At 42.9% G+C, this 57,671-nt stretch carries 51 protein-coding genes and 4 pseudogenes (1 of these 55 running past the window's edge); 26 read left to right on the top strand and 29 right to left on the bottom strand.

Annotated elements, in window-relative coordinates:
• The 3 genes and pseudogenes from uxuA to C6H66_RS18675 all read right to left on the bottom strand — a co-directional run.
• Window positions 1-526 (bottom strand): annotated as a pseudogene (uxuA, locus tag C6H66_RS18685) (mannonate dehydratase); it reaches 663 nt to the left of the window's first position.
• Between the two features lie 36 nt (window positions 527-562).
• On the bottom strand, window positions 563-1,306 hold the full coding sequence (locus C6H66_RS18680; protein ID WP_105396372.1) for an FCD domain-containing protein: 744 nt from the start codon (window positions 1,304-1,306) through the stop codon (window positions 563-565).
• A gap of 117 nt (window positions 1,307-1,423) precedes the next feature.
• Complete coding sequence (locus C6H66_RS18675; RefSeq protein WP_105396371.1) at window positions 1,424-2,404, bottom strand: TRAP transporter substrate-binding protein; 981 nt, start codon at window positions 2,402-2,404, stop codon at window positions 1,424-1,426.
• A 296-nt stretch (window positions 2,405-2,700) separates the two neighbouring features.
• On the opposite strand from C6H66_RS18675, the gene C6H66_RS18670 reads away from it, so the two are divergent.
• The 7 genes and pseudogenes from C6H66_RS18670 to C6H66_RS27715 form a co-directional block, all read left to right on the top strand.
• Window positions 2,701-3,207: a TRAP transporter small permease gene (locus tag C6H66_RS18670; RefSeq protein ID WP_105396370.1), complete on the top strand. Its 507-nt coding sequence runs from the start codon at window positions 2,701-2,703 to the stop codon at window positions 3,205-3,207.
• Between the two features lie 27 nt (window positions 3,208-3,234).
• The gene (locus C6H66_RS18665; protein WP_105396369.1) at window positions 3,235-4,536 is read left to right on the top strand and encodes a TRAP transporter large permease; all 1,302 of its coding nucleotides are present in this window, start codon (window positions 3,235-3,237) and stop codon (window positions 4,534-4,536) included.
• A 39-nt stretch (window positions 4,537-4,575) separates the two neighbouring features.
• Window positions 4,576-6,033, top strand: coding sequence for a fructuronate reductase (locus tag C6H66_RS18660; RefSeq protein WP_105396368.1), 1,458 nt, complete (start codon window positions 4,576-4,578; stop codon window positions 6,031-6,033).
• Window positions 6,034-6,055: 22 nt separating this feature from the next.
• Entirely contained in the window at window positions 6,056-7,480 is a 1,425-nt protein-coding gene (gene uxaC / locus C6H66_RS18655; RefSeq protein ID WP_105396367.1) for a glucuronate isomerase, read from the top strand.
• On the top strand, window positions 7,477-8,421 hold the full coding sequence (locus C6H66_RS18650) for a sugar kinase (protein WP_105396366.1): 945 nt from the start codon (window positions 7,477-7,479) through the stop codon (window positions 8,419-8,421). The genes uxaC and C6H66_RS18650 overlap by 4 nt, the downstream gene beginning before the upstream one ends.
• Window positions 8,422-8,438: 17 nt before the next feature.
• Complete coding sequence (locus tag C6H66_RS18645) at window positions 8,439-9,068, top strand: bifunctional 4-hydroxy-2-oxoglutarate aldolase/2-dehydro-3-deoxy-phosphogluconate aldolase (RefSeq protein ID WP_036812710.1); 630 nt, start codon at window positions 8,439-8,441, stop codon at window positions 9,066-9,068.
• 21 nt (window positions 9,069-9,089) lie between these two features.
• Window positions 9,090-9,206: pseudogene (locus C6H66_RS27715) on the top strand (RNA-guided endonuclease InsQ/TnpB family protein); the annotation flags it as partial.
• Between the two features lie 39 nt (window positions 9,207-9,245).
• Here the strand turns inward: C6H66_RS27715 and C6H66_RS18635 are convergent.
• The 3 genes from C6H66_RS18635 to C6H66_RS18625 all read right to left on the bottom strand — a co-directional run bounded on the left by C6H66_RS18635 (window position 9,246) and on the right by C6H66_RS18625 (window position 11,309).
• Entirely contained in the window at window positions 9,246-9,734 is a 489-nt protein-coding gene (locus tag C6H66_RS18635) for a GNAT family N-acetyltransferase (RefSeq protein WP_040154170.1), read from the bottom strand.
• Entirely contained in the window at window positions 9,725-9,997 is a 273-nt protein-coding gene (locus tag C6H66_RS18630) for a type II toxin-antitoxin system TacA family antitoxin (protein WP_046396352.1), read from the bottom strand. Before C6H66_RS18630 ends, C6H66_RS18635 begins: the two co-directional genes overlap by 10 nt.
• 424 nt (window positions 9,998-10,421) lie before the next feature.
• A complete protein-coding gene (locus C6H66_RS18625; RefSeq protein WP_105396365.1) occupies window positions 10,422-11,309 on the bottom strand; it encodes a hypothetical protein in 888 nt (295 codons plus the stop codon).
• A gap of 352 nt (window positions 11,310-11,661) precedes the next feature.
• Between C6H66_RS18625 and C6H66_RS18620 the strand changes: the two genes are divergently transcribed.
• The gene (locus tag C6H66_RS18620; RefSeq protein ID WP_229000188.1) at window positions 11,662-11,895 is read left to right on the top strand and encodes a ribbon-helix-helix protein, CopG family; all 234 of its coding nucleotides are present in this window, start codon (window positions 11,662-11,664) and stop codon (window positions 11,893-11,895) included.
• Window positions 11,896-12,464: 569 nt separating this feature from the next.
• On the opposite strand, the gene glpD is transcribed toward C6H66_RS18620, so the two are convergent.
• The 6 genes from glpD to gntX all read right to left on the bottom strand — a co-directional run bounded on the left by glpD (window position 12,465) and on the right by gntX (window position 17,591).
• Entirely contained in the window at window positions 12,465-13,958 is a 1,494-nt protein-coding gene (glpD, locus tag C6H66_RS18615; protein ID WP_046396411.1) for a glycerol-3-phosphate dehydrogenase, read from the bottom strand.
• A gap of 232 nt (window positions 13,959-14,190) precedes the next feature.
• Window positions 14,191-14,949 (bottom strand): DeoR/GlpR family transcriptional regulator, encoded by a 759-nt coding sequence (locus C6H66_RS18610; protein ID WP_036815103.1) that lies wholly within the window; start codon window positions 14,947-14,949, stop codon window positions 14,191-14,193.
• Window positions 14,950-14,966: 17 nt separating this feature from the next.
• Window positions 14,967-15,815 carry a rhomboid family intramembrane serine protease GlpG gene (gene glpG, locus C6H66_RS18605; RefSeq protein ID WP_046396410.1) on the bottom strand — a complete coding sequence of 283 codons (849 nt, stop codon included), beginning with the start codon at window positions 15,813-15,815 and terminating at the stop codon, window positions 14,967-14,969.
• An 8-nt stretch (window positions 15,816-15,823) separates the two neighbouring features.
• On the bottom strand, window positions 15,824-16,159 hold the full coding sequence (glpE, locus tag C6H66_RS18600) for a thiosulfate sulfurtransferase GlpE (RefSeq protein ID WP_105396364.1): 336 nt from the start codon (window positions 16,157-16,159) through the stop codon (window positions 15,824-15,826).
• A gap of 113 nt (window positions 16,160-16,272) precedes the next feature.
• Complete coding sequence (gene nfuA / locus C6H66_RS18595; protein ID WP_036815096.1) at window positions 16,273-16,848, bottom strand: Fe-S biogenesis protein NfuA; 576 nt, start codon at window positions 16,846-16,848, stop codon at window positions 16,273-16,275.
• 59 nt (window positions 16,849-16,907) lie between these two features.
• Window positions 16,908-17,591, bottom strand: a complete 684-nt coding sequence (gene gntX, locus C6H66_RS18590; protein ID WP_105396363.1) for a DNA utilization protein GntX — start codon at window positions 17,589-17,591, stop codon at window positions 16,908-16,910.
• 39 nt (window positions 17,592-17,630) lie between these two features.
• Between gntX and bioH the strand changes: the two genes are divergently transcribed.
• Window positions 17,631-18,407 carry a pimeloyl-ACP methyl ester esterase BioH gene (gene bioH / locus C6H66_RS18585; protein ID WP_036815092.1) on the top strand — a complete coding sequence of 259 codons (777 nt, stop codon included), beginning with the start codon at window positions 17,631-17,633 and terminating at the stop codon, window positions 18,405-18,407.
• A 147-nt stretch (window positions 18,408-18,554) separates the two neighbouring features.
• On the opposite strand, the gene C6H66_RS18580 is transcribed toward bioH, so the two are convergent.
• From C6H66_RS18580 to greB, 8 genes and pseudogenes are all read right to left on the bottom strand, one after another.
• Window positions 18,555-19,517: an Abi family protein gene (locus C6H66_RS18580; RefSeq protein WP_105396362.1), complete on the bottom strand. Its 963-nt coding sequence runs from the start codon at window positions 19,515-19,517 to the stop codon at window positions 18,555-18,557.
• A 96-nt stretch (window positions 19,518-19,613) separates the two neighbouring features.
• Window positions 19,614-20,783, bottom strand: a complete 1,170-nt coding sequence (locus tag C6H66_RS18575; RefSeq protein ID WP_105396361.1) for an RNA-guided endonuclease InsQ/TnpB family protein — start codon at window positions 20,781-20,783, stop codon at window positions 19,614-19,616.
• 312 nt (window positions 20,784-21,095) lie between these two features.
• Window positions 21,096-21,335, bottom strand: coding sequence for a FeoC-like transcriptional regulator (locus C6H66_RS18570; RefSeq protein WP_105396360.1), 240 nt, complete (start codon window positions 21,333-21,335; stop codon window positions 21,096-21,098).
• A 9-nt stretch (window positions 21,336-21,344) separates the two neighbouring features.
• The gene (gene feoB / locus C6H66_RS18565; RefSeq protein WP_105396359.1) at window positions 21,345-23,657 is read right to left on the bottom strand and encodes a Fe(2+) transporter permease subunit FeoB; all 2,313 of its coding nucleotides are present in this window, start codon (window positions 23,655-23,657) and stop codon (window positions 21,345-21,347) included.
• A 52-nt stretch (window positions 23,658-23,709) separates the two neighbouring features.
• A pseudogene (feoA, locus tag C6H66_RS18560) lies at window positions 23,710-23,944 on the bottom strand (ferrous iron transporter A).
• A gap of 276 nt (window positions 23,945-24,220) precedes the next feature.
• Window positions 24,221-26,545, bottom strand: coding sequence for a Tex family protein (locus C6H66_RS18555; protein ID WP_105396358.1), 2,325 nt, complete (start codon window positions 26,543-26,545; stop codon window positions 24,221-24,223).
• 610 nt (window positions 26,546-27,155) lie between these two features.
• Window positions 27,156-28,205, bottom strand: a complete 1,050-nt coding sequence (locus C6H66_RS18550) for a 3-oxoacyl-[acyl-carrier-protein] synthase III C-terminal domain-containing protein (protein ID WP_105396357.1) — start codon at window positions 28,203-28,205, stop codon at window positions 27,156-27,158.
• A 1,010-nt stretch (window positions 28,206-29,215) separates the two neighbouring features.
• Window positions 29,216-29,689 (bottom strand): transcription elongation factor GreB, encoded by a 474-nt coding sequence (gene greB, locus C6H66_RS18545; RefSeq protein ID WP_105396356.1) that lies wholly within the window; start codon window positions 29,687-29,689, stop codon window positions 29,216-29,218.
• Between the two features lie 921 nt (window positions 29,690-30,610).
• Here greB and ompR point away from each other — a divergent pair.
• From ompR to C6H66_RS18495, 10 genes are all read left to right on the top strand, one after another.
• A complete protein-coding gene (ompR, locus tag C6H66_RS18540; protein WP_046396395.1) occupies window positions 30,611-31,330 on the top strand; it encodes an osmolarity response regulator transcription factor OmpR in 720 nt (239 codons plus the stop codon).
• A complete protein-coding gene (gene envZ / locus C6H66_RS18535; RefSeq protein WP_036813679.1) occupies window positions 31,327-32,658 on the top strand; it encodes a two-component system sensor histidine kinase EnvZ in 1,332 nt (443 codons plus the stop codon). Before ompR ends, envZ begins: the two co-directional genes overlap by 4 nt.
• A gap of 215 nt (window positions 32,659-32,873) precedes the next feature.
• On the top strand, window positions 32,874-33,914 hold the full coding sequence (pstS, locus tag C6H66_RS18530; RefSeq protein WP_105396355.1) for a phosphate ABC transporter substrate-binding protein PstS: 1,041 nt from the start codon (window positions 32,874-32,876) through the stop codon (window positions 33,912-33,914).
• 132 nt (window positions 33,915-34,046) lie between these two features.
• Window positions 34,047-35,003: a phosphate ABC transporter permease PstC gene (pstC, locus tag C6H66_RS18525; RefSeq protein WP_036813685.1), complete on the top strand. Its 957-nt coding sequence runs from the start codon at window positions 34,047-34,049 to the stop codon at window positions 35,001-35,003.
• Window position 35,004: 1 nt separating this feature from the next.
• Complete coding sequence (gene pstA / locus C6H66_RS18520; RefSeq protein WP_105396354.1) at window positions 35,005-35,889, top strand: phosphate ABC transporter permease PstA; 885 nt, start codon at window positions 35,005-35,007, stop codon at window positions 35,887-35,889.
• 26 nt (window positions 35,890-35,915) lie between these two features.
• Window positions 35,916-36,692: a phosphate ABC transporter ATP-binding protein PstB gene (gene pstB / locus C6H66_RS18515; protein WP_105396353.1), complete on the top strand. Its 777-nt coding sequence runs from the start codon at window positions 35,916-35,918 to the stop codon at window positions 36,690-36,692.
• Between the two features lie 14 nt (window positions 36,693-36,706).
• Entirely contained in the window at window positions 36,707-37,426 is a 720-nt protein-coding gene (gene phoU / locus C6H66_RS18510; protein ID WP_036813694.1) for a phosphate signaling complex protein PhoU, read from the top strand.
• Between the two features lie 152 nt (window positions 37,427-37,578).
• Window positions 37,579-38,415 (top strand): ABC transporter substrate-binding protein, encoded by an 837-nt coding sequence (locus tag C6H66_RS18505; RefSeq protein WP_105396352.1) that lies wholly within the window; start codon window positions 37,579-37,581, stop codon window positions 38,413-38,415.
• Window positions 38,416-38,494: 79 nt separating this feature from the next.
• Window positions 38,495-39,232, top strand: coding sequence for an amino acid ABC transporter permease (locus C6H66_RS18500; RefSeq protein ID WP_105396351.1), 738 nt, complete (start codon window positions 38,495-38,497; stop codon window positions 39,230-39,232).
• 1 nt (window position 39,233) lies between these two features.
• Complete coding sequence (locus tag C6H66_RS18495) at window positions 39,234-39,977, top strand: amino acid ABC transporter permease (RefSeq protein ID WP_046396390.1); 744 nt, start codon at window positions 39,234-39,236, stop codon at window positions 39,975-39,977.
• A 1,130-nt stretch (window positions 39,978-41,107) separates the two neighbouring features.
• On the opposite strand, the gene C6H66_RS18490 is transcribed toward C6H66_RS18495, so the two are convergent.
• Window positions 41,108-41,377, bottom strand: a complete 270-nt coding sequence (locus C6H66_RS18490) for a hypothetical protein (RefSeq protein WP_036813717.1) — start codon at window positions 41,375-41,377, stop codon at window positions 41,108-41,110.
• Window positions 41,364-43,187, bottom strand: a complete 1,824-nt coding sequence (locus C6H66_RS18485; protein ID WP_339417590.1) for a DUF637 domain-containing protein — start codon at window positions 43,185-43,187, stop codon at window positions 41,364-41,366. The genes C6H66_RS18490 and C6H66_RS18485 overlap by 14 nt, the downstream gene beginning before the upstream one ends.
• A gap of 32 nt (window positions 43,188-43,219) precedes the next feature.
• Here C6H66_RS18485 and C6H66_RS18480 point away from each other — a divergent pair.
• Together C6H66_RS18480 and mdtD are read left to right on the top strand one after the other, a co-directional pair.
• Window positions 43,220-43,840: pseudogene (locus C6H66_RS18480) on the top strand (FadR/GntR family transcriptional regulator); the annotation flags it as partial.
• Window positions 43,841-43,909: 69 nt separating this feature from the next.
• The gene (gene mdtD / locus C6H66_RS18475; RefSeq protein WP_105396349.1) at window positions 43,910-45,301 is read left to right on the top strand and encodes a multidrug transporter subunit MdtD; all 1,392 of its coding nucleotides are present in this window, start codon (window positions 43,910-43,912) and stop codon (window positions 45,299-45,301) included.
• Here mdtD and rbsR read toward each other — a convergent pair.
• The 6 genes from rbsR to rbsD form a co-directional block, all read right to left on the bottom strand.
• Complete coding sequence (rbsR, locus tag C6H66_RS18470; RefSeq protein ID WP_036814841.1) at window positions 45,298-46,299, bottom strand: ribose operon transcriptional repressor RbsR; 1,002 nt, start codon at window positions 46,297-46,299, stop codon at window positions 45,298-45,300. The two genes, mdtD and rbsR, sit on opposite strands and share 4 nt — an antisense overlap.
• Window positions 46,300-46,301: 2 nt before the next feature.
• Window positions 46,302-47,231, bottom strand: a complete 930-nt coding sequence (rbsK, locus tag C6H66_RS18465; RefSeq protein WP_046396713.1) for a ribokinase — start codon at window positions 47,229-47,231, stop codon at window positions 46,302-46,304.
• Window positions 47,232-47,294: 63 nt separating this feature from the next.
• Window positions 47,295-48,185 (bottom strand): ribose ABC transporter substrate-binding protein RbsB, encoded by an 891-nt coding sequence (gene rbsB / locus C6H66_RS18460; protein ID WP_105396348.1) that lies wholly within the window; start codon window positions 48,183-48,185, stop codon window positions 47,295-47,297.
• 24 nt (window positions 48,186-48,209) lie between these two features.
• Entirely contained in the window at window positions 48,210-49,181 is a 972-nt protein-coding gene (gene rbsC, locus C6H66_RS18455; protein ID WP_036814838.1) for a ribose ABC transporter permease, read from the bottom strand.
• A 6-nt stretch (window positions 49,182-49,187) separates the two neighbouring features.
• Window positions 49,188-50,693, bottom strand: coding sequence for a ribose ABC transporter ATP-binding protein RbsA (rbsA, locus tag C6H66_RS18450; RefSeq protein WP_046396711.1), 1,506 nt, complete (start codon window positions 50,691-50,693; stop codon window positions 49,188-49,190).
• A 7-nt stretch (window positions 50,694-50,700) separates the two neighbouring features.
• Complete coding sequence (rbsD, locus tag C6H66_RS18445) at window positions 50,701-51,120, bottom strand: D-ribose pyranase (protein ID WP_105396347.1); 420 nt, start codon at window positions 51,118-51,120, stop codon at window positions 50,701-50,703.
• Between the two features lie 252 nt (window positions 51,121-51,372).
• On the opposite strand from rbsD, the gene ravA reads away from it, so the two are divergent.
• Both ravA and viaA read left to right on the top strand, forming a co-directional pair.
• Window positions 51,373-52,884, top strand: a complete 1,512-nt coding sequence (gene ravA, locus C6H66_RS18440) for an ATPase RavA (RefSeq protein ID WP_105396346.1) — start codon at window positions 51,373-51,375, stop codon at window positions 52,882-52,884.
• A gap of 4 nt (window positions 52,885-52,888) precedes the next feature.
• Window positions 52,889-54,346: an ATPase RavA stimulator ViaA gene (gene viaA, locus C6H66_RS18435; protein ID WP_105396345.1), complete on the top strand. Its 1,458-nt coding sequence runs from the start codon at window positions 52,889-52,891 to the stop codon at window positions 54,344-54,346.
• Between the two features lie 5 nt (window positions 54,347-54,351).
• Here viaA and asnA read toward each other — a convergent pair whose 3' ends face one another.
• Window positions 54,352-55,344 (bottom strand): aspartate--ammonia ligase, encoded by a 993-nt coding sequence (asnA, locus tag C6H66_RS18430; protein WP_105396344.1) that lies wholly within the window; start codon window positions 55,342-55,344, stop codon window positions 54,352-54,354.
• A gap of 166 nt (window positions 55,345-55,510) precedes the next feature.
• On the opposite strand from asnA, the gene asnC reads away from it, so the two are divergent.
• The 3 genes from asnC to C6H66_RS18415 all read left to right on the top strand — a co-directional run.
• On the top strand, window positions 55,511-55,972 hold the full coding sequence (gene asnC, locus C6H66_RS18425; RefSeq protein WP_105396343.1) for a transcriptional regulator AsnC: 462 nt from the start codon (window positions 55,511-55,513) through the stop codon (window positions 55,970-55,972).
• Window positions 55,973-56,063: 91 nt separating this feature from the next.
• The gene (gene mioC, locus C6H66_RS18420; protein WP_105396342.1) at window positions 56,064-56,504 is read left to right on the top strand and encodes an FMN-binding protein MioC; all 441 of its coding nucleotides are present in this window, start codon (window positions 56,064-56,066) and stop codon (window positions 56,502-56,504) included.
• A 379-nt stretch (window positions 56,505-56,883) separates the two neighbouring features.
• Window positions 56,884-57,671: FAD-dependent oxidoreductase (locus C6H66_RS18415; RefSeq protein WP_105396341.1), on the top strand; the 788-nt coding region annotated here is incomplete at its 3' end.

Here is a 57,671-nt window from a genome sequence, read left to right as displayed (position 1 = left end):
TAGTGGTGAGTTTCCTAATATCAGCAGCAGACATATTGTCGTAATAGATTTTTGCCTGAGCTTGTTCTTCGACGGTGTAATCAGCTTCTGCATTTGGACGTTTGAGAATATAGATTTCAAATGCGGCAAAGGAAATTTGATCAAAACGTAAGGCTTTGGAACCATCAGGGAGTGAGTATTCCAGATCGGTGCGTGTCCAATCCAATACAGGCATAAAGTTATAGCAAACGGTATCGATGCCACATTCTGCTAAATTTTTCAGTGAAGTTTTGTAGTTATTAATCCATTGTTGATAGTGACCGGTCTGAGTTTTAATCTCTTCATGGACAGGCACGCTTTCAACAACTGACCAGATAAGCCCCTTATTTTCGATAAGGGCTTTACGGGCCAAGATTTCGTCTTTGTTCCAAACGTATCCGTTAGGCATATGGTGTAATGCGGTAACGATGCCGGTTGCACCAGCCTGACGGATATCATCTAAAGAAACAGGATCATTTGGGCCGAACCAACGCCAGGTTTGTTCCATTGTTATCTACCTTTATACAAACGCTAGAATAAAAACTTATTTACAGGGATATGAATTAAAGAGATAACCGTCGAAATAGGGATCGTCAACATCAGACAATTCCAGTAAACGTAATTTCACATTCTCTAAATGTTGCCACATTGCTTGTTTGGCTGCCGCCGGATCTTTCTTGATCATGGCGGATAAAATGATCTGATGGTCGTGCAGCCACTCTTTACGATAATCTTTATCGGTAATTCGCGTGTGCAGTTTCTGCCACATAGGATTATTTTCCCGCCATGCCCAAGATTGTTTAAGCAGTTCAACTAACATACTGTTATGGGTGGCTTCCGCAATCGCCAGATGGAACTCTCTGTCACCGGATTCATCTTCACCGGAGGCCAAATCTTCGGATTCTTTTTGCAATGCTCGACGCATATTAGCAATGTTATTTGGTGTCACTTGCATGGCGGCAAATTCGGCAATATTACTTTCCAGTAATTGGCGAGCTTGTAATAGTTCAAAAGGTCCCGCTGCGTTAACTGAGCATGAAGAAGAAGTTGGCAGGTGAGGACGGTTAATAATATAGATCCCGGAACCTTTGCGGACTTCAATAAGGTTTTCGAGTTCGAGCATAATTAATGCTTCACGCACAACCGTTCTGGAAACTCCTAATAATTCAGCAAGTTCTCGCTCCGGCGGTAGGCGATCCCCAATACGATATTTCTGGTTGGCAATCGTCTCTCTTAATGCGATGCCGACTTCTTGATAAGGACGTTTTGGCTCAAATAAGTGCTTCATGGTGTCGCTATTGTTGTCATGATTATCGATGCTATTGTGTAGATAATAGTCAGAAATGGAAATTGGTCAACCAAAAATGCCGTTTAAAGGCGAAGGCCATTTGGCCTTCACTGATGATTATCTGACGGCGCGGATGCGCTCTACCATACGGTAAAGCATTGGGTCGCTTTTTTTAATGTCGTCGTACATCGGTTTGACCGCTTCTTCAAACGATTTTTGATCCACATCGACGAACTGGACCCCAATTTTCTCTGCATTCTGGCGCTCTTTCTCTTCTGATTTTTCCCATAATTTCGTCATATATTCCGAAGAGTGGGTTGCCGCATTTATGAGGATTTTTTGTTGTTCTGATGACAGGTTATTTAGCGATTTAGTCGAAATAGCCAGGACATCTGGCACCATAGTATGTTTATCCAGTGAGAAGTATCTGGCAACTTCACTGTGACGGCTCAGGCTAAAAGAGGGAATATTATTTTCTGCGGCATCTACGACACCCTGTTGTAAAGCAGTATACAGCTCGCCGTAAGCTAATGGTGTTGGGTTGCCGCCTAAGTTTTTCACCATTGAAATGGCAGTTGGGCTAGGCTGAACCCGAATTTTCATGCCTTTTAGATCCTCCGGCGTGCGGATAGGTTTTTTGGCGTAGAAGCTACGTGCTCCGGCTTCATAGTAGGTTATGCCAATAAAGCCGCGATTTTTGCTGGATGTCAGAATCTCTTTGCCAATTTCGCCGTTTTTAACTTTTTCGTAATGGGCTTTATCGCGGAACAGATAAGGTAAGTTAAAAGCAGAATAAGCGGGCGAGAAAGCTTCCAGTTCTGCGGCATTGGATTTGACTAAATCCAGTGCGCCATTTTGCATCAGTTCCATCGATTCCCGTTGGTTACCCAATTGTGCGTCTGGATAGATCCGAATACGAACATCACCATTCGTTTTTTGGCGAACTTCATCAGCAAACTGAGTCATTGCCTTGTGTACTGCATGGTCGCGGTTGTGGTTATGGCTGAGTTTTAATGTTGTTACTGCCATAACTTGTGACGCGCCTAAGGCAAATATCGCTCCGATTACAGTAGATAAAATACGCTTAGCATTGCTCATTATTCGTTCTCCAATTGTTGTAAATAGGTTACGGGCACAACTGAACTGACGGTCAAACCATAAGCATCACTTCGGATTTCGTCAAAAAGTAAAAGCAATTTGGTTGACCAATATCACAAAATAATCGGCACAATGGGTGAACCAGTCAGTTTGTGATCCCGCTCACTGGATGTTTTTTTGACCTGGATCTTATAATCAAAGCAACGTAAAGCTTCCTTTACTGATTTTGGTCAGACAGTTTGTCCATTTGGTCAATCAAATAGGGCATACATTGAGGCCAATAAGGACAAAGCCCCGTGAAAAACCTTGTGTATTGCCTCAATAAAGGTTTGGCATTTTTTACCGTCAGCCTTTCCGTTTTTTTGGTGTTTTGTGTCACATGGCAGGTGGTTTCCCGCTATGTGTTTGGTACGCCGAGTACGGTAACGGATGAACTCGCTCGTTATCTGTTTATGTGGGTTGCCATGATTGGCGCGGCATATACCACAGGTCAACATCGCCATTTAGCTATCGACCTGTTAACGATGAAACTTAAGGGAATAGGTAAAAATAGTGTGGGTTTAGTGATCCAGGCCGCGATCGCTCTGTTTGCTTCGATCGTGCTGGTGTATGGCGGATCGATACTGGTGATCTCAACCCTTGAAACCAAGCAAATTACGCCCGCGTTAGGGCTACCGATGGGATATGTCTATTTATGTCTGCCAATTAGCGGTGTTCTGATGATTTGCTATGTGCTGGTAGACATTGTTGAGCTTATTCAGAATTTTTCAGGTAAAGACACGGTTGTTTCTGAAAATCAATAAAGTCACCAGGCGGAAGAGGATGAGCTTATGGATTGGCAAGTGGTTTTAGCGTTGTTCGGTAGTTTTGCTGTGTTGTTGGCACTGGGCGTACCGGTATCCTTTGCGATTGGTCTGTCATCATTACTGGCAATTATGATGACGTTGCCAATGGAGGCGGCGATTACGGTGGTTGCTCAACGTATGGCAGTAGGTGTTGATAATTTCTCTTTACTGGCTATTCCATTCTTTATTCTGGCGGGAAATATTATGAATCAGGGGGGAATCGCCGCCCGCCTGATTAATCTGGCAAAAGTTATGGGCGGCCGTTTGCCCGGCTCTCTGGTGCACGTCAATATTATGGCGAATATGTTTTTCGGCGCGATTTCAGGCTCAGCGGTGGCATCGGCTGCGGCGGTCGGCGGAACGATGGCGCCAATGCAGAAAAAAGAGGGTTATGAACCGGAATACTCCGCGGCTGTAAACATTGCTTCCTGCCCTGCGGGTTTGTTGATCCCGCCAAGTAACACTCTGATTGTTTACTCACTGGTTTCTGGCGGCACATCAATTGCCGCACTGTTTTTGGCGGGCTATATTCCCGGCATTTTAATGGGCGTATCCTTGATGATTGTGGCGGCAATTATTGCCAAACGCCGAGGTTATCCGGTATCACCCAAGCCGACGTGGAACGAGTTTTTCACCACCTTGGTTCGCGCATTGCCCTCTCTGATGCTGGTTGTGGTTATTATGGGAGGGATCATTGCCGGTATTTTTACCGCCACAGAAGCCTCGGCGATTGCCGTGTTATACAGCTTTGTATTAGCCGTGCTGATTTATCGTGAAGTCAGTATCGCCAAACTACCAAAAATCATTCTCGATTCTGCGGTGACCACCTCCATTGTTTTGTTGCTGATTGGCGCATCGATGGGAATGTCTTGGGCAATGGCGAATGCGGATCTGCCCTATTTGATCGCTGATGCGCTAATGGCGGTTTCTGAGAATCCACTGGTTATTCTGCTGGTCATTAATATCATTTTGTTGCTGGTCGGAACTTTTATGGATATGACTCCGGCGATTCTTATTTTTACGCCGATTTTCCTGCCGGTAGCGCAGAATATGGGGGTTGATCCGGTACATTTCGGTATCATTATGACCTTCAACCTGGCTATTGGTATCTGTACGCCGCCGGTAGGGAGTGCGCTGTTTGTGGGTTGTTCTATCGGTGATGTCAGCATTAATAAGGTATTGAAACCTTTGGTCCCCATGTATTGCGCTTTGGTTATCGCGTTGATGTTGGTGACTTTTATACCGCAACTGAGCTTGTGGCTGCCTCAGATGTTACTGAATTACTAAGCATTTAAGTAATCTGCGTCAATAGAAAGGAACTATTTTATGCTCCGTAATATTGCTAATTGCAAAATTGATTCTGTTGTTCCTCTCCCTTCTTATGATCGCCAAAAATTGGTTACTCGTATTGTTCATCTGGGATGTGGCGCTTTTCACCGGGCACATCAGGCGGTTTTTACTCACCATATGTTGGAAAAAACGGGCAGTGATTGGGGAATTTGTGAAGTTAGTTTGTTCTCCGGTCATCGGTTGATTCAGCAACTTAAAGAGCAGAATTGCCTGTGTACTATTGCGGAAAAAGGGGCGGAGAAAACGGAGCTAAAAATTATCGGCTCTATGATTGATGCTTTGCATCCTGAGTTTGTGGGTCATAAAGGTATTCTGGAAGCCATAGCGCAGCCACAAGTGGCGATTATTTCTCTGACGATTACCGAAAAAGGGTATTGCATCGATGCAGCCAGCGGCAAGCTGGATGTGAATAATGTATTAATTCAACAGGATTTGGCTAACCCAACCGAACCAGCATCCGCTATTGGTTATATTGTCGAGGCGCTCCGTCTACGTTATGAACGTAACTTGCCGCCATTGACGGTGATGTCCTGCGATAATGTCAGAGAAAATGGCAAAGTTGCCTGTGAAGCTGTGGTGGATTTTGCCCGTTTACGTGATGAAAAGTTAGCGCAATGGATTGAACTGAATGTGACTTTTCCATGCACAATGGTTGACCGGATAGTTCCTGCGGCCACGCCAGAATCGTTGGAAGAGATAGCAGAACAGTTAGGTGTATGCGATCCTTGTGCAATCACCTGTGAACCTTTCCGTCAGTGGGTGATTGAAGATAACTTTGCCAGTGGCCGTCCGAACTGGGATGTGGCAGGCGCCCAATTCGTTAAGGATGTGGTGCCTTTTGAAACCATGAAATTACGCATGCTAAATGGTAGCCACTCATTTCTGGCTTATCTGGGCTATTTGGCAGGATATACGCATATTGCGGACGCAATGGCGAATCCCGATTACCGGCAAGCCGCTTTGGATCTGATGCTGAAAGAGCAGGCGCCAACTCTGACAATGCCGACAGGAACCGATCTTTTTCAATATGCTCACCGGCTAATTGAGCGTTTTAGTAACCCTAACCTTAAGCACCAAACCTGGCAGATAGCAATGGACGGCAGCCAGAAACTGCCACAACGCATGTTTGATTCTGTGGCTTATCATCTGGCAAACGGCAGCGATTATCGTCATTTGGCATTAGGTATCGCTGGCTGGATGCGTTATATCAGCGGTAGAGATGAACAAGGCAAATTGATTGATGTGCGCGATCCATTGGTTGACCAATTTAAATCCATTTACCAACAGTATGGATTATCTATTGATGTAGTTCCCGCATTGCTGGCTGTTTTTGGCAATCCATTGTCAGCCGATCCGCATTTTGTCCAGGTGGTTACTGAAGCTTACCAACTATTATTGGAACGCGGCGCCTGCCACGCTGTGGCGACACTTTGATTTGGTTGACAGGAACAAAGATATGAAAAATTTTATGTGTGAAGATTTTCTGCTGAACAATGAAACTGCCTGTCAGCTATATCATGAACATGCTGCCAATATGCCGATTTATGATTATCACTGTCATCTTAATCCTCGTGAAATTGCTGAGAATCGCCGGTTTGATAACCTTGGTCAGATTTGGTTAGAAGGGGACCACTATAAATGGCGGGCAATGCGCTGTGCGGGTATTGATGAATCGCTGATCACAGGTAAGCAAGCCTGTGATTATGAAAAATATCAGGCATGGGCAAAAACAGTACCGTTGACATTAGGAAATCCGCTTTATCACTGGACTCATCTGGAATTACGTCGTCCATTTGGTATTACCGGGAAATTGTTCGAGCCGCAAACCGCTGATGAAATCTGGCATCGATGCAACGAAAAGCTGGCAACACCGGAGTTTTCAGTTCGTGGCATTATGCAGCAAATGAATGTGCGTATGGTGGGAACCACGGATGATCCGGTAGATTCTCTGCAATATCACCGTCAAATTGCGATAGATGAGAGTTTCGATATCGAAGTATTACCAAGCTGGCGTCCTGATCGGGTATTTAAAATTGAACTGGCGGGTTTCAGTGACTATATCAAACAGCTTGAGGCTGTAGCTGATGTATCGATCACTGCTTTTGCTGATGTGTTGAACGCGTTGGAGCGTCGCCTTGAGCATTTTGCTGCTCATGGCTGCCGGGCGGCTGATCACGGTATAGAAAATCTGCGCTATGCTCCGATTCCTGATGAAACGGTATTAAATGGCATCCTGCAAAAACGGTTAACTGGGAGCACTCTCTCTGATCTTGAAATTGCGCAGTACACCACGGCGATTCTGGTATGGCTTGGCCGACAATATGCCGCCCGTGGTTGGGTGATGCAAATGCATATCGGCGCGATTCGCAACAATAATAGCCGGATGTTCCGCTTACTTGGCGCGGATAGCGGCTTTGATTCCATTGGTGATAACAGTATTGCCTGGCCGTTATCTCGCCTGCTGGATAGTATGGATGTGACGGATGAGTTGCCGAAAACGATTCTTTACTGTCTGAACCCACGAGATAACGAAGTGATTGCTACGATGGCCGGTAACTTTCAAGGTGGCGGTATCGCCGGTAAAGTTCAGTTTGGTTCGGGCTGGTGGTTCAATGATCAGAAAGATGGCATGTTGCGTCAGCTTGAACAACTTTCCCAACTTGGGCTGCTAAGTCAATTTGTTGGGATGTTGACCGATTCTCGCAGCTTTCTTTCATACTCACGGCATGAATATTTTCGTCGCATTCTGTGTAATTTGTTAGGTCAATGGGCAGAAAAGGGCGAAATTCCTAACAACAAAGCAATGTTAGGGCAGATGGTTGAGGATATTTGCTTTAATAACGCCCGCCGTTATTTTGCCTTGCCGGGGGAAAATCCATGAAGCAGATTGCATTCCTTGGTGAATGTATGATTGAACTGAATGGCGCCCCTTTCGCTACCATGCATCAGGCTTTTGGTGGTGATGTCCTGAACAGTGCGGTTTATTTAGCCCGTGCAAGCCAACAGAAGATTGCCGTTCATTTTGTGACTGTGTTAGGGATGGATTCGCTTAGTGAAGGAATGATCACACGTTGGCAAGACGAAGGTATTCATACACATCTGGTTTTGCGTGATCCGGCTCATCAACCGGGGTTGTATTTGATTCAACTTGATGAACAAGGAGAACGCACCTTTCTGTATTGGCGTAATGATTCCGCTGCCCGTTATATAGTGCGCCATCCTGATTTCTCTTCGGTTATTCAAGCGTTGCAGCAGATGGATGTCATTTATCTCAGTGGTATCAGCCTGGCTATCTTGCCTGCCGATGATCGAGAAAAGTTACTGAACTTGTTGGCTGAACTGGCTGCGCAAGGAAAAACCATTGTTTTCGACAGTAATTATCGTCCGGCATTGTGGGAAAGTGTGGCACAAACCCAAGTTTGTTATCAGAAATTACTCTCCTTTACCTCACTGGCACTGGTGACCGATGACGATGAATGCAAGCTGTGGGGCGATAAATCGGTTACAGCAACCATGACTCGCCTGAAACAAGCAGGCGTTAAAGAAGCCGTGATTAAAGCGGGGGCTGTCGGTTGTTATTATCAGCATTTGGTACAGGATACTCCGATTGAGCTGATCCCAACGGCGCCGGTTGTTAACGTGGTCGATACCACAGCGGCGGGAGATGCCTTTAATGCCGGGTTTTTGGCAGGATTTCTGACGGATTACTCGATACAACAAGCGGCAATCATGGGGCATTGTCTGGCTGGTACAGTTATTCAGCATAAAGGGGCGATTATTCCAATGAGTGCCACTAAGATCGTGACTGACGGTTTCTTTTAACAGCAGAGGAAAAATCGATGAAACAGATGATTGAGCAGTTACGCCAGTTAAAAATTGTACCTGTGATTACGGTTGAGCGTGCGGAAGACATTATTCCGTTGGGTAAGGCATTAGCTGATAATGGCTTACTGGTAGCGGAAATTACTTTCCGTTCCTCGGTAGCGGCGGAAGCTATTCGTCTGTTAAGAGAGGCTCAGCCGAATATGCTGATTGGAGCAGGAACCGTCCTGAATCGTGAACAGGTAATTGCTGCGAAACAGGCGGGCGCCGATTTTATGGTTTCGCCGGGTTTTAATCCAAATACGGTCAAAGCTTGTCAGCAATTGAATATTCCTATTATTCCGGGCGTGAATAATCCAAGCGCGGTTGAAGGTGCAATGGAATTGGGATTAAAACTGTTGAAATTCTTTCCGGCGGAACCTTCCGGCGGTTTGCCAATGATTAAAGCGATATTAGCACCTTATACTGAACTGCAAATTATGCCGACTGGGGGAATCGGACCAGATAATATCCGCGATTATCTTGCTGTACCGCGTATTGTGGCGTGTGGTGGTTCATGGATGGTCAGTAAGGCGCTGGTGGATAACCAAAATTGGCAGGAAATTGGTCGCCTGACGCGTGAAGCGGTGGATTTAGTGAATACTTAAGGAATAGTTGTTCTTGTATTTATCAATGCGGCGATCAACATCCAGAGCAAGGGCACGAGAGAATTACAAGCGGCGGGACTCGTCGTCTCTGCCCACGGAGGCCAGCGTCAATCCGCCATAAAGACGGTTGCGGCCTGAGAAGTGGGAAGCCTCGCCGTTTTTTACGGCGGGGAGCAGTCACTTCTGTTTGCCTAATGGAAGCATTAGCGTGTATGGCTCCAACGGTGACTGGGCGAAGCCAAGACGCGTATAGAACGTTCGAGCGCTCTCATCAAGTGCGTGGACGATTATAGCTGAAATACCCACCTGTTCTGCCGTGCTGGCGACACGCTTCCAAGCATCTTGGAGAAGCAATGCCCCGAGCTTCTTCCCCTGATATTCCACATCGACAGCCAGACGGCCGAGAAGCACTACAGGGATAGGATCTGGCATATTGCGTTTAAGCGATGGTGTAGATTCAATATGATTAATTGAACCGGCGCTTAGACAATAATAACCGATAACGTCTTTTGTGCCTTTCTTGCAAATAACAAATGTGCGGCTTGCACCGAGCTTATTATTTTTTAAAGCCCGGCGTGAAAGCCATTCGTTTAATGTTTCATGCTGGCAATAAAAATCATTTATATTATGTTCAGCCGTTAATATTTCAGGTGTGCTTATTCCCACGGAGCTTTATATCCCATCAGTTTTTTAAAACCTTCATTATCAGAAAGTGGTTGCTCCAGCATCTGCATGAACACATGGTATTTTTCGTCGTTAACGAAAAAGTGGCGCTGATCGAGTATGGCATCTTCGGCTGCGCGGCAGGCAGCATCCAAGATGAAATCAGTTCGGGTCTTTGAGAGCAGGTTTGCTGCATGGTCAATAAGTTCCCGCTGGAAGGCTTTCGCCCGGATGTTGATCGGGGTTTCTTTAGGTTGTGTTCTCATAAATCACCTGTGTAGCAAATTGGTAGACAGTCATTATAGCAGTTGTATAACTAATAGATATACATTTAGCGTCTCCATTTGAAATCTTATGAAACGTAAGCATGCTGGGTCATCCAAAATATATATACCCGTTATCTTTCAAGCCGCCTCTTTGTTGGCTGCACTCGCTCACCCCGGTAACAGAGTTATCTATGCTCCCGGGGATTCACTCCCTTGCCGTCGCGATGCAACTTGAAATCCATAGGGTATAGTGGCCGGTCTTCTGCTCCGTAAACACCAAATCATCCCAATCAAGGATATACTGTCAGAGCTCTATTACAGGATTGATACTTTTTTGCTGATAATAGCCCAGTCTGGGCCTGGTGTTATATAGGATAAAACAACCAGAAGAAGATAAAAATAAAGTAGGTCGAGATTCATGACTTTATACTCTGCAATGAGTCGTTACTTGGACAAAATCAGCAGATTCACCGATCTTTATTTCAACATTTACTTTTTTGACTTCATTGATATTATTTATATGTGTGCCTCCGCATGGGATAGTGACTACTTTAGAGTCAATAGTCGATTTCCATAATCTAGTGTCATTAATCTCTTTTGATTTATATTCAATGGTTATTTCCGCACCCTGAGACAACCAATTGTTGAGTGTGTTATTAACTTCTCTATTAATTTTGTCCAGATTTTCAATTAATATATTTTTATCAAATCCTTTCTTTTTGAGCGATTTACCAAAGCGATAAATATCAACGGATTTAAGTTCTGTAATAGAAGATTGGTAAATGGCGGCTTTATCTAAATTATAACTCCCTAAATCATCGGTATCGTATACTTTGGACCATATGTGATTAGTTGCTTTATTTAAAGCAAGGGACATAAAGTGGGCCATCGAGTGTGCGGCACTTACCTTATACCTTGTTTCATCGTTCACAGATAGAGTTACCGTTTTCCCTATGAGATCTGTTTCAGAAATTCCGTGTAAATCAGGTAAGTAGTGTGCTGGCATAATTTTGTCTGGCGACGTTGTTTGTTTCGTTATTTCCTGATCTATATATAAATGACTATCAATAAGACCAGCGGTGTAAACTTTTGTCGCAGCAAGTTCTTTATCGCCTATTGAAATTATTCCATTATCATGTAGCTGGTCTGGCCACTTATAGTTCTTTGGGTAGAATGGACTATCTTGGGTTATCAAAAGGGTGCCATCTTCGTATTTCATCACCCCGATAATGTGAGATTCTAACGTCAGGGTCCCTAGCATAAATGAAGCTTCTGTTTTTAATAGCTGATCAATATCTATATCAATAGTCATGTAATATCTCACAAGTTATAATTTTGGGGCATCTATTGCTACCAGGTTGTTTGTTAAGTTCATTCCCTAAAAATAACTTAACAATTTGTTTTTATTTGAACTTTTATCTAATCAAAGATAGGGTTAAACAGTACCGATATGTATGTAACAGCTTTATTTATAGGTTATTTTAGGTATTGTTGCAAATGGAAAAGTCACATGTTTTAAATGTTTTGTTTACATGATCAATAGATATTTTCAGAGTAAAATCTGTTGATTAGTTATCACAATAATTTTTTGGATCAAAAAATAGACAATCGAACTAATGAGGTATATGATACATATATCAGATATCTGATAAGGGGAAATAAATATGGTTGCTATGGTAAGAATTAATATAGATCTGCCAGAAGAAACAATTAGAAAGCTCGAGATTTTAAAGGAGCGTTCTCCCGATAAGTCACGTGCTGCACAGATCCGGAAAGCAATAGATGCTTACCTTGATGCTAATATTTCAGAACAGAATAACAGTGCTTTTGGTTTGTGGGGGGATAAAAAATTGGATGGATTGGAATATCAAAATAATTTACGCAAGGAATGGCAATGATTGCTATGAAGTCTTTATTTGATACTAATATATTGATTATTTAAATGGATATGAACAAGCTAATGTAGATAACGGTTATGGTGGGAGATAAGACTCTGGATAGGGACAAAGAAAATGTAACAAGAATCTAGGTAGTAAAACGTGCAGTAATTGTCTGTCATGAAAAAAAGATAAAGCTGCCTGATGCAATAATCTGGGCAACGGCTTAGAAAAATGGGTGGTTATTGATTACTAGAAACCCTAAAGATGATAATTGGGTTATTCTTCTTTGAAAGCTGTTCGGTTATTTTATACCTTATTCATGATATAAAATGTTCAATGAGCTTATTCTGGAGCTTTATTTTTCGATAAACAATATTGTTATTTGTTGAATAAGTTATTCGTTCTGTAGGGTGGAGATTGTTTTTTTAATAAATGACTGGGGAATATTTAAATAACAAAATTATATTTGTCTATCTGATATCTGTAATTGCAGTTAAGTTGAGCGTAAATAAGTAAAAAAATAGGCACAATATATAATTTTGCGCCTAAGTTTATATTAGCTATCTTTATATTGATTTAATTTTAGCTCACAATGGCTTAGCATTCTCCGCCAGCCATGTTGCAATACGTTGTTTCTGTTCTTCTTTCAGCCACATACCCAATTTGGTACGGCGCCAGATTGCGTCATCTAGTTCAACAACCCACTCATTATCGGCCAGATAACGAAGCTCTGCTTCATACAGGCCGTGACCGAAGGATTCGCCCAGATCGGTCAGATTATTAGCGCCTTGCAGAATCAGTTCGCTGTTGCTGCCGTAAGTACGCGCATAACGTACGGCAACACCTTCCGGTAACCAGTTGTAACGTTTACGCAATAAACGGGCATAACCATCACGATCGCACCCTTCCAGATTACCACCCGGTAACTGACCATTTTTGGTCCAGGTTTTTCCGGCATTGGGATAGTACTGCATGAGCTTCTCGGTTGCGTGTTCCGCCAGTTTACGGTAAGTGGTTAATTTACCGCCAAACACAGACAGTAATGGTGCTTTGCCCTGTTCATCATGAATGTCAAGGGTATAGTCGCGTGTAATGGCCTGAGGTGAATCGGATTCATCATCGCACAGTGGACGTACGCCAGAATAGGTCCAGACGATATCGTCACGGCTAAGTTGTTTCTTGAAGTGGTCGTTATAAACTCCCAGCAGATAATTAATCTCCTGATCGTCAATCTTCGCCTCTTTTGGATCACCTTGATATTCCACATCGGTTGTTCCGATAATGGAAAATTCATCCATCCAAGGAATAACAAATACGATCCGGTGATCTTCGTTTTGCAGAATATAAGCTTGCGGCTCATCATGCACTCTTGGCACCACAATATGACTGCCTTTGATTAGGCGAATACCATAAGGTGATTTTAATTTCAGACCATCGTCAAAGAACTCTTTAACCCAAGGGCCGGTAGCATTAACCAGACCTTTTGCTCGCCAGGTATAAGTCTTACCGGTACGCAAATCTTCGGCTTCAACCATCCAACCCTCTTGTTCGCGCCATGCACGGGTCACTTTTGTCCGGGTTCGAACTTCCCCGCCATGTTTTTTAACTTCCTGAGCGTTAAGGACAACTAAACGAGCATCATCAACCCAGCAGTCAGAATATTCGAAGCCACGGACCAATTCTGGTTTCAGAACAGAATTGGTACCGAATTTCAGCCCTTTACTGCGGGGTAGGCTGACACGTTTGCCTAGATTGTCATAAAGGAACAGGCCAATACGGATCATCCATGCTGGACGCAGATGTGGCTGGTGCGGCAGGCGGAAACGCATCGGAAAAGCGATGTGTGGTGCAAGGTTCAGTAAAACTTCACGTTCTGCCAGCGCTTCGCCGACCAAACGGAATTCATAATGTTCCAGATAGCGTAAGCCACCGTGGATCAGTTTTGAACTGGCGGATGACGTGGCTTTGGCTAAATCTTGTGCTTCCAGCAACAGAACAGAAAGCCCCCGGCCAGCAGCATCTGCCGCAATTCCGGCGCCGTTGATCCCGCCACCGATCACAATCAAGTCTTTAGTTTCCATGCATCCCCCTAAAATGTTCGAAACAGTTCTTTAATGCTCGTTTTCGCTCACGATTGTAATCAGAAATCGATCAATAGCCAACTATTTGTTAAGAAAAAACATGTTCACGTGATATAGATAACAAATATTATCATATCCATATAATTTACATGGTATTAATAAAGAAATTTAACTGTGGCGCGGATAAGGGGAGGTAGGGGATAGTGTTATCCCCCGAATATAGAGAAAATTCTTAGCAGAGTTCGAGCTGTACGTTATGCTGCTCAATGACTTTATGGATGCTTGGCGGGGGAAGCTGGTCAGTAAATAGGTGATCAATGAGGTTCATATTGCCCAGATTGACCATAGCATTACGACCAAATTTAGAATGGTCGGTGACTAACATAACGCAACGGGAGTTTTCGATAATTGCGCGTTTTACGCGCACTTCATGGTAATCAAATTCCAGTAGTGAGCCATCCATGTCAATACCACTGATGCCGAGAATGCCGTAATCGAGCCGAAACTGGGAGATAAAATCCAGTGTGGCTTCACCGATAATGCCGCCGTCACGAGAACGAATTTCCCCTCCCGCTAAAATTAAACGGAAGTCTTCTTTTGTCATCAACAGGGTAGCGACGTTGAGGTTATTAGTGACAATCCGTAGATCTTTATGATTTAACAGTGCGTGAGCGACAGCTTCTGGTGTCGTGCCAATGTCAATAAACAGCGTCGCGCCGTCCGGGATATGGCTAGCAACACGTTGCGCAATACGTGCTTTCTCTTCTGACCACATGATCTTGCGGTCGTGATAAGCAGTATTAACCGAACTTGATGGTAATGCGGCTCCGCCGTGATGCCGCTGTATTTTGTTTTTATCTGCCAAATCGTTCAAATCACGGCGGATAGTCTGGGGGCTGACATTAAAGTGTTCAACCAACTCTTCAGTGCTGACGTAGCCCTGAAGGCGCACCAGCTCAACTATTGCATCATGCCGTTGAGTTTGCTTCACGATAGTCCTCTAAGTGTCTAAAAGTGTCGGTTATTATTTTTGAATGTATGGCGGTTATCCCACAACGCCATCAGTAAACCGATAATTAAACCGGAGAAATGGGCGGCGTTAGCAATGGATAGCCCAAATGCATCGAAGTATCCAACAATCAGCCAGAAGATTGAAAAAGCCATCAAACCACGGGGGATGCCAATACCCTGTTCGGGCGCCCGCTCACCGGTTAGCCAGACATAACCAATTAAAGCGTAAACAACCCCAGAAAGGCCGCCAAAATGAGAACCACTGAATAATGATTGCCCCCAGCCGCTGAAAACAGCGGAAACAATCATAATGACAAATAGTTTTCCTGTACCGAGGTGCTTTTCTGTTTGCCCGCCAAGATACCACCACCACATGAGATTAAAGATGATATGCAGCAGTGAGAAGTGTAGTAAGCCATGAGTGACCCAACGCCATAGCTCCATATGTTGGCTATCGTCAGGCCAGGCTAGCCAAGACATCACTTGATAATCCCCGGCAAATTGCATCCAGAGATAAACGACGATATTTAGGAGTAAAACGGTAATGGTTAATGGGCCAGCCTGACGACTTAAATATTGCCAATTCAGATTATTGTGGTACTTCAATGGGTGATTCACATCACCAGATTGCCAGCTGGCCGCTTGATAACGTTCATTTAGCGGATCGCGAGTAAATTGTTCCAGCTCTTGCTGAACGATGGTCAGTTTAGTGTCATCTTCTAGCCACAGTTCGACGTGTTGCCCATCGTGGCTGGGACGCATAGTGAGATGGACCTGATGGGTCGCCATATAATCGATAAAGGCTTGCGCTAGACGCGGATTTGAAATAGCGATTACGCGGATCATGAGGTGTGTTATGCCGGATTAGGTAAGGAGTCAACAGCGTGAGGATAGTCTCTACGCCAGGCTTCAAAGCCGCCATTAATGCTGTAGACAGTTTCAAAACCGATGTTTAATAAATACTGTGCGGCGCTCTGGCTGCTATGACCGTGATAACACATAACCATAACCGGCTGCTCGAAATTGGCCTGTAACATAAATTCATTCAATGTGTCATTAGTCAAATGAAAAGCGCCGCGGGCATGGCCTGCTCGGAAACTCTGTGGATCACGGATATCCACCATAATGGCGAATTTATCTTGCCAGTGTTGATAAGCCTGCTCAGGGCTGATGGTTTGAAAATGTTCCATATATATTTTGACTTGCTCTTGAAAACTTAGAGATTATCCCGTTAGATTATTATCGTAATAATGTTTTCCCGACGATTATCCGAACGGGAAAATTTGTTATCAGTAATATGTTATTAGTAATAAGAGTGTTCACCGCGCTGGTGTTCAGTTAAGTCTTTTACCCCTTTTAGTTCTGGGAACATGTTTAGCAACTCTTTTTCAATCCCTTCTTTCAGAGTGACATCAACCATTGAACAGCCATTACAACCGCCGCCGAATTGAAGGATAGCGAAACCATCATCAGTGATTTCCATCAAGCTGACGCGGCCGCCGTGACCGGCTAATTGTGGATTAATTTGTGATTGCAAAACGTATTCCACACGTTCGACAAGTGGAGCGTCGTCAGAAACTTTACGCATTTTGGCGTTAGGGGCTTTTAATGTTAGCTGAGAGCCTAACTGATCGGTGACAAAATCAATTTCAGCTTCTTCAAGGAAAGGGGCGCTCAGTTCGTCAACGTAAGCTGACAGTTGATCAAATTTCAGTTCAGTGTCTGTCGCTTCAACAGCATCAGGCGGGCAGTAAGATACGCCGCACTCAGCGGTAGGTGTACCTGGATTGATGACAAATACGCGAATTTGTGTGCCTGGTTCTTGGTTTGCCAGTAATTTGGCAAAATGAGCTTGCGCTGCTTCAGTAATATTAATCATATCATTTGCTCAATAGTTGACTGCTATAGTTGGTTATAATACGCCCATTTTCGTATTGACTACAAGGTTCGACAAATCGCCCAAACCTGTACTGAACGGGCGCCAGCACGAATTAACAAACGGGAAATTTCAGTCATGGTCGCACCGGTGGTAATCACATCATCCAGTATGGCGACATGTTGTCCTGCGACTGGGCCACAAAGCTGAAATGCTTTCCTGAGATTAACCTTACGCCGTGCTGCCGATAAATTTCTTTGTGGTAGTGTAGCATGCGTCCGCTGTAGAAAGCTTTGCTGGTAATCGCATTGTAGCCATTCTGATAATAGCTTTGCCATTAATACACTTTGATCAAATCCTCGTTTCCATCGCCGGTGCCGATGCAGTGGCACACTGAGCAGAATGTTGGGTTTATGCCATCGTCCATCACGATAGCCCTGTTGCCAATGCAGCAGAAACAGACGCGCTAGCACTGACGCAAGTTGTGGGGTGCTGTGATATTTATAGCGACGAATTAGGCCGCTCAATGGTGGGCAGTAGTCGGTAATCGCTATCATATTCTCCCATAGAGGCGGTTTTTTGAGGCAGCGTCCACAAGGCAATGAAGGGAGTTCTGAGGGCAGAGCGCAACACGGGCACATGTTTGTCAACCGTTTCAACCGCTTGTTGCAAAAGCTGCATACTCCATGATGTGGAAACCAAAGAGGCTGACGGCATAGCCAACAGTACCCAACCATTGTTAGCATAGAGTTCTTCCTTGATGGCAAATAAAGTTGAGAATAACAATGGCTGATCTGTTTTGGCAGACTTCTGATGAAGGTTCGCGTGATCTTGTGTTGCTGCACGGATGGGGGTTGAATGCGGAAGTCTGGCGTTCCATTGAAATGCGATGTGCTCCGCATTTTCGTTTACATTTGGTGGATTTGCCGGGTTATGGCCGTAGCCAGAAATATGGCCCGATGAATCTTGCTGACATGGCGGATGAAGTTTGGCGATATGCGCCTGAAAATGCGTTATGGCTAGGCTGGTCGTTGGGAGGATTAGTTGCCAGCCGGATTGCGCTTGACCATCAGGATAAGGTTGCCGGATTAATTACCGTGGCTTCTTCACCGCATTTCAGCGCAGAAAGTGACTGGCCGGGGATTAAGCCGGAAGTTTTGCGTGATTTCGAACATCAGCTTAGTGAAGATTTCCAGCGCACAGTTGAGCGTTTTCTTGCTTTACAGACATTAGGTACTGACAGCGCCCGTCAAGATGCGCGATTACTGAAATCCGTTGTGCTGGCACAGCCGATGCCTTCTGTTGAAGTACTGCATGTTGGACTAGAAATTTTGCGTACAGAAGATTTAAGGGAGCCTTTGGCTGAACTTGCCATACCGTTCCTGCGGATTTACGGTTATCTGGATGGGTTGGCGCCAAGAAAAATCCTCAACATTCTTGATGAAAAATGGCCGCGTTCAGTTTCAGCCATGATGCGTCATGCCGCTCATGCGCCTTTTATTTCTCATCCTGATGAGTTTGTTGGGTTATTGACTGAATTTGTTGGCAGAGAAGCATTATAAGGTCGATGAGATAACAGATTTTTATTGGTGTGGTTTGGGAAAGTAAAGCGTCCGCCGCGTGAATGCGGCGGCTCAATGTTAGTTCTTCTAACGATGAGATAAATCATAGGGATTCAATTTGTTACTAAGAAAGGCAAATTCTACTTTTTAATTCCATATATTTTCCTTGTCCCATCCTGAGGGAATTCCCATTGAATGAGTTAAAATACTTATATAACTGTATTTATTTATAAGATTTTTAAATTCAACTTCGAATTTTTCTGATGGGCTTATCAAAGTCTTAGACATTATTTTTAAAACAATCAGTGTAGTATAGATTTTATTCTTCATTGTTGGCCTGATTGTTATTCTATTTCCAACAATATTATTATTGTTATCTACGAACCCTGATGGCAAACGATAATTACTATTCCAAGTCCTGGAACTATGCGAAGATTTGTTTCTTAATTCCTTTAGCGCGTAAAGCCACGATTTTACTTCTTTAAATGTATTGGCTCCCATAGCGGTTGCAAAATCATTGAGATGATTTTTTCCTGAGGATGTGAATTTTGTCGTGTCTAAAGCGGCAATCAATTTCATCATTGAATCAAAAGACATTAATTCTATAGCTATCCAAAATGGAGGATTTTGCCTATAAGATTCCTTTGTGCTTGTATAGTTATTTTTATAGTAAACAGCGAATTCCTGAGTGGATTTTTCCATGAGCGCTTTTATCTTCATTCTTTCTTGATATGGTGCTTTATTTGGTGTGAATACATCATCGCTGAGATACCAAAAAGGGTCGTTTAGATACTTTGTTATTACTTGGTCAAGAATACTCTTTGCTTTAACTTCTATTCTTAATATGTATTTGTTACATAGTTCTCTTAATTCACAGTCAAACAAATATAAGTCAAAGCCATTTTTAAATTCAGTACCTGGTAAATATTCTTTCGTTGAATGATTTAAATAAGGATATAAGTATGATTTGAATCTATACCAATTAATTAGGGATAGCGCTTTCTCAGCAAAGACTTTATTAAAGGGATGAGTAAATAAAACACCTTTATCTTCAAGATGAATATTTACCAGCTCTGCTGGAGTTAAAAAAGGTTTGTTATAAACAGACATTTAATAGAATCTCATATGATTAGTGTTGAGAAAGTGTTATTAACAAAATAACTCTAGTGACTGCTCCCCGCCGTAAACGGCAAGGCTTCCCACTTCTCAGGCCGCCACCGTCGATGCAACGGATTTACGCTGGCCTCCGTGGGCAGAAACGACGAGTCCCGCCGCCTGTAATTCCTGTATGCCCTTGCGCTCGATGTTGAGCGCTGCGTTGATATCACGATCATGTTCGACACCACAGCAAGGACATGGCCAGCTCCGCTTATGCAGCGGCAGTTCTGGCATTTTGTAACCGCAACAGTGACAGGTTTTCGAACTGGCGAACCACTGATCCAGCTTCACCAGATGAACCCCTTTCTCTGCGGCTTTGTATTCGAGTTTCTTGATGAAGCCATGCCAGCCCGCATCGCCGATAGCGCGAGCCAGCCTGGGATTCTTCATCATGTTGGCCGATTTCAGCGTCTCCACAATTATCGCTTGGTTTTCGTCAACCATTGTTCGGGAGAGTTTGTGTTGAAAATCGGCGCGAGCATTCGCTACCCGCTCGTGTACGGCGGCAAGCCTCTGTCGTGCTTTACGGCGGTTGGCGCTGCCTTTTTGTTTCCGGGAGAGGGCCTTCTGTTTACGCCTCAGATTACGGCCGGCATTGATAAGATGACGGGGATTGGCCATCTTATCTCCGCTGGATTTGACAGCGTAGTGAGATAATCCCATATCCAAACCTGTCATCTGGGTTATCAAAGCGGGCTTCTCGGGCGCGGCCATGCCATCATCACAGAGTATCGAGGCGTAGTATTTGCCGGTGGCTGAACGACTCAGGGTCATGCTTTTCACCTCTCCGGTCATTTCACGGTGCAGACGGGCTTCTATCGGCGATAACTTGGGTATTTTTATTGCCCCGTCCAGCACCTTCACCCCGACACAATGATAGCTGGACTGCCTGCCATGCTTGCGTTTGAACGCCGGGAAGCGCACTTTCAGCTTCGGATTAAAAAAGTTGGAAAACGCCATATCGAGGTTAATCACCGCCTGCTGCAAGGCGATGGCGTCATACGCTTTGAGCCAGGCATACCGGCGGGATTTTTTCGCCACTGACAGTAAGGGCTTGAGGTCTTTACGCGGGCTAAGGTTCACCCCGTGGCGTTGATAAGCGTGCTTCTTGATATGGAGCGCCTTGTTGTACGCGAAACGAACCGCACCGAACTGAGCATTGAGATGATCAGCCTGTTCGGGTGTCGGGTAAATGCGGACTTTGGTGGCTCTTAACATCATCAGCGCTCATCGGGATAGTTTATGTATTTTAACCGCTTTTTTTGGCCGTGTCCCCCCCCCCCGGGCTGGCAGTGAACGTGATGGTTAATAACCTGAAAGCCCTGCGGGCTTTTCGCCTTATGTCACCGCCCGCATTGGGCGAGGGTTTATGGCGGATTTTGCTAAGTTTTTTCTGTACATGAAAAAAACCCGCTGATCTCGTCGGTGGATTGACGCTATCGCGGGTGTTGATGTCCGCAATGTATAGTATCTTTTTAGCAAGGTCAAGTGATGACTACCTCACATTGAATTGATTATTTTTTTAATTATTCAATATCCCCCAGCGATCCGATAAACCGCCGTATCACATTTCTGTGTTTCAGGGCATTGTTTGCAACTGCCGCTTAGGCGAGCAGTTGTATCAATTTTTTCCAATTTGCCCATTACGGTGAGTTGTTCAAGCATCGCTTCTACCATCGATAATGAAGCAGAAAGCTGGTGGCTCAACAACTTAGCATCTGCCCGTCCATTCAGCGCGACGGCATCCCTTACTTGTAATAGGCTAATCATTTTCAATTCCTAGTGACAGTTTCCACTGGAGCAGTGGCAGCTATTTCCCGGGGTGCTGATTAATTTCATCGTCACACGGCTGCGCGCCCGACGCAGGAAGTAGAACACCAGCGCGTTAAATATGACGACGGTCAGAATGGTAATCAGGCTGCTTTGTGGATGTTGTGAGAAAGTCACCATCTGGTAGAACAAAGCTGAAATTGAATAAGCCACATTCAGTCCCCACAGAATGGAGAATGTCATCCAACCACGGCTTGTTTCGCGAGCAATCGCGCCCATCACTGAAACACAAGGTACATATAACAGAACAAAGATCAGATAACTGTAAGCTGAAATAGCGGAGCCGAATTTGGCGCTCATTGTTCCCATAGAACCGCTATCCATCTCACCGTCGCCTTTATTAGCTTCGATTGGGTTGGCAAGCACACTCAGAGTAAATGTCTCTTTTAAACTATTCCAGGTTTCACCAATCGCATCTTTCAGTTCATCAAGCAGGTTGAACTCATTTGCATTAAACGGCTCATTAGTAATGCTTTCTGCGGTATACAGAGTATTCAGCGTCCCAACCACCACTTCTTTTGCCATTGCACCGGTTATCAGACCTACAGTTGCCTGCCAGTTATCTGAGTGAACGCCAATTGGCTGTAATACTGGCGTAATAATCTTGCTAACCGAAGCCAGTGCCGATTGGTTGATGCTATCCACCGCCTTACCAGAAAATGAGAAACTGTTAAGAGCGCCGATGAACATACTGGCGATAACGATCACTTTACCGGCACGGATAACAAAGCCTTTCAGGCGTTGCCAGGTTTGCAGAAGCAGGGTTTTTAGATGTGGAATATGGTAAACCGGGAGTTCCATAACAAACGGTGAAGCTTCGCCGCGCATAATGGTGTATTTCAACATCAGGCCAGTCAGAATAGCGACGACAATACCCAATATATAAAGGGAAAAAACAAAAGTTGCCCCATTTTTGCCAAAGAATGCGGCGGCAAATACGGCAAAGATAGCTAATCGCGCACCACAAGACATAAAGGGCGCCATCATAATCGTGATCAAACGTTCACGCGGAGCATCCAGCGTTCTCGCCCCCATAATGGATGGGACGTTACAACCGAAGCCAACGATCAACGGGACAAACGATTTACCCGGCAGTCCCAAAACTTGCATCAGACGATCCATGACAAACGCCGCCCGCGCCATATAACCGGAGTCCTCAAGGAAAGAGAGGAATAGATACATCATGCCGATTTGTGGGACCAGCGGCAAAACAGTGTTGATACCGCCACCGATACCTTGCGCGAGAAAAACCGTCAGCCATTCAGGAAAATTTAAGGTATGACCAAGCCATTGAACCCCATGAATGAAAACCGCGATAGAACCACTGTCAAAGATAGGTTGTAACGCACCACCGATATTAATTGCCAGCACGAACATTAAATACATGACAGCCAGGAAAATAGGTACGCCTAACCAACGATTGAGGATAATTTTATCGATTGCCTGGGTGAGTTTATTTGGCATGGCTTTTTGGGTATCGATCACGGCCATGCACAATGTGTTGATGCTTTGATAGCGCGCATCGGCAATCAACAGTTCTGGCTCGTCATATTGCTGTTGTTGCAAGCGTTGCTTGGATTCAGTCAGCATTGAGGTAGCAAGGCCGGAACGTTCCAGGCTGTAAATATCCCCTTCAAGCATCTGAAGCGCTAACCAACGGCGTTGTTGAGTATGAAAATTGTCTGAAATCGCACCAGATAACGTCTCAACTTCTTGCAACAGGCATTCAGGATAGTGAATCAGTGATTGCCTGACATTCTGCTTATGACGATCAATCGCCTGTTTTAGCTCATTTAGTCCAGTTGCTCGGGTCGAAACCATTGGAATGACTGGGCAGCCAAGGCGTTGCTCCAGTTCGGCAATATCAATGTGGATATGCTGACTATCAGCGATATCCAACATATTGAGTGCAACGATGCAGGGAATGCCTAATTCCAACAGTTGTAACGTCAGATAGAGATTTCGCTCAAGGTTAGAAGCATCTACGACGTTGATCAGCATGTCAGCATCACCGCTCAGGATATAGTGGCAGGCTATCTGCTCATCCAGTGATGTTTGTTCAGAAATCGTGGTCAGAGAGTAGGTTCCCGGCAGGTCAACTAACTCAATTTTATGTTCTGCGGTGGTAAAACGGCCAACTTTTCGTTCTACTGTAACGCCAGCCCAGTTGCCTACACGTTGTCGGGAGCCAGTAAGTTGGTTAAATAATGTTGTTTTGCCGGCATTGGGGTTGCCAATTAAGCCAATAGTCAGTGCTTTCATGTTTTTGGTGCCAGATTAAATTAGGAGTAACCGTTTCGTTGCTTGCAACGGATTATGCGTTGCATTGAGCGTTGTCTAATGTGAGAAATTCTAGGTCTTTTTTTTCTCAGAATTAGGCTGACTCTGCGAGTCTCAATTTGTATCGGATCACCTAAAGGCGCTAAACGGACAACATGAAAAGAAGAACCAGGCAACATACCTAATGACAGTAATTTCTGTCGGTAAGCTGGGCTGATCTTCGGAGAAAAGCCAATGATCTTGTAACTATGGTCTGGAAGAAGTTGCATATGACCTTCCGGGATATGTGATAAGTAAAGTAATACCGAGAATTAGTTGCACTCATTCATTATGAAGTGTAATTTTTAATCCAATTCATACTAATTGCAAATAAAAATAATAACCATCATTAATTTCAATGTTAATCCTATTTTCATTGTTGGTGTTAATTTGATTACTTAGTCACTCAGGTTGACATGAATCTTCTTTCTGACAGAAACGGTGAAATATGCACTGCCGAAGCAGTGCATCTGTTTATAGTGATAGAAGTTACAACGATAGGAATCTTAACGTTTTTTTCCGAATGCGGCGGCTAGTGCATCGCTCATAGCACTGTTTCCGGCTGAGGTAGAAGAACGGGAAGTGTTACGGTTCCTGTCATTACGTTCAGGGCGGCGGTCAGTGTGCGTATTATTACTGCGACGTGATTGGGTTTCTCCCGGTTGTTCATCAAGACGCATGGTCAGAGCGATGCGCTTACGGTTCAGATCAACTTCCAGCACTTTTACTTTAACGATATCACCCGCTTTTACCACGGTGTGAGGATCTTCCACAAAGCGATCGGACAGCGAAGAGATATGCACTAAGCCATCTTGATGAACGCCGATATCGACAAATGCGCCAAAATTGGTCACGTTAGTGACGGCACCTTCCAGCACCATTCCCGGACGCAGATCATTCATGGTTTCCACGCCTTCCGCGAAAGTCGCGGTTTTAAACTCTGGACGTGGATCGCGGCCAGGTTTTTCCAGCTCTTTCAAAATATCGGTAACGGTTGGAACGCCAAATTGCTCGGTGGTGAAATTCTGAGGTTGCAGCCCACGCAGTGAAGCAGAGTTACCCATCAATTCCTGGAGTTTCTGCTCAGTGGCCGCCAAAATTTTTTCAACTATTGGATAAGCTTCTGGATGAACGGTCGATGCATCCAGCGGGTTATCACCGTGATTAATCCGCAAGAATCCAGCACATTGCTCAAAAGCCTTTGGCCCAAGGCGACTGACTTTCAGTAATTGTGTACGGTTATTGAAACGGCCATTCTCATCGCGCCAGTTGACGATGTTCTGGGCAATCATACGGGTCAATCCGGCAACTCTGGTTAGCAGTGGAACAGAAGCGGTATTGAGATCCACGCCGACGGCGTTTACACAATCCTCAACGACGGCATCCAGTTTTTTGGCAAGCTGAGTCTGGCTGACATCATGTTGATATTGGCCCACGCCGATGGATTTCGGATCGATTTTCACTAATTCAGCGAGAGGATCTTGCAAGCGGCGGGCGATAGAGACTGCCCCGCGTAGTGAAACATCCAGGTCGGGAAATTCCTGTGCTGCCAGCTCAGAAGCAGAGTAAACTGATGCTCCTGCCTCACTGACAATCACTTTTTGGGCTTTTATCTCTGAGAACTGTTTTTGCACATCCGCGAAGAAACGTTCTGTTTCACGAGAGGCTGTTCCGTTACCGATGGCGACCAGTTCTACTTGATGTTTGATACACAATGCTGCCACGCTGGCAGCGGCTTTAGCCGCTTGCCCGGTGTGTGGATAGATCGTGTCTGTGGCAATCAGTTTGCCGGTTGCATCGATAACGGCCACTTTGACGCCGGTACGCAGACCTGGATCGAGTCCCATTGTTGCACGCATGCCCGCAGGTGCGGCCATCAATAGATCTTGCAGGTTGCGGGCGAATACTTTGATAGCTTCATCTTCCGCTTTCTCACGCAAGGTACTCATCAATTCAGTTTCAAGATGCAGCAATACCTTGACGCGCCAGGTCCAATTCACCACGGCTTTGCGCCAACTATCTGCCGGCGCATTGTTCAAGCGCAGATTAAGATGCTGAGTAATAATCTGTTCGCCGTAACTCTCTTTCGGTGGTTCATCAAACTGGGGATCGGCATTTAGGGAAAGTTGCAATATGCCTTCATTACGGCCGCGAAACATAGCTAAAGCGCGGTGAGAAGGGATTTGTGCGATAGGTTCATGGTGATCAAAATAGTCACGAAATTTAGCGCCTTCCTCTTCTTTTCCTACAACGACTTTAGCGACCAGATGGGCATTTTTCCATAGATAGTCACGTACTTTTGCCAATAATGCGGCATCTTCGGCAAAACGTTCCATCAGGATATAACGCGCGCCATCCAGCGCCGCTTTGGTATCAGCGACACCTTTATCAGGATCAATAAAAGTAGCCGCAACCTGCTCTGGTTTTTGCTGTGGATCTTGCCACAAGGAATCTGCGAGCGGTTCAAGACCTGCTTCAATAGCGATTTGTCCACGGGTACGGCGTTTCGGTTTATATGGCAGATAAAGATCTTCCAGCTCTGTTTTGCTGAGAGTGCCATTAATGGCTGCGGCCAGTTCTGGGGTCAGTTTGCCTTGCTCGTCAATGGATTTAAGAATGGTTTGGCGGCGGTCCGATAATTCGCGTAGATAACTAAGGCGGGTCTCAAGTTGGCGAAGTTGGGTGTCATCCAGACCGCCGGTGACTTCTTTACGATATCGTGCGATAAAAGGGACAGTATTCCCTTCATCAAGCAGGCTAATGGCAGAAAGTACCTGTTGTGGCTGCGCTTGTAGCTCACTTGCAATAATTTGGTTCAGAGATTGATTCATGTTGCGTTTTCTTCTGGTGGATAAGCTTCAAATTTCAAATATTCACAAAACTCCTTTATACGTTTTGAGAGGAATAATTTCCAGTTTACGTCTAATCTTATTTTGACGTATTACGATATCATTCAACGAATTTGTTGCCGGTTCCGCTATAGCAACTGCGATTGAACTCAAATGTGAAAAGTTATCGCTGGAACCATAGGCGTGTTACCGGACTTGCTATGAGCTGTTTCTGAATATACAAATTCAACTGAAAGAACGGCTAAAGTAGGAAAAATCTGAGCTTCATAGTGTTGCCCATGAAGTCAGTAAGCTAATGAATGATAAATCTACTTTTGACTTTCGTTAAAAATAGAGAGATTACCTAAAGAATTTATTTAATGGGATTGTTCTGACCTGCTTAGATATTTATAACCAACTAAATGAATCTTATTTTAAAGTAATTTTATTGTTTTGTTAATTAAGGCTGGAAGACTATTTAATCTTCCGGCCTTATTAATTTATTTAGGCGAACATCGATTCCAACTTAGTTAGCCATATAATGGCTCCAGGAATATATTCCTAATTTTGTGCATAATGCGACCTGCTTTAACTGGCTTGGTAAAAATATGTCCTAAAACTTAAATGACATTGCAGCAAAAACCATTCCACCACTTCCTGCCCATCCCATGCAGAATTGGTCTTTCTCCAGTATGCCTTGATGAACAGCATCGATGATTCCAAAGGGGATAGATGTAGTAATAATGTTGCCTGTTTTATGTCCAACATGATGCATTTTATTATCAACCCCGATCGAATGTCCAAGCTTATGCCACATTTTAGGTGAACCCGTATGGATAAAGATTTTATGGATATCGTTGCTGGAAACATTATGCTGATTAAATACCCCGATTGCATCTTCCCAACCATATTCATTTAGCAAGGCTGCATATGAATTAAATAGATATTGTCCGCCAAGCGGTGAAATGCGTTTGACATCAGAATCATTACAAAATAGTTCCCAGCCCGGTAAGGAGATGGTCGACAGGTCGCTTAAATCTGGCCTGTTGATATAAGAAAACTTGAAATTATCAGGTGATTCATTACTCAGTATGGTGACTGCTGTGGCTTCTCCTATGGTAAAACTTGCAAATTTATAAGCCAGTTCCGATGGAGAAGACAAAGAGAAGTTCTTTGGAAAGAGAGGTCCTCCATCGGACATACCAAATTCCATGTTAACAATAGCGGCATGGCGTATTTCACCTGCCTTCATTTTACTATTGATAATGTCCATCGCTGTTACCCAACCATTACAGGCGTCTGAAACGTCGTAATTCCTGCAATTTAATCCTAGAGCCTTTGCAATAAAAGTACTATTGGCTGGCTCGGTGAAACCACGAGTGACATTGGGGTAGAGTAAGAGATCAATTTCGGCTTTGCTTATATTAGCTTGCGCTAAAGCGCGGTCAAACGCCACTTCCATCAGTTGCATAGGCTTTTCACCCTTATTCAGCCAATGCCGGGTTTTTATACCACTTGTATCGAGTAACTTTCTGATCGTCTGTAAGGTTTTAGGTAAATTTCCCTGAAAAGTTTTTCTTGAGTGTTGATCAATTAAATCGATAACTTCCTGATTTGTAACCAGTCGTGACGGAAGTAATCCTGATATACCTGCTATTTTCATTTACACATTCCTCTGGATAAATATTTTTAATATTCTATTTTTATGGTGTTTTAATAATTACATTGAATTTAATTTCTACTTGCACAGATTTTTATTTAAAAAATTAGGCACTCTATTTTCAGAAAGCCTAAATAAAAGATTCACATATCAGTGAGTTTTTTATAATGTTAATTTTCCCCATTGAAATAACTTGATGATTTATATTTCTATCATAATTTATATCTGATTCAAGGTATCGATACTATTTTTCATCCTTACATTTTAGATTTTTGTAAACTTTAAAATACATTTATTACTGTGCTGTTTTGTTTATATCAGTGATTATATTTTTATTAATGAAATATAATCAATTTTACCCATTGCAGCATGGCATGTGACACGTCGGCAAGAAAATGTTTTTCATTCTGATCCAACGAGGGAATACACTTTTGTTGTCAGCTATAAGTGCTAATCAACACGTTTGTTGGTATTTCACGGTATTGGAATACCAGCCTGAATTGGCGTATGGTTAGCCAATCATTCACTATCGTTGTTTTCAAGGAGGTTTCGATGTTAGCTTAGTTACCACACACTGCAATACAACTAGGAACCGACGTTAAGCGTAAGAAATCCCCATGTAAAACGGCTGCTTTTGATGTGAAACGTGCAGCGGAACAGGGTGATAAGGATTTCCAGTATTTTCTTAAAAGAGGAAAATTGCCAGTTTCTAGGTGAGTTCAATGGTCTGCGTATATATTTCTGACTTTATTTAAATATCTTCTAATTAGGAGCCGTTTTTACACTGATTTTTATAATCGTAAAATATGTGGCGATATAATTGATTATCTTGGTCGTGATGCTAAGAGTAAAACATAAGGATAAAACAATAGTACTATTTCACGTTCATTTAATTCTGGCCGCCTGCATTAAATTCCGCTTTGCAGAGTGAATGAATCGTTAGCGTGCGATTCATTCAGTTGTGATTCTTCGATATATAACGCTAACGACGTCATGTTGAAAGAGTATACCGGCTATTTCATGTATTCGATCTCGTTCACATACCACAACATTTTTCCTGTTGGTGTATGAACGATTGCACTGTCTCCAACTTCTTTCTTCAATAAAGCCCGGGCCATTGGAGAATCGATTGATATGTAGTCTTTGCGACCAAAAATTTCGTCGTACCCGACAATACGAAAGCGTTTAATCTCGCCTTGATCATTTTCGATCTCGACCCATGCGCCAAAGAATATTCGTCCATCTTGTTGGGGAGAATAATCAACACACCGCAACTCTTCTAAGCTCTTGGTTAGATATCGGACTCTGCGATCAATCTCCCGTAGCCTCTTCTTGTTATATTGATAATCTGCGTTTTCACTCCGGTCACCGAGGCTTGCTGCCCAAGTCACTTTTTTAGTCACTTCTGGGCGCTCTTCACGCCAGAGATAATCCAATTCTTCCTTTAATTTGTTGTAGCCTTCGCGGGTTATCAGTTTAGTCTTCATTTTATGTTGATGTAGATACCGTCGTTAACCTCATAAATGTATAAAACAGCCCATTTTGGTAGATGTCAAATTAAGACTCGGTTTTTAGTCGTTAATCAATAAATCCCGGCTGTTTTGCAAGATTAACGTATTAGTTACATTCAGCTAGTCGTTGGTTGAATAAATTTACCACTGTTGATGGATTGTCGGCTACATGACAGCAAATATGACAGGCTCCCACTGCGATGAGTACGGGTTTAAAACGAGATATAAGCGGTTAACAGACGGTTTCGAGTTAGCATTATCGGTAACAAGATTGCTTTACCTGTCCACTCATTATGATATTTGGCTCTAATATTTATAACGTTCATCATATAATTTATGGTTCTGTGTACTGAATAGTATGTATGCTGTGAATCTTGTTGGTGATGAGACAGGCTATTAAGGTTTAAGTGGAGAAAAAACAAGCGAAATTGTTTACTATAGTCAGGAAAGGTGACGAAAAATCGACTGCTGAGTGGTTTCTTGCCCAAACGTTGGTGAGCTGAACATGATCGATCCAGATCCTCGTTAGTAAGGAAAAGCCGAAAACCGTGGCGGAGGTAAGAAGGTAATATGCAGCAAAAGGCAATTTTCGTTTAGTCAGTCTGATGAATTTAATCCAACTAATAAATGGATTTCTATCGATTTGCCGGTACCAGGGCGCTAATTGATAGGTTGGCGGATGGCGAAATAGCGGTAGAAATTCGATAGTTGACAGTGAATTACTTTGTTCTCGTTGTCAGTAATAAACCACTAAATTAATCATTATAATTAATAACAGTGGAAATAAGTCCTATTAGGAATAGTCTCAAAATACAGATATCTGGTTTCTATCTTTGGGTTAATCTCTTTCAAAATGATAAATTTATCAAAGCATGTAGTGTTTTTTGGAGTTTGATAATGCAAGTAGATAACAAGATCCTTGTGGTGGATGATGACATGCGTTTACGAACGTTATTAGAGCGTTATCTGACAGAACAAGGTTTTCAGGTACGTAGTGCCGCTAATGCGGAGCAGATGGACCGTTTACTGACACGGGAACCTGTTAGCTTAATCGTATTGGATTTAATGTTACCGGGAGAGGATGGGCTTTCTGTTTGTCAAAGGCTGAGAAACCAAAGTAATCCGGTACCGATTATTATGGTGACGGCGAGGGGAGAAGAGGTAGATCGTATTGTTGGGTTGGAAATTGGCGCTGATGATTATATTCCGAAGCCATTTAATCCTCGTGAGTTATTGGCGCGTATCCGGGCGGTATTGCGTCGTCAGGCGAATAAGTTATTGGGCCTGCCGGCTGAGGATGATGCGATTATTAATTTTGGCAAGTTTAGCCTCAATTTGAGTACGCGGGAGATGTTTCAGGGAGATGAACATATTCAATTAACCAGTGGAGAATTTGCCGTATTGAAAGTACTGGTTTCTTATCCTGGCGTGCCACTGTCCCGTAATAAGCTGATGAGTTTAGCTCATGGTCGGGAATATAGCACGATGAAGCGATCTATTGATGTCTTGGTTTCACGTCTGCGCCGTGTGATTGAAGAAGATCCCGCGCATCCTCGCTATATCCAGACTATCTGGGGTCTGGGTTATGTCTTTGTGCCTGACGGAATTCGTGTATGAGATTATTGCGATTCTCCCCTCGCAGCACGTTTACCCATATTTTATTCCTGATTATGGCTATGCTGTTTATCAGTCTGGTAACCAGCTACTTGGTTGTTGTGAATTTCGTTATCATGCCAAGCTTGCAGCAATTCAATAAGGTATTAGCGTATGAAGTTCGTACCTTAATGGCTGAAAAGTTAAAGCTGGAGGATGGCTCTTTTCTGGTGATATCGCCAGTAGTTCGCCGGGAGATTTATCAAGAATTGGGTATTACGCTCTATTCTGAATCTGACGCGGAGATACAAGGTTTACGTTGGGCCAGACGTTATGATTTCTTGAGTGAAAAGATGGGCGAATACCTTGGCGGCAAGGCTGATCTTCGTCTGGAAATAAACACAGATAGCCCTATACTTTGGCTTAATTCCTATCTAGCCCCCGATATTTGGGTCAGGGTTCCTCTGACTGAGATCGAACAAAATCAATTCTCGCCTATTTTTCGCTATACACTGGCAATTCTATTACTGATATTCGGTTGTATCTGGCTTTATATCCGTTTCCAGAACCGGCCTTTACTGGAAATGGAGTATGCAGCCAGGCAAACAGGTAAAGGTATTATGATGCCGTCGGTGCGGGAAGCGGGTTCTCTGGAAGTTCGTGCAGCTATTCGTTCATTTAACCAAATGTCCGCCGGGATAAAGTTATTGGAAAGTGACCGTACAATATTAATTGCTGGCGTAAGCCATGATTTGCGTACTCCGCTGACACGTATTCGACTGGCAACAGAAATGATGAGCAAGGAAGATGCTTATCTGTCTGAATCTATCAATAAAGATATTGAAGAGTGTAACGCGATTATTGAACAATTCATTGATTATCTCCGTACCGGGCAAGAGATGCCAATGGAGTTCTGCGAACTGAACGCTATTCTTAAAGAGGTTATTTCCGCGGAGAATGGTTATGAACAGGATATTGAAAACCATCTGTCTCTTAACCCAATAACCGTTAACGCCAATCCGATTTCTATTAAACGGGCATTGGCTAATATGTTGGTTAATGCCAATCGTTATGGTAACGGCTGGATTAAAGTGAGTAGTGGTCAGACAAATAAATTTGCCTGGTTTCAGGTAGAAGATAATGGAGCCGGCATTAAGCAGGAAGATTTGCCGCGGTTATTTCAGCCATTCGTTCGCGGCGAAAGAGCGCGCAGCAGCAGTGGAACAGGGTTAGGTCTGGCGATTGTTCAGCGAATTATTGATGCTCATGATGGAAAAATTGAAATGGGCGCCAGCCTTAGAGGGGGATTATCTATCCGTGTCTGTATTCCTGTCGTGGAAGATAATTTTTAACGGCTTGATAATCATCTCCTATATTCGATTTTAACGGTGTATGGAGATGACAGTTTTATGTCAGTCTCAGGTTAAGCGCCCATTGTGCTGTCATAAAAATGTCATAATTGAGACATTTTGCTGTAATTAAATTAACCTATTTTCCCTCCTGCACCTTTTTTGAATTTGACGAATAGATTTCTTTGTTGATTCTCAATATCCCATTAGGAGGGATTATGAAACTGATGCGTACCACCGTAGCCGGCATAATGGCAGCGACGTTTTCTTTGGCAACCTTGTCTGTATTTGCTGCCACTAGCTTAACCGGGGCAGGTGCGACATTTCCCGCGCCGGTGTATGCCAAGTGGGCGGATTCTTATCAAAAAGAGACAGGTAATAAAGTCAATTATCAAGGCATTGGTTCTTCCGGCGGCGTAAAACAAATTCTGGCAAACACCGTTGATTTCGGTGCTTCCGATGCCCCTTTATCCGATGCAAAGTTAACTGCTGATGGCCTGTTTCAGTTCCCGACAGTCATCGGTGGGGTGGTACTGGCGGTCAATATCCCAGGGATTAAAGCCGGTGAATTGACACTGGATGGTAAAACGGTGGCTGATATTTATTTAGGTAGAGTGAGAAAGTGGAATGATCCAGCAATTACGCAATTAAATCCGGGAGTCAAACTACCGGAGCAAGATATTGCTGTGATACGTCGTGCTGACGGTTCCGGTACCTCCTTTGTATTTACTAGCTACCTCTCTAAAGTGAATAAAGAGTGGCAAGAAAAAGTTGGCGCCAGTTCCACCGTAAGCTGGCCTATTGGTTTAGGCGGTAAAGGTAATGATGGGGTCGCCGCGTTTGTTCAGCGTCTGACGGGTTCCATTGGTTATGTTGAATATGCTTACGCGAAACAGAATCATTTGGCTTATACCAAACTGGTATCTGCTAACGGTAATGTGGTTAGCCCGACAGAAGAGAGTTTCAGTGCCGCGGCGAAGAAAGCGGAATGGCATAAAACCTTTGCTCAGGATTTGACAAACCAACAAGGTGAAAATGCGTGGCCGATAACTTCCACCACATTTGTTCTGGTTCATAAACAGCAAAAAGATGCAGTGAAAGGGACTGAAGTATTGAAATTCTTTGATTGGGCTTATGAGAAAGGCAGTAAACAGGCAAACGATCTGGATTATGCCATCCTGCCCAAAGAGGTGATTGAGCAAGTTCGTGCCGCTTGGAAAACCCAGATAAAAGATAGCAATGGCAAGGCCCTGTATTAAGTCGTGTTGATAGTGATTGTTTTAAATATCGATTGTTTTAAAGATCGATCGCTTTAAATATCGATTAAATTTGTTGTTTTAATTTCTCCCTCCATTTAAGGGGGGAGTTAACTCCGAATGAGAATAAGCTCTATGGCCGAACAAAAAACGGCAATGAAAGCACCCAGTAAAAATGGCGATATTATTTTCGGCGCACTGGTTAGGCTGGCTGCGCTGATAACTTTATTTTTGTTAGGAGGCATCATTATCTCGCTGATTATTGCCTCCTGGCCTAGTATTCAGCAGTTCGGCATCTCTTTCCTCTGGCAGGAAGCGTGGGATGCCCCGGCAGAGCAATTTGGCGCCTTAATACCGATATACGGTACGTTGGTGACTTCGCTGATTGCGTTGATTATCGCCGTGCCTGTCAGTTTTGGGATTGCTCTGTTCCTAACGGAACTGGCGCCTAACTGGCTTAAACGTCCGCTCGGTATTGCCATTGAGTTACTGGCCGCCATCCCAAGTATTGTGTATGGCATGTGGGGGTTGTTTGTTTTTGCGCCGCTATTTGCCGCTTATTTCCAGCAGCCTGTCGGCAATCTCCTCGGCAGTATGCCGATTGTGGGCGAATTATTCTCCGGCCCTGCCTTTGGTATCGGTATTCTGGCCGCGGGCGTCATTCTCGCTATCATGATTATTCCTTATATCGCCTCGGTTATGCGTGATGTTTTCGAACAAACGCCGGTGATGATGAAAGAATCCGCTTATGGTATCGGCTGTACGACTTGGGAAGTTATCTGGCACATCGTGTTGCCTTACACCCGAAATGGGGTAATTGGTGGTGTCATGTTGGGCCTTGGTCGTGCGTTGGGGGAAACGATGGCGGTGACTTTTATCATCGGCAATACCTACCAGCTCGACAGTTTCTCACTGTTTATGCCCGGTAACAGCATCACTTCTGCACTGGCGAACGAATTCGCGGAAGCAGAGTCTGGTTTGCATACCGCAGCATTGATGGAACTCGGTCTGATTCTATTTGTAATTACCTTCATTGTGCTGGCGCTGTCGAAATTGATGATTATGCGTCTGGCGAAGAATGAGGGGCGCTGATATGACAACCATAGATAGACAAAAGCCTACTGATGTAGATGTACGTAGCCGTAAACAGGCATGGCGTCGTCAAAAAAATCGCTTCGCTCTGCTGTTATCAATGGCGACCATGCTGTTTGGCCTGTTCTGGCTGGTGTGGATTCTGTTTTCGACCGTCACCAAAGGTTTCGACGGCATGTCATTGGCGTTGTTCACCGAAATGACGCCACCACCGAATACGGAAGGCGGCGGCTTGGCAAATGCCATTGTCGGCAGTGGATTATTGATCCTGTGGGCGACGGTTATCGGTACGCCTCTGGGGATCATGGCGGGTATCTATTTGGCGGAATATGGTCGCCGCTCATGGCTGGCGGAGGTTATCCGCTTTATAAACGATATTTTGCTGTCAGCCCCTTCTATTGTTGTCGGTTTATTTGTTTACACTGTCGTTGTAACGAAAATGCAGCACTTTTCCGGTTGGGCAGGGGTGATTGCTTTGGCGTTGTTACAGGTGCCGATTGTGATCAGAACTACGGAAAACATGTTAAAACTGGTGCCTGATAGCCTGCGCGAAGCCGCTTATGCCTTAGGCACACCGAAGTGGAAGATGATTTCGGCCATTACGCTGAAAGCGTCGGTATCCGGCATTATCACCGGTGTACTGCTGGCCATTGCCCGAATTGCCGGAGAGACGGCGCCATTGCTGTTTACCTCTCTTTCCAATCAATTCTGGAGTACCGATCTAGGCCAGCCAATTGCTAACTTACCGGTCACCATCTTTAAATTTGCCATGAGTCCATTCTCAGAATGGCAGCAACTGGCGTGGGCCGGCGTATTATTGATAACCCTGTGTGTATTGCTGATTAACATTGTGGCGCGTGTGTTGTTTGCCAAGAAAAAGCACTGACTGATATTTTCAACAGAGAGAAGTAAATGAGCATAGTTAATGATATCGCTAGCAGCAAAATTCAGGTCCACAATCTGAACTTTTACTATGGCAAATTTCACGCGCTGAAAAACATAACGTTGAATATTGCAAAGAATAAAGTGACTGCTTTTATCGGCCCGTCGGGTTGCGGTAAGTCTACGTTGTTACGGACGTTCAACAAAATGTATGAACTGTATGGTGAACAGCGGGCGGAAGGTGAAATTTTGCTGGATGGCAATAATATCCTGACTGATAAACAAGATGTGGCGCTGCTACGAGCCAAAGTTGGCATGGTATTCCAGAAACCAACGCCATTTCCGATGTCTATTTACGACAATATCGCGTTTGGAGTCCGTCTGTTTGAGAAACTCTCCAGAGCGGAAATGGATGAACGTGTTCAATGGGCTTTGACGAAAGCGGCATTATGGAATGAAACCCGGGATAAGATATATCAGAGCGGATACAGTCTATCTGGCGGGCAACAGCAACGTTTGTGCATTGCGCGTGGCATTGCGATCCGTCCAGAAGTTTTACTGTTGGATGAACCTTGCTCAGCCCTCGACCCGATTTCTACCGGTCGTATTGAAGAGTTGATCAGCGAATTGAAATCTGAATATACCGTGGTGATTGTGACGCATAATATGCAACAGGCCGCGCGTTGTTCAGACCACACTGCGTTTATGTACCTTGGTGAATTAATTGAATTTAGTGATACAGACACATTGTTTACCACACCAAAAATGAAACAAACGGAAGACTATATTACCGGTCGTTATGGTTGATTACGGGGCGTAACATGGACAATCTGAATCTCAATAAACATATTTCTGGTCAGTTTAACGCTGAACTGGCACATATCCGTACCGAACTGATGGCAATGGGTGGGCTGGTGGAGGAGCAACTCACCAAAGCGATTACCGCGATGCATAATCAGGATGCCGCATTGGCGCGTGAAGTGATTGAGGATGACCATAAGGTCAATATGATGGAAGTGGCGATTGATGAAGCGTGTGTTCGCATCATTGCTAAACGTCAGCCGACGGCCAGTGATCTGCGGCTAATTATGTCAATTTCGAAAACCATTGCTGAGTTGGAAAGAATCGGTGATGTGGCAAATAAAATTTGCCAGACGGCACTTGAGAAATTCTCACATCAGCATCAACCCCTGTTGGTTAGCCTGGAGTCTCTTGGCTGCCATACCATCCAGATGCTGCATGATGTTTTAGACGCTTTTGCCCGCATGGATGTGGAAGAAGCGATTCGTATCTATCATGAAGATAAAAAGGTGGATAAAGAGTATGAAGGTGTTGTCCGCCAGCTTATGACTTACATGATGGAAGATCCCCGAACCATCCCAAGTGTACTAACCGTCCTGCTTTGCGCCCGTTCTATCGAACGGATTGGCGATCGTTGTCAAAACATCTGTGAATTCATTTTCTACTATGTTAAAGGGCAGGATTTCCGGCATGTAGGTGGTGATGAACTGGAAAAGCTGTTGACGAAAGATAACGAGTAACTTGCTGACAATGCTGGTATTATTGCCAGCATTTTTTTGTCTAATAATTCTTAATAGTTATAAATATAGTTATTTATATTATTTCATGCACTATAGTGAAATTGATAGCTTGTGATGATTAATAAAGAATTAATTACCGTCAGGGGTGTTTAATGAAATCTCGTATTCTTATTACGACGTTATTGGCTGGGTTAGCACTGGTTGCTGGTGCTGCAAAGGCGGATAAACTGGATGATATTAAAAAAGCCGGCACCGTGCGGATCGCTGTTTTCGACAGTAATCCACCGTTTGGTTTTATTGATCCGCAGACCAAAAAACTGGCGGGTTATGATGTAGATATCGCAAACGCGATTGCCAATGACCTGGGTGTTAAATTGGAACTGCGTCCGACTAACCCGGCAAACCGTTTACCTCTGTTGGCATCAAAGAAAGTTGACTTGATTGCCGCCAACTTTACTGTCACTAATGAGCGTGCAAAACAGGTTGATTTCTCAATCCCTTACTTCGCCACCGGGCAAAAATTTATTGCCCGTAAAGGTGTTTTAAAATCTCCCGAAGATATTAAAAACTTACGTATCGGCGCTGATAAAGGAACGGTACAGGAAATTACACTGCGCGAGCATTATCCGACAGCCAAAGTGATCTCTTATGACGACACGCCTCTGGCCTTTGCTGCGCTACGTAACGGCAATGTACAAGCCATCACGCAAGATGATGCTAAGTTAGTCGGTCTGCTGGCTAATGTACCGGAAGCCCAGAAAGCTGAGTTTGAGATCTCTCCTTTTAGCATCACCCGTGAATATCAGGCAGTGGCTGCGGCGAAAGGACAGAAGCGCTTGGTTGAGGCGGTAAACCAAACTTTGCTGAAACTGGAAAAAGAGGGTGAAGCCGCGGAAATTTATAACCGTTGGTTTGGTCCGGAAACCAAATCCGCCCAACCGCGAGGTGACTTTAAGTTTGCGCCGTTGGAGCAGCAAACAGAGTCCTAATAAGTGATAAACCCTTGGTAACTAGCCTCGCCTGTTGTTGCGGGGCTTTGTCATTGGTAATACCTGGTAATCGTAAGATATGTTTGAGTTATTTGTTACAGAACAGTTGCTTGCTCCCCAATATTTGGGGTGGCTTTGGCAAGGTTTCCTGATTACGCTGTGGATATCCGCTTGTACCGTTGTAGCTTCCACCTTGCTAGGGTTTGCACTGGCTGCTGCCCGTGATAGCCAACTGAAAATTCTCCGTTGGTCGGTAACTGCTTACACCACGCTATTTCGCAATACGCCTTTGCTGGTGCAACTGTTTTTCTGGTATTTCGCCTCAGGGCAAATACTGCCGCAAGAGGTGATGCTTTGGCTGAACACGCCTCATGAAATCAATCTGTTAGGTCTGCCATTGTCCTGGCCTTCATTCGAATTCCTGGCTGGATTTATTGGTTTAACCCTCTATTCAGCACCATTCGTGGCGGAAGAGCTACGTGCTGGTATTCAGGGGGTAGGGCGTGGGCAAAAATATGCAGCTCATGCACTGGGACTTACCGGCTGGCAGGCAATGCGTTATGTCGTATTGCCCCAAGCGTTGAAGATCGCAATGCCGCCATTGCTGGGACAATATATGAACATTGTGAAAAATTCGTCACTGACAATGGCAATTGGCGTGGCTGAATTGTCATATGCTTCCCGTCAAGTAGAAACCGAAACATTGAAAACGTTTGAAGCATTCGGTGTGGCGACGGTGCTATATATCGCCACCATTGCCGTCATGGAAGGTTGGGGGCAATGGCGTCAACAACAAGCTATAGCGAGAGGACATTAAAATGGATTTTTCAGTCATTGTAGAAAACTGGCGCTATCTACTGCTAGGTACGTTTCCTGATGGTCCTCTTGAAGGGGCGGCGTTGACATTGGTTATTAGCCTGATAGCCGGTGCAATTTCAATTGTATTGGGTACGGTTGCAGGTATTGCTTTGGCAATGCTGAAAGGCTTCTGGGTTAACCTGTTAGCCGCAGTATTGGGCTTTTTCCGGGCAATTCCCGTCATTATGTTGATTTTCTGGACTTACTTTCTGTTGCCGGTGATGCTTGGTATGGAAATTCCAGAAATTACCACGGTGGTTTGCGCTCTGGCGTTGATCACATCGGCTTACTTGGCTCATGGGGTGAAAGCGGGGATTATTGCGATTGGCGCCGGTCAGTGGCAAGCAGGGCTATCATTAGGTTTCAACCGCTGGCAGGTGCTTTGGTACATTGTGTTGCCACAAGCGTTGCGTATGATGGTGCCTTCCTTTATTAATCAGTGGATTGCGCTGATAAAAGATACCTCTTTGGCTTATATCGTTGGCGTGGCGGAACTGTCATTTCTGGCGACTCAGGTTAATAACCGCAGCATGGTTTACCCGACAGAAGTCTTTTTATTTGTCGCGTTAATTTATTTCGTGATGTGTTTGGCACTGGAATTGACAGCAAACTATCTTGTTCGTCGCTTCACTCTACAACGTAGGAAAATATCTCTTTTCCGTTTCTGGCGGAAAGAAAAATTAGTGTTGGCTCCCCAATGTTAGTTTTTCTCTTTACTTAATTATCTAAGATATAATCTCCCTATTTTAATGATGGGGAGATTGTTAATGTTAATTTATTCGCCGGTTAAAAACATTATTAAAGTCGGCTCATTTTTTTAAATATATTGTTTGATTATCTGATTCACATTTTCATCCGTCTTTTTACGGATAAAAAAGAATTAATAAAGTCAGTTTTTTCTCATTTTTCACTAATGGTTTTATAGTAGTCAGGTTTTGAACTGTTATGAAAAGCCATTATTTTAACCTTTGGTTTTAATCGGCATCAGGTTTTAACCGGATTTTTACCACTGTTAACATCTGATCTTTATTAATTTTAATCATCATGGGATATTGTGTTTTACATTTAAATAGCCTCGCTTTTTATCTTTATAAATCAACTGGTAAATAGCTTGATGATATAAAGAAACCCCTTTGTTATCTTTCGGATAATTCCCTTTTTTCAGGGCTTAAATCATGCAAGATTAACCGTTTTTCCCGTTTTTTATTATGTTGTTTTTATGGCTGGCTTTGTAAAATAACGCAGAGAGCGTTTAAACATCAATTTGTGTGGATGATATTATTTTTGTTGTGATTTCTTTTCAATTCTTTGTTAACGGTTAATGGAGTTCGATTAAATGCAATTAACTGTTATTTTAAAAAATCACACTTATAGTTAAATCTAAATCTTAAATAAAAAATTTAATATTTCTGTATTTGTGCTTTTAAATGGTGGTGGTAGGCTAGGTAAATGTGACATTAACTGAGGTAATAACCTCCGATACATGCATTAAACATAGCCGTGAATAGGAGGGGTAATCACTCTTCACCTTTTAAAAATCTGACATTAATGAGGGGTATGTTTTTTGGCTAATCACCGAAAAAAAGCAGCTTGCGATCGCTAAAAAAGGGAAAACCAGTAAAAAGAGAAAGTGAATCTTTGTTGTTTAAAAAACTCTACCATATTACCAACAGCACCCTTATTCGGCTGATAAGGTTGTTTATTCTTCCTAATAATCAACCGACTGGCTGATATGATGGGCTATAAATTCCCCGTGTTAGCATATTGCTAACACGGGAGGATAATCATTCCATTGATAAGAGAGCACACAGATCCATTTGCAAGCTCTTAAATTTTACAAATATTCTTTAGGTATATTTGATATCTGCTCCTCTAGCGACCAATCTTCTGGCTTGGATTTTTCAGAGTTCCATTTTGCGCCTTTATCCAACCATTTGGATCTGTAATTCTTTAATGCTGCTAAAGTAGCGTCTTCGTAGCCAAACTCCACACCACAGCAGTCACAGATATCAAATGTTGGTGAGTCACCATCTGCACCCCACGGAGGATCTAACTGTTCTGCGCCACACACACGGCATACATACAATCTATTATTTTTGTGCATTGAAGTAATCCAAATTTGTTTCATATCCATGATCTACTGGATTTGGTTTAAACATTGTTTTCGGGACGCCATCCACATTTTTTACTGCAAAAATATTTGTTTTTGGATTGTAATACAAGGTATCACCATTAGCTCGGGTTTTGATTAAAGTTTCTTTTGGAGGATTTTTAATAAAGTCATGGGTGGCTTCGACATATTGTTTTGAATTTTGATATTCAGGGAATTCATTTTTATGTTTATCCCAGTGACCATAAGCATTTGCTACAGGTTCTTTTTTCTTTGTCTCTGTCCATATCTGAGTTTCTTTCGTTTTGCTTGAACCTACTGTGTTGCCAACATTACGGTTCTTCCCAACAATCGAAGCAACTGAAGCTTTACCGCCGATAGCACCACCAATACCGGCAGATTCTACTGCCTCTTTGGCTATTAGTGCACCTTTTTCCCAGGCTGGCAGCGAGTTATACAACAGCCCTAAATCGTTCTGGTTTTCTGTCGTCACAAACTGGCTGATACGATGGGCATCCTCAGCCGATAAGTTAAACATCCATCTTAAGCCACTAATAGCATCCGCTGTTTTTGTTCCACCTTCCATTTCGGCCTGATAGGTCAGTGTGCATAACCCACCATTCCCGGCACAGTGAGATAACATTTCTGCCCGTTGCGCGGCGCTCAGTTTGTTGTATTTGTTCCAGATTGCTTCGGTAGGGGTTCCTTGCTTATTGGCTTCCTGGAGTTCTCTAGCCAGATTGTAGGCATTCATGGAGTTCAGGTGGTTAAAGAGAATAACAATTTCTCCGGCATTAGCTCCACTGTTAGCGCCTTTGGCGCTGTTGGTCGCAATGGCGCCTGCGACGCTGCCGATGATTTTTCCGCCCGCCTGAATTTTCATTGGATCATTGAATGTTTTATCCAATGTTATCGCGGCCAGTTCTGCCGCTAATGCCCCGGCAGCAGCCCCTTTGGCATCACCGCCGCCAATTTCCGCAGCAAGGGCAGAAACCGCCGCATGGCTGATAGCTTTTCCGGGTAAACCTAACACCTGACCGTTATTTCCAATCAATCCGGCTCCTTCGGCGTTAATCTGGTTGCCAATATTGGCAAGTAATGCGGTGGTGAAGTTGTCCTTAAAACTACCGCCATTGATGGCTGTACCCAGGCTGGAACTGATAATGGATTGACCTGCGATCCGTTGAGCCACTTTGCTCCAGTCGCCATTGCTCAGTTTAGGTAATGCCGCTTTTGCCGGGTTAATTTGAGCGCCATTGGCGGCTTTATCCCATCCCATGACGTTATCAAAACCCGCCAGTGCGCCACCAATCGCCATCGATGTGATAGTTGATTTAACGGTGTCGCTGCTTCCCATCACTTTTAAGGTTTTGGATAAGTCACCTTGGTTATCCACCAAAGCTACCGCTGCCTGAGAAGCGAGTGCGGCCATGCCGGAAGCCGTCGCGCCGTAAGCGACTGAGCTCATGGCGGCGGCAGTGCTGGCAGTAGCGCCCGCTGCCGTCGCTGCTGAACCCGCGGTACTTGCGGCTGACCCGGCAACCGAAACCGTTAATCCGGCTCCCGCTGTCGCAGCGGCGACTGCAATCGCGATAACCGCAGAGACCACCGGATTCAGGTGCTGGCTTTTATAATCCCAACTGTCATAGGCATCTTTAACTAAGTTCCATTGAACGTCTTTACGTTCATTGAGTCCTTTTAGCCAGGCGGTTTCCGGCGTATTGCCGAATACTGACACCGCATTCTGTAACGATTGACCATTTTTGGCTTTGATATCCGCGCTAACCCCTTTCGCCGCCTCCACAGTAAATTTTCCGCCAATATGAATAGCAGGAACAACAGATTTTATCTGGTGAATATAAAGCTGAAACTATCCTTCCTGGTGAAATAGAACTCGCTGAACAATTTAACGTCAGCAGAACCTCTGTTCGTGAAGCAATAAAAATACTTGCAGCCAAAGGTATGCTATTACCTCGCCCACGTATTGGTACTCGAATCATGCCAACGATTCATTGGAATTTCCTTGATCAGGATTTATTAAAATGGTGGATGAGTCGTGACAACCTTAACCAAGTGGTTGAACATTTCCATATAGTAAGATTAGCAATAGAGCCACAAGCTTGCTTTCTTGCTGCACAAAATGCCACACAAAAACAAAGGAAGCAGCTCTTACAGGTAATAGATGAAATGTATCTACTAAAAGAAAATTTTAACCGGGAAAAATGGATAGAGATTGATTACCAGTTTCACTATACCATTTACAAATCTTGTGGAAATCCATTCTTATGCTCTTTTGCCAATTTATTTCATCTAGTTTACCAGAACTACTTTGAAGCTATTATTTCCGATAAAGTTGTACAACTGGAAGCTCATAAAACAATTGTTAATTCTATCATCCAAGGTGACAGTCACAGTGCACTTCTCGCTTGCCAAAAGTTATTAACAGAGCGCGAATGATCTTATATAGTAGTGTATTAGATTAATATCTAACCAAACATTAACTAGATAAAATAAGCAGGATTATTAATGGTAAAAACCGCTCGTAATATGGCGGGGCTACCCTGGATTGCTGCAATAGCTTTCTTTATGCAAGCTTTAGATGCAACAATTCTCAACACAGCATTGCCCGCTATTGCTGAAAGCCTCAAACATTCACCTCTGGCGATGCAATCTGCTGTTGTCAGCTATACTCTGACTGTTGCTTTGCTAATTCCAGTCAGCGGCTGGTTAGCAGATCGTTTCGGTACCCGCCGGGTATTTATGTTTGCTGTATCCTTGTTTTCTTTAGGCTCTCTTGCCTGTGCTTTGTCAGGTAATTTAGCTTTTCTAGTTGCTTCACGTGTAATTCAAGGAATTGGTAGCGCAATGATGATGCCGGTTGCTCGCCTTGCTTTATTACGTGCATACCCACGCAGCGAACTTCTACCCGTTATGAATTTTGTCACCATGCCAGGGTTAGTAGGGCCAATTCTTGGTCCCATGCTCGGTGGGTTATTAGTCACTTATGCTACCTGGCACTGGATATTTATTATCAATATCCCTATTGGTTTATTGGGGATTATTTATGCTAAAAAACATATGCCTAATTTTACAATGCCAAAACGTTCGTTTGACTTTTTCGGTTTTATACTTTTTGGCCTGAGTTTAATAATGGTTTCTGTCAGTTTAGATTTACTAGGGGAGAGTACGTTACCAGGTTATATACCTCTGACAATGATGGTCGGTGGTTTTATGATATTATTTGGTTATCTAATGCATGCCAGAAGACAGACCCAACCCCTTATTAGTCTGAAATTATTCCGTGTTCGTACATTCTCTATCGGTATTATAGGTAATATTGTTACACGCTTGGGAACTGGGTGCATTCCTTTCCTAATGCCTTTGATGCTACAAGTTGGATTTGGCTATTCAGCAGTCATTGCCGGAATGATGATGGCGCCAACAGCTATTGGTTCTGTTATAGCCAAATCTTTCGTTACTAATGTATTAACTCGCTTTGGATATCGTAAGACGCTGGTTAGCATAACAATCATTATTGGATTAATGATTTCTCAATTTTCACTGCAATCACCAGAAATGTCCGCTGTCCTTCTGTCTATTCCACTATTCTTACTGGGCATGGCTGTATCCATTCAATTTACTTCGATGAATACCATTACTCTCGCAGATCTGACCGATAATAATGCCAGTTCAGGAAATAGTTTATTAGCTGTAACTCAGCAGTTATCTATTAGCTTCGGTGTTGCAGTAAGTGCCGCTATTCTTCGTTTCTATGAATCCATACATTATGGAACAACCATTGATAGCTTCCACAACACTTTTATTACCGTAGGAATAATCACTTTACTCTCTTCGTCCACCTTCCTGCTATTACATAAGGAAGATGGAGATAACATGATCAAGAAAAAGAACACCTAAGAACGAGAAACTGAACTACGCTCAATCAGTGTCGGAGTTAATACTAATAATTTAGGATCACTTTCTGGGTTATTCATCCGATAAAGCAAAGTATCAACAGCTAACTTTCCTAATTTATCTTTTGGCTGATGAATGGTTGTCAACGGTGGGATCATATAAGGAGCAAGGTCGATATCATCATAACCTATGATGGAAATATCATCCGGTATAGAAAGCCCCGCTTGGTACAGAGCCTGATAAGCGCCAACAGCCATTGCATCATTTCCAGCAAAAACAGCTTCTGGCGGTTCTGGATGTTGTAGTAATCTCTGCATTGATTTAAAACCACCAGCAAATTCAAAATCACTATAAATTTCATATCCGTCAGGAATAATAAGGCCAGCATTTGCCATTGCCTTTCTATATCCCTTCAATCGATGATTAGCAGGTGTTTTATCTTGTGGACCTGCAATACAAGCTATTTTTTTAAAACCACAGCTAATAAGGTGATTAGTCGCTATCTCACCCCCCAACAAGGAGTTGTCCTGAATAATATCGCTGACAATATCAAATGGAGACCAATCCATCATAACCATCGGTAAAGGAGGATAACGACGCAAAACATCACAGGAGCTGTGTTGATTTTCAGTACACATAATCAGCACCCCATCTACTCGCTTTTGCAGCAAAGTTTCCATGCTGTAATCCATTCGTTTGGCATCCCCCTCTGTATTACACAAGATAAGGCTATAACCACGCTCATAACAGCTTCGTTCAACCCCTCTTACAATTTCAGCATAAAAAGGATTATTACTGGTTGTCACCAGCATACCAATGGTTTTGGTTTGCTTGATCTTAAGACTTCGTGCAAGCGCTGATGGCGCATAATTCAATTGCTCAATCGCATCATTAACTTTCTTTTTCACACCATCACTGACATAACGATTATTATTAATAACATGAGATACAGTCGATGTAGAAACGCCTGCAAAACGAGCAACATCTTTCATTGTAGCCACAGTTAGTCCTGTTCAGTTAAAAATGCATCAATTTCATTTCGCCACGGGACGGAAGGCTGAGCACCCTGACGGGTTACTGCTATCGCAGCAGCAGAATGAGCAAATCGTATGGCAGATAATATGGATTTTCTTTCCAATAATGCTGTCATCAGTGCACCGTTGAAAGTATCTCCTGCCGCAACAGTATCTACAACGTTAACTTTAAATCCCGGAACAATTTTTCCTTTTTGACCTCTTTCACTCAACCATACACCACGGCTACCTAATGTGATAATTACCGTTTCAATACCTTTATCATGCAGTATTTGAGCCGCATTTTCCGCATCTGAATCATTTTCTACTTTAATTCCAGTGAGATATTCCGCTTCAGTTTCATTTGGTGTAATGATATCCACCAGCGAGAGCAATTGATCAGATAATTTTTGGGCCGGCGCCGGATTGAGTATTATTTTTGTATTATTTTGTTTAGCTATTGTTGCAGCAAGTTGTACTGTTTCCAATGGAGACTCAAGTTGCATTAATAATGCATCAGCTTCTTCAATAATATTTTGGTAGCGATAGAAATATTCCGGTGTCAACGCTGCATTAGCGCCTGCATTGATACCAATAACGTTTTCACCTTGCTGATTAACGAAAATCAACGCTACACCCGTTGTTTCTCCTTTAATCACTTCAATGCCAGAAGTTTTAATATTATCCTTTGCTAATTGCTGATAGATACGAAAACCAATATCGTCCTCACCAACACAAGCTATAAATGTAATGTCAGCACCACTGCGGCCTGCTGCTACCGCCTGATTAGCACCTTTACCACCAAAAGCAACCTGATATTGCTCCCCGATCACCGTTTCCCCCGGACGAGGGAATGACTTAAGATTCAAAATATGGTCAGCATTAATGCTGCCAAGCACCGCAAGTTTTGCTGTACTCATTACATTTATTCCTTTTCAATTATGCCGTCACCACCATCAATGAGTAACGGCATAAATACCGATTTATTTTTTAATAACTAACTCCAATTCCACGGGGATGACGGTTTCAACTTTTTCGCCTCTCAGCACTTTATTTGCAGTCTGAACACCAACGATACCAATTTGATCAGGCCGCTGAGCGATCGTCGCTCCTAATTTTCCACTTTGAACAGCTTTGATACCATCTCCAGTACCATCAAAACCAACAACTAATACATCGCTTTTACCTGCGGTCTGTAAAGCACGTAAGGCACCTAACGCCATCTCATCATTCTGAGCAAATACAGCTTGTACAGCCGGATGAGCCGTCAGTAAGTTCTGCATAACATTCAGTCCTTTGGTACGATCGAAATCAGCCGGCTGACTAGCCAGCACATTGAATTTATGTTCCTGTGCTACCTTATTAAACCCCTCACCACGTTCACGGGCGGCAGAAGTGCCGGCAATACCTTCTAACTGAATAATTTTGGCTTCATTCCCCAGTTTTTCGGCGATAAAATCACCCGCTATTTTACCCCCCAAGCGGTTATCAGAGGCAATATGACTGACAACAGTACCTTTATTCGCTATCCGATCTAGAGTAATGACCGGAATTTTGGCATTGTTAGCCATCATAATGGCATTACCAACAGCATCGGAGTCAGTCGGGTTAATTAGCATGAGTTTAGTACCACGTACCGTCAAATCCTGAACATTAGCTAATTCTTTCGCTGGATTATCCTGAGAATCCAACACAATTAGGTCATAGCCCAATTTATCCGCCTCCTTTTGAGCGCTATCCTTCATTGTGACAAAGAATGGATTATTCAGTGTAGAAATGACTAACGCGATAGTGTCTTTCGCCAATGCATTTACACTTACAGTCATACTTAGCGCAACAGCAGATAAAATTGTTACTAATTTCTTCACTTTCATCGTGTTATTTCCTGTAGGGTGAGGTTATTTACCACTTTTGTTATCAACCAGAACTGCCAACAATATTACAATTGCTTTAACAATCATCTGATAGTTAGAAGAAATACCTAATAAGTTTAAGCCATTGTTTAAAAAACCGAGGATTAGCGCACCAATCAGAGTACCAATAATTAATCCCTTACCACCAGCCAGGCGGGTTCCTCCCAGTACTACGGCAGCAATGGCATCTAATTCATAACCGCCTCCCGCCATAGGTTGAGCAGAAGAAAGACGAGCGACTTCAATAATACTTGCCAATGCCGTCAGTAAACCGCATAAGGAGTAAACGATAATTTTAATTTTATCGATATTGATACCAGATAAACGGGTAGCCGATTCATTCCCCCCCAAGGCATAAATATAACGACCTAAGCGGGTGTGATGCAGGATATACCATACGATAATAAAAACTATCAACATCAGCCATACTGGAGTAGGAATTCCCAGTGGCCGACCAATACCAAACCAGCCAAACAGATCCGCGTTATCACTGAATCCTGTATTTATTGGGCTACCATCAGTATAGACACGGGTTATTCCACGAAGTAATAACATCATGACTAGAGTGGCAATAAAAGCTTGTACTTTACCTTTAGCAATTATTATTCCTGTACAAGCACCAATTGCAGCACCTAAAGCCAAAGCACTCACGATAGCCACCAGAGCATTAACTTCCGTACCAACCAATGAAGCAGCTATTGCACCTGTTAACGCAAGCAATGAACCAACAGACAGGTCAATACCCGATGTCAGAATAACTAATGTCATCCCAACGGCCATAATGGCATTGACTGATGTTTGTTGCAGAATATTAAACAGATTATTTAAAGTGAAAAAATTTTGGCTAAGAGAAGAAACTACTACGATCAACACTAACAATGCAATCAGTGACTTTTGTTTCAGTAACCACTCTTTAGTAAACCAACGTTTAAATGTCGGTGATATATTAGAATTCATACTGAATTACCCCTGAATTGCTCCATATTGTTTGCCTACAGCCGCCGCCATCAAAACTTCTTGAGTTACCTGTTCAGCAAAAAATTCTCCGCTGATCTGGCCTTCACACATAACCAAAATACGGTCACTCATTCCCATCACTTCTGGCATTTCAGAAGAAATAAGAATAATACTTAGCCCTTCTTTCTTGAACTGATTAATTAACTGATAAATTTCTTTTTTTGCGCCAACATCTACACCACGTGTAGGTTCATCCAGAATAAGAACTTTTGGTCTGGTCATTAATCCACGGGCAATGGCTACTTTTTGCTGATTACCACCAGAAAGCAAATCAATAGTTTGTCCCATTGAAGGTGTCTTAATACTAAACAATTTAATAAAGTCACTAACTGCACTCTGTTCTTCTTTATGATTAAGACCCCCTAACCGGTTACTGAAATAACGTAAGGCAGTAAGAGACATATTCTCTTTAATTGACATTCCCAAAACTAAACCATCACGTTTACGATCTTCTGAAATATAAACAATCCCACAAGCTAACCCATCCTGAGGGTTACGAATTACAATGGGTGTTCCATCCAACGTGATTTGTCCTTGAGTTTTCGGCAACGCACCATAAATAATTTTCATCAATTCAGTGCGGCCAGCCCCCATCAGCCCTGATATACCCAAAATTTCCCCGCTATAAAGGGAAAAACTAGCATTTGTCACACCGGGACCAGAAATCTGATTAACTTCAAGTCGTTTTTTACCCCGAGGTAAATTCAGGCGAGGATATTGATCTTCCAGTTTTCGCCCAACCATCATTTCAATCAGAGCCTCTTCTTTTAACTCTTTTACCGGCTTTTCACCAATAAATTGTCCATCACGAAATACCGTCACATCATCGCAAATTTCAAAAATTTCTTTCAAACGATGGGAGATATAAACAATACCGCATCCCTGGGACTTTAGTTCATGTATTACTCTAAATAATGATTCAGTTTCCGTATCGGTCAGCGCATCAGTTGGCTCATCCATAATGATAACTTTGGATTTAAAACTCAGCACCTTAGCAATTTCAACCATTTGTTGATCACCGATAGAAAGTTCAGCGACTAAACAGTGACTGCTGTAACTCAGATTCAATTTTTTTAACAGGCGATCTGCTTCCTGATACATTTTTCTCCAATCAATCGCACCGAATTTATTAACAAATTCTCGTCCCAGGAAAATATTTTCAGCAATAGTCAGTTGGGGAATAAGATTTAATTCCTGATGGATAATTCCGATCCCCGCTTCCTGAGAGGATCTAGGACCAGAAAAAATTGCTTCTTTTCCCAGGTAATGAACCGTGCCTGTATCTCTGGTATATATCCCAGTCAACACTTTCATCATAGTGGATTTACCTGCACCATTCTCCCCTACCAGTGCCATCACTTTACCCGAGTAAACACGTAGTGCCGCACCAGATAATGCTTTAACACCAGGAAAAGATTTACTAATTCCTTTTAGTTCCAGTACAGGCTGCATAATCACCTCAGAAAGTCACGCCAGCACAAAGGATAATATTGGCATAAGGAGAATGCTCTCCTGTGCGAATCACCGCTCGGCTATGTTCTGTTTTCTCTTTCAACATATTATGACTAATATAGTCTACAGTAATTGAATTCCCTTGCTGTTTCTCAAGCTCTTTAATTTGAGTCAATATTAATTGATGTATCAAAGGATTATGGTCAATGATCTCCTCAGCTAAAAATGCAGCTTCAACCTGCATTTCGTGTGTAACAACATTAAGAACGGATATAAAACTAGGAATTCCCTGGGTTAGCGCTAAATCAATCCGCTGGGCTAAAGAAGGAATTGGTAATCCAGCATCACCAATTGTAATCTGGTCAGCATGCCCTAGCTGAGAAATTACGGCTGAAATTTCAGAATTAAGTAATACACCTTTTTTCATTTTTTTATTCCATTAGCGAAACGTTTCGCTATTTAGTAATATAGAAAGTAATATTTAAAATACAACATTAGTGATACAAAAGTGTGATCACTATCGAAACGTTTCGATAATGAAAGAAACGAAAACAAATGCTAACTTATTGAATATTTGACGCTGAATCGATTTTTAAGGTAAATATTGTCTACATCAACAAATAATGATTAAAATCTATGGAGAAGGCTAATTCGGTTTCATCTAATCCAACAGATAATATTGGTACGAATTATGTTGTTAGCAGAAAAAATAGTTTGCTTAAGTCACTATCTGGAAAGTGGTCTGTATGAAAGACAACAGACTATTCGTTTATGTTTGCTAGCGGCATTGTGTGGGGAAAGTGTTTTTCTACTCGGTCCTCCTGGTATCGCAAAAAGCCTGATAGCCCGACGATTAAAATTTGCGTTTCGTGATGCCAGAGCATTTGAATATCTGATGACTCGCTTTTCAACTCCTGAAGAAATTTTCGGTCCTCTTTCTATTCAGGCATTGAAAGAAGAAGGACGTTACCAACGTCTAACTAACGGATATTTACCTGAAACCGAAATTGTCTTCCTTGATGAAATATGGAAAGCCGGTCCAGCAATTCTTAATACCCTACTGACCGCAATTAATGAAAGAAAATTCAGAAATGGCGATACAGAAGAGAAAATTCCAATGCGATTACTTGTAACAGCATCCAATGAGCTGCCTGAAGCAGATAACAGTCTGGAAGCGCTCTATGACAGAATGTTAATTCGTATTTGGTTGGACAAAATTCAAGAAAAAAAGAATTTCCGAGCGTTACTCACTAGCCACAAAAATGAAAATGATAACCCTGTCCCGGCAGACATTCAGATAACAAGTGAAGAATTTCACCAATGGCAAAAAGAGATTGATAAGATAATTCTACCTGATAGTTGTTTTGATATTATCTATCATTTACGCCAGCAACTTGATACGACAGAACATTCACCTTACATTTCAGATCGACGCTGGAAGAAAGCCATTCATTTATTACAAGCCAGTGCTTTCTTTAATGGTAGAAAAGAGATATCCCCTATTGACTTAATATTGCTGAAAGATTGTTTGTGGCATGATCTTCACTCTTTTAAATTATTACCTCAGTACCTAAATACTCTCATGACCGAACAGGCATATCAGCAAAGAGTATTATCTCAAAAAATTGATTCGCTCTATCACCAATGGACTCAAGTCTGTCAGGATAAAAATGATCAGCAAGCGTTAAAGCTGGAAAAACAAACCAGTCTGTTTGGACATAAAATACAGTATTCGTTACCCGATCATATCAATGAAGAAAAATTGATTTTACTCCTACATACACCTCTTCATCTCCATGATATTAAAGTTAATTTCATTGAATTGGACAAAAAAGCGCTGAATAACTGGATAAACAAAGGCGGAGAACTATCAGCTCGTCTGAACGGTATTGGTTTCCCACAAAACATAGCAGCCGAAATTAATTCAACACACCAGCCAGAGATTTTTGATATCAGCCGTCGTTCATCCACGCTATATTTACCAGACCGCCAGCATCAGCAAAATGAAGAAAACAACGAGTGGCTGGAAAGATTGGAAAAAATTAATCAAGAAATCCATCACCAACACCAATTGTTTAATCACCATCAACCATGCCTGTTTATTGAAAGTCATTGGCTTGCTACGATAGAGCAAAGCTTTATCCAGTTAGCCGATAAAATTAATCAGTTGAAAATAAAAATGGGCAACTAATTAAATGATTAGTCTGACAACCCTTGATCTTTTACTGTCAATAAACGAAGGAGAGATGATAGAAGAGATCATATTAACGCTTCTAGCTTCACCTCAGTTAGCTATCTTTTTTGAAAAATATCCTCGTTTGAAACGTGCGCTACTAAAAGATATCCCTGGTTGGAAACACGATTTACAGCACAGGATTAAAGAAACGCTCATTCCTGCAACTCTGGCAGAAGAATTTCAATTATATCAACAACTACTCTCTGCCAATACAAATCATTTTTTTCTTAAACTTCCCGATATTTTAGAAACCCTGCGCCGAATTGAATCCCCTTTTAGTGAAGAAGCACAGAAACTCGCAACCAACACCATTGCCAATTCAAATACACTGCAAATCCTATTTATTCAACGATGGAGGATCAGTTTGATCCTGCAAACCACAACCCTCCATAAGAAATTGCTAGAACAAGAAAAAGAGCAATTACTGGCAGAACTACAACAAAGGCTGACACTAAGCGGTAATCTTGATCCTATTTTTAGTGAAAATGATAGGGCAGCAGGTCGGTTATGGGACATGAGTAAAAATCAGTTAAATCATTCCCAAAATAATAAACAGTTATTGATTCGCTATAGTGAATTTCTTCGCCAACAGCCGGAACTGGAAAAATTAGCTCAATTACTTGGACGCAGCCAATCTGCAAAATCAAAACCACAGGAAAATCATTTTTTCGAACTATTTACTACAATCGAACGCACACCTGACACTGTTCCTGAACAGGTAAATGGAATCGGACAAAGTGATGATATTATGCGTCTATTGCCAATAGAATTGGCGATATTAGGAATCGAAGACCTAGAATATGAATTCTATCGCAAATTAGTGGAAAAAAAACTCCTGACCTATCGCTTACAAGGTGATAACTGGCGAGAAAAAACAACATTACGACCAGTCACTCATTATAGCCAGGAAGAAAAACCACGAGGACCATTTATTATTTGTGTAGATACTTCCGGTTCTATGGGGAAATTCAATGAAAAATGTGCTAAAGCTTTTTGTCTGGCACTGTTACGCATTGCTCTAGCTGATAACCGCAACTGTCATATCATGCTATTTACGACAGAAATTGTGCACTATGAACTATCCTCACCAGATGGTCTGGAGCAAGCTATTCGTTTTCTCAGCCAGACTTTCAGAGGAGGGACAGATCTCGCTTTCTGTCTGACAAGCACAATAGAAAAAATGAAAGAACATCGTTGGAAAGATGCTGATGCTGTTGTTATCTCAGATTTCATTGCCCAGCGCCTGCCGGACTCACTAATCCATCAGATAAAAAATCTGCAACTGCATCAGCAACACCGCTTCCATGCGGTCTCCATGTCCCAATATGGTAAGCCCGATATTATGCGGATATTCGATCATATCTGGCGCTTTGATACCGGACTTAAAAGCCGTTTACTACGAAAATGGCGTCACTAATTGAATCAAAGCATATCTTCTACAGTTTCACGTATTTCTGGTGACCAGATACTGCACTGAACCTGACCGATGTGCTTCATTTGCAGCAGTAACATCACTAAACGAGATTGACCAATACCGCCACCAATCGACTGTGGCATGTCACCTTTGAGTAACGTCTGATGCCAATCATATTGTAAACGCTCTTCATCACCAGTCAGTGCTAACTGACGCTCCAGTGCATCTGCATCAACACGGATACCCATAGAAGAGATCTCAAACGCATCTTCCAAAACAGGGTTCCAAACAATGATGTCGCCGTTTAGACCCAAAAAGCCATCACAGTTTGGCGTCGTCCAGTCATCATAATCAGGCGCACGTACATCATGAGATTGACCATCAGATAATTTCGCACCAATACCTATGAGGAAAACAGCGCCCAATTCTTTAGCAATAGCACGTTCACGACCTTTTGCGTCCAGATCCGGATAACGGCTCAGAAGCGTTTCACTATGAACAAAGTGAATTTGATCTGGCAGGAACGGTGCCAGACCAAACTCTTTGCTGACAGCTTTTTCTGTTTCTTTTATTGCTTCGTAAATTTTACCTACCGTCTGTTTAAGATAAGCAAGTGAACGTTGCCCATCTCCCATCACTTTTTCCCAATCCCATTGATCAACATAAACAGAGTGGATTGGTGTTAAGCGATCCTCATCCGGACGCAATGCTTTCATGTGAGTATAAAGCCCTTGTTCAGGCTGAAAGCCAAAACGTCCCAGTGTCTTACGTTTCCATTTAGCCAATGAATGCACTACTTCGAAAGTTGAATCCGGTAAAGTTTTTACTTTTACCTGAACAGCTTTTTCATGACCAGACAGGTTGTCCTGAATACCATCTCCCAAACAACTTAGGATTGGCCCTTGTACTTCAATCAGACCCAGTTTGCTTTCCAGCAAACGGGAAAAGTAGGATTTCACAAAACTGATTTGTTGCTGCTTTTCAATAAACGACTTTTTCATAATGTTATTCTCTAATTTTTTAGGTGGCCCTGATGTCCTGTTGGAAACATTAAGCAATAAAATGAGGGATAAATTCAATATACTTTAATAAAAATAGCCTTTATGATTTATAAAATTCATTTTAAAGATGCAAAAAATGAAAATTCATTAAAAAATGGGGCTAAAAATGGCAGAAATTTATCAGATCGACAATTTAGACCGTGACATACTTCACGCTTTAATGGACAACGCACGTACACCTTATGCCGAACTAGCAAAGAAATTTGCTGTCAGCCCAGGAACAATTCACGTTCGTGTGGAAAAAATGAAGCAAGCAGGAATCATCACCGGCACCAGAGTAGATATCAGCACGAAACAACTTGGTTATGATGTGTGTTGCTTTATCGGCATTATTCTTAAAAGTGCTAAAGATTATCCATCAGCCCTGAAAAAACTAGACAACCTGGAGGAAGTAGTTGAGGTTTACTACACAACAGGCCACTACAGCATCTTTATTAAAGTTATGTGCCGTTCAATTGAATCCCTTCAAGATGTACTTATCAACAAAATACAGACTATCGATGAAATTCAATCAACAGAAACCCTAATCTCCTTACAAAACCCGATCATGCGAACAATCAAGCCATAAAATAAAATTTGTTATAACCACATTATCCACAGGTAGATCCCAACAGATTCACAGCGTACAATAGCGATTCTTGAAATCTGTTGGGATCACTATGGCCACTATTACCTTAATCAGCGGTAGCACAATGGGCAGTGCTGAATACGTAGCTGAACATATGGCTGAAATTTTGGAAGACGCAGGCTTCTCCACTGAAATGCTACATGGCCCCTCTTTAGATGAACTTCCTCAAGAAGGGATCTGGCTAGTCGTCACATCCACACATGGAGCAGGAGAATTGCCAGAAAATATACAACCATTAGCAGCAGAAATTTCTGAACAAAAACCTGATCTCCGCAAGGTAACGTTTGGCGCTGTTGGCCTTGGTAGTTCTGAATACGATACTTTTTGCGGTGCAATAAGATCATTTGACCAAATATTAATAGAAAGAGGAGCTAAACGCCTCGGTGATCGTCTGGAAATTGATATTCAACAACACGAGATCCCCGAAGATCCCGCGGAAGAATGGGTCAAAAATTGGGCAAAGTCACTCTAATAAGAACAAAAAAACAGCAAACGATTGTGGATAACTTATCTAAAAACCCGGGGTTAACCCGTAGTTATCCATAGTATAACTCTCTGACAATGATCGCCTTGTGAATAACCACCGATTTAGATCCCAGTTTATACCTCGTGGGATCACGGATCATTCACAACAAATGATCCTTTGCAGCTTTATGATCTTACTAAGGAAAAATAACTTATCCACAAAAGATCATGATCCTAATAAAAGATCTAATAAACAGATCTTTAAATAAAAAAGATCTTCTTTTAATTACCGGTGATCTCACCTACTTGGTCTATCACTAAAACTTGAGTAGAATTCTCTTCCCTAATGCAACACTGAGCATTCTTATAACTAAAGGTTCATCACCATGTTTTATCCAGAACAATTTGACGTCATCATTATCGGTGGTGGTCATGCTGGTACTGAAGCTGCTATGGCAGCCGCTCGTATGGGCCGTCAAACCTTATTACTGACCCACAATATTGACACTTTGGGCCAAATGTCATGTAACCCAGCTATTGGCGGGATCGGTAAAGGACATCTGGTTAAAGAAATTGATGCGCTTGGTGGTTTAATAGCTAAAGCCACTGACCAAGCTGGTATTCAATTTAGAACTTTGAATGCCAGTAAAGGGCCAGCAGTTCGTGCAACACGAGCTCAAGCTGATAGAGTTCTCTATCGTCAAGCTGTGCGCATGGCATTGGAGAATCAACCTAATCTGATGATCTTCCAACAACCTGTAGAAGATCTCATTGTTGAAAATGACACAGTTACTGGCGCAGTAACACGCATGGGGCTTAAGTTCAGAGCCAAAGCCGTTGTTTTGACGGTAGGTACATTTCTCGACGGTAAGATCCACATTGGTTTGGAAAACTATAGTGGCGGAAGAGCTGGTGATCCTCCTGCAATTTCGTTGGCACAACGCTTACGTGAACTGCCCTTACGTGTAAACAGATTAAAAACAGGAACGCCACCACGTATTGACGCCAGAACTATTGATTTTAGTCAGTTAACACAACAACTAGGTGATAACCCAACACCAGTATTCTCTTTCCTTGGGAATGTGGAACAACACCCACAACAAATACCGTGTTATATCACTCATACTAATGAAAAAACTCACGATGTGATCCGCAATAATTTGGATCGTAGTCC

The sequence above is a fragment of the Photorhabdus hindustanensis genome (assembly GCF_002968995.1).
Classification (GTDB): domain Bacteria; phylum Pseudomonadota; class Gammaproteobacteria; order Enterobacterales; family Enterobacteriaceae; genus Photorhabdus; species Photorhabdus akhurstii.
The sequence above is the reverse complement of the archived record's forward strand: the minus strand, read 5'-3'. Positions and strand labels throughout refer to the sequence as shown.

What these genes read in the sequence shown, in the direction of transcription:
- C6H66_RS18680 (WP_105396372.1), bottom strand. Translation starts at nt 1,306, where the DNA reads ATGAAGCACTTATTTGAGCCAAAACGTCCTTATCAAGAAGTCGGCATC.
- C6H66_RS18675 (WP_105396371.1), bottom strand. Translation starts at nt 2,404, where the DNA reads ATGAGCAATGCTAAGCGTATTTTATCTACTGTAATCGGAGCGATATTT.
- C6H66_RS18665 (WP_105396369.1), top strand. Translation starts at nt 3,235, where the DNA reads ATGGATTGGCAAGTGGTTTTAGCGTTGTTCGGTAGTTTTGCTGTGTTG.
- C6H66_RS18660 (WP_105396368.1), top strand. Translation starts at nt 4,576, where the DNA reads ATGCTCCGTAATATTGCTAATTGCAAAATTGATTCTGTTGTTCCTCTC.
- uxaC (WP_105396367.1), top strand. Translation starts at nt 6,056, where the DNA reads ATGAAAAATTTTATGTGTGAAGATTTTCTGCTGAACAATGAAACTGCC.
- C6H66_RS18650 (WP_105396366.1), top strand. Translation starts at nt 7,477, where the DNA reads ATGAAGCAGATTGCATTCCTTGGTGAATGTATGATTGAACTGAATGGC.
- C6H66_RS18645 (WP_036812710.1), top strand. Translation starts at nt 8,439, where the DNA reads ATGAAACAGATGATTGAGCAGTTACGCCAGTTAAAAATTGTACCTGTG.
- C6H66_RS18630 (WP_046396352.1), bottom strand. Translation starts at nt 9,997, where the DNA reads ATGAGAACACAACCTAAAGAAACCCCGATCAACATCCGGGCGAAAGCC.
- C6H66_RS18625 (WP_105396365.1), bottom strand. Translation starts at nt 11,309, where the DNA reads ATGACTATTGATATAGATATTGATCAGCTATTAAAAACAGAAGCTTCA.
- C6H66_RS18620 (WP_229000188.1), top strand. Translation starts at nt 11,662, where the DNA reads ATGGTTGCTATGGTAAGAATTAATATAGATCTGCCAGAAGAAACAATT.
- glpD (WP_046396411.1), bottom strand. Translation starts at nt 13,958, where the DNA reads ATGGAAACTAAAGACTTGATTGTGATCGGTGGCGGGATCAACGGCGCC.
- glpG (WP_046396410.1), bottom strand. Translation starts at nt 15,815, where the DNA reads ATGATCCGCGTAATCGCTATTTCAAATCCGCGTCTAGCGCAAGCCTTT.
- glpE (WP_105396364.1), bottom strand. Translation starts at nt 16,159, where the DNA reads ATGGAACATTTTCAAACCATCAGCCCTGAGCAGGCTTATCAACACTGG.
- nfuA (WP_036815096.1), bottom strand. Translation starts at nt 16,848, where the DNA reads ATGATTAATATTACTGAAGCAGCGCAAGCTCATTTTGCCAAATTACTG.
- gntX (WP_105396363.1), bottom strand. Translation starts at nt 17,591, where the DNA reads ATGCTAACAATGGTTGGGTACTGTTGGCTATGCCGTCAGCCTCTTTGG.
- bioH (WP_036815092.1), top strand. Translation starts at nt 17,631, where the DNA reads ATGGCTGATCTGTTTTGGCAGACTTCTGATGAAGGTTCGCGTGATCTT.
- C6H66_RS18580 (WP_105396362.1), bottom strand. Translation starts at nt 19,517, where the DNA reads ATGTCTGTTTATAACAAACCTTTTTTAACTCCAGCAGAGCTGGTAAAT.
- C6H66_RS18575 (WP_105396361.1), bottom strand. Translation starts at nt 20,783, where the DNA reads ATGTTAAGAGCCACCAAAGTCCGCATTTACCCGACACCCGAACAGGCT.
- C6H66_RS18570 (WP_105396360.1), bottom strand. Translation starts at nt 21,335, where the DNA reads ATGATTAGCCTATTACAAGTAAGGGATGCCGTCGCGCTGAATGGACGG.
- feoB (WP_105396359.1), bottom strand. Translation starts at nt 23,657, where the DNA reads ATGAAAGCACTGACTATTGGCTTAATTGGCAACCCCAATGCCGGCAAA.
- C6H66_RS18555 (WP_105396358.1), bottom strand. Translation starts at nt 26,545, where the DNA reads ATGAATCAATCTCTGAACCAAATTATTGCAAGTGAGCTACAAGCGCAG.
- C6H66_RS18550 (WP_105396357.1), bottom strand. Translation starts at nt 28,205, where the DNA reads ATGAAAATAGCAGGTATATCAGGATTACTTCCGTCACGACTGGTTACA.
- greB (WP_105396356.1), bottom strand. Translation starts at nt 29,689, where the DNA reads ATGAAGACTAAACTGATAACCCGCGAAGGCTACAACAAATTAAAGGAA.
- ompR (WP_046396395.1), top strand. Translation starts at nt 30,611, where the DNA reads ATGCAAGTAGATAACAAGATCCTTGTGGTGGATGATGACATGCGTTTA.
- envZ (WP_036813679.1), top strand. Translation starts at nt 31,327, where the DNA reads ATGAGATTATTGCGATTCTCCCCTCGCAGCACGTTTACCCATATTTTA.
- pstS (WP_105396355.1), top strand. Translation starts at nt 32,874, where the DNA reads ATGAAACTGATGCGTACCACCGTAGCCGGCATAATGGCAGCGACGTTT.
- pstC (WP_036813685.1), top strand. Translation starts at nt 34,047, where the DNA reads ATGGCCGAACAAAAAACGGCAATGAAAGCACCCAGTAAAAATGGCGAT.
- pstA (WP_105396354.1), top strand. Translation starts at nt 35,005, where the DNA reads ATGACAACCATAGATAGACAAAAGCCTACTGATGTAGATGTACGTAGC.
- pstB (WP_105396353.1), top strand. Translation starts at nt 35,916, where the DNA reads ATGAGCATAGTTAATGATATCGCTAGCAGCAAAATTCAGGTCCACAAT.
- phoU (WP_036813694.1), top strand. Translation starts at nt 36,707, where the DNA reads ATGGACAATCTGAATCTCAATAAACATATTTCTGGTCAGTTTAACGCT.
- C6H66_RS18505 (WP_105396352.1), top strand. Translation starts at nt 37,579, where the DNA reads ATGAAATCTCGTATTCTTATTACGACGTTATTGGCTGGGTTAGCACTG.
- C6H66_RS18500 (WP_105396351.1), top strand. Translation starts at nt 38,495, where the DNA reads ATGTTTGAGTTATTTGTTACAGAACAGTTGCTTGCTCCCCAATATTTG.
- C6H66_RS18495 (WP_046396390.1), top strand. Translation starts at nt 39,234, where the DNA reads ATGGATTTTTCAGTCATTGTAGAAAACTGGCGCTATCTACTGCTAGGT.
- C6H66_RS18490 (WP_036813717.1), bottom strand. Translation starts at nt 41,377, where the DNA reads ATGCACAAAAATAATAGATTGTATGTATGCCGTGTGTGTGGCGCAGAA.
- mdtD (WP_105396349.1), top strand. Translation starts at nt 43,910, where the DNA reads ATGGTAAAAACCGCTCGTAATATGGCGGGGCTACCCTGGATTGCTGCA.
- rbsK (WP_046396713.1), bottom strand. Translation starts at nt 47,231, where the DNA reads ATGAGTACAGCAAAACTTGCGGTGCTTGGCAGCATTAATGCTGACCAT.
- rbsB (WP_105396348.1), bottom strand. Translation starts at nt 48,185, where the DNA reads ATGAAAGTGAAGAAATTAGTAACAATTTTATCTGCTGTTGCGCTAAGT.
- rbsC (WP_036814838.1), bottom strand. Translation starts at nt 49,181, where the DNA reads ATGAATTCTAATATATCACCGACATTTAAACGTTGGTTTACTAAAGAG.
- rbsA (WP_046396711.1), bottom strand. Translation starts at nt 50,693, where the DNA reads ATGCAGCCTGTACTGGAACTAAAAGGAATTAGTAAATCTTTTCCTGGT.
- rbsD (WP_105396347.1), bottom strand. Translation starts at nt 51,120, where the DNA reads ATGAAAAAAGGTGTATTACTTAATTCTGAAATTTCAGCCGTAATTTCT.
- viaA (WP_105396345.1), top strand. Translation starts at nt 52,889, where the DNA reads ATGATTAGTCTGACAACCCTTGATCTTTTACTGTCAATAAACGAAGGA.
- asnA (WP_105396344.1), bottom strand. Translation starts at nt 55,344, where the DNA reads ATGAAAAAGTCGTTTATTGAAAAGCAGCAACAAATCAGTTTTGTGAAA.
- asnC (WP_105396343.1), top strand. Translation starts at nt 55,511, where the DNA reads ATGGCAGAAATTTATCAGATCGACAATTTAGACCGTGACATACTTCAC.
- mioC (WP_105396342.1), top strand. Translation starts at nt 56,064, where the DNA reads ATGGCCACTATTACCTTAATCAGCGGTAGCACAATGGGCAGTGCTGAA.